The sequence below is a fragment of the Brevundimonas sp. DS20 genome, from assembly GCF_001310255.1.
Taxonomy (GTDB): Bacteria; Pseudomonadota; Alphaproteobacteria; order Caulobacterales; family Caulobacteraceae; genus Brevundimonas; species Brevundimonas aurantiaca.
On sequence record NZ_CP012897.1, the window covers coordinates 2326778 to 2384119 of the forward strand.

The following is a 57342-nucleotide window of genomic DNA, read 5'->3' on the forward strand; positions in this document are numbered from 1 at the left end:
GTGGTGAAGTCGGGCAGGCTGTTGTCATCGGCGATGATCCGCGCGCCGCCGCCGAACGGGGTCACGGTCGTCTCGGGGTTTTCCACAGAAACAGAGAAGGGACCGCGCGTGTAACGCACCTGGACCTGCCGCGCGAAGACCGTGCCCTCGGCCGCGCCGATGAAGTCGGCGGATTCGGGCAGGACGGCGGTGTTCTGGAAATTGGTCCACTCCTGGCCGATCAGCCAGTTGTCGATGGTCACGAAGGCGCGGCGCAGGGCCGGGTTGGCGGGGCTGGTGGTGCGCTGGTCCGCCGTGCCGGGCAGGGTCTGGAAGTCCATCTCCAGCCGCGTGCCGACCTTGTGGCCGCCGACCAGGCCGTCGGTCGTCAGCCAGAACCGGGTCTGGCGGGCGTTGAAGTCGGTCGCCGTATCCTCGTCGGCGCCGCCGATGGGGATGGAGCCGGGGATATGGAACTCACGCAGGGCGTCGCCATTGGCGGGATCGCCGCCGGAATAGCTGGAGGCCGAGGCGTCCACCTTGACGAAGCCGCCGAACTTCACTGTGTGGTCGCCGATCCGGAAACCGTCGCTGGGCGCGGCCGCCTGCTGGACCGGCGCCGGCGGCGCCGGGCGGGCCTCCAGCCGGATGATGTCCTGCTGCTGCGCCGCCTGCTGGGTGCGGGCGGCGACGACTTCGGATTTGAGGGCGTTCAACTCGGCTTCGAGCTGAGCGATTCGGGCTTCGAGGGCGGCCTGGGCGTCTTGCGCCGAGGCTGCGCCGGGGGGCAGAAGCAGGGCCGCCGCCGCACACCCTGCCGCCAGGCTGGAGTTGATCATGATGGTTCCTCCCTGGCTCGTCTGTTGCGAGCGTCCGAATGAACCTTTTCCCCAAGGGGCGTATGCGGCCATTAGCCAATGGTCTAGTTTCGACCAAAGTCGAACCGCGTCATGCTGCTGCCGACGCGGCCGCCAAGAACGCCGCGCGAAGGGAAGGACGCCTGATGGATCGAATCGTCATCGCCGACGATCACCCCCTGTTCCGCGCCGCGCTGCGGTCCGCCGTCTCCAAGGCCTCGCCCGAAGCGACGATAGAGGAATGCGCCAGCCTGGCCGAGGCGCGAGCGGCCCTCAGGACCCCGACCGACCTGCTGCTTCTGGATCTCAAACTCTCCGACAGTGAAGGCATGGCGGGCCTGGCCGCCGTTCGGGCCGAACATCCCGTCGTTCCGGTCGCCGTCGTCTCAGCCAGCGAGGAGGCGAGCGTCGTGCGCCGCGCCCTGGCCCTGGGCGCCGCAGGCTTCATCCCAAAATCCGCCGCCCTTCCGCAGATGGTGGAGGCGATCACGGCTGTTCTGGCCGGCGACGCCTGGGCGCCCGAGACGCCGGAGACGGCCGGAGAGGACGACCTCGCCGCCCGGGTCGCCAGCCTGACGCCGTCGCAGCTGCGCATACTGGAAGGGTTGAAGGCGGGGCGGTTGAACAAGCAGATCGCCTTCGACCTGGGCGTCTCCGAAGCAACCATCAAGGCGCATCTGACCAGCGTGTTTCGAAAGCTGGGCGTTTATAATCGGACCCAGGCGGTGATTCTGGCTCAGCAGATGGACCTGACCCGGTGACCCTGGTTTAGGCCCTTTTCAGGTCGGCCACGCCGCGGTTCGCCAACTGGTCCGCGCGCTCATTCAACGCATGGCCGGCGTGGCCCTTGACCCAGCGCCATTTGACCTCGTGCCTCTGGCGCGCCTCATCGAGACGTCGCCAAAGGTCGGCGTTCTTGACCGGCTTCTTGTCGGCGGTCAGCCAGCCGCGCGCCTTCCAGCCGCGCATCCATTCGGTCACGCCCTGCATGACATATTTGCTGTCCGTATGAAGCTCGACCTTGCACGGGCGTTTCAGCGCCTCCAGCGCCATGATGGCGGCCGTCAGCTCCATGCGGTTGTTGGTCGTATTCGCCTCGCCGCCCCAAAGTTCCTTCTCGTGACCGCCCGCAGTCTGGAGCAGGGCGCCCCAGCCTCCGGGGCCCGGATTGCCCTTGCAGGCGCCGTCGGTGTGGATGATGACGTGATCGGAGAGACTCATGGTCGCGCACACCTACAGCCTCCCTTGGCGTGGGGCCATGACTCCGCCTATATGCGGGACGAAGAAGAGTGGATGGGGCCGATCATCGGCCTCTTCGAGGAGATTACCCATGGGCTCCATGAGCATCTGGCACTGGGCCATCGTCATTGTCGTGGTCGCCGTCCTGTTCGGCGGACGCGGCAAGCTGTCCAGCATCATGGGCGACGCCGCCAAGGGCATCCGCGCATTCAAGGACGGCCTGTCGGACGACGGCAAGAAGGACGCGACGCAAGACGGCGTCGGCGCCCTGCCGCGCACCGAGGCGGAGAAGGAAAAGCACTGAAGTCCGCGTCGGGTCTTTGAGGGCTGACGTATGGGCGGGCTCGGCCCCGGTATCGGGGGCTTCGAATTATTGGTGATCGGTCTGGTGGCCCTGCTGGTGGTGGGGCCCAAGGACCTGCCTGTGCTCATGCGCCGCGTGGGCCAGATGCTGGCCAAGGCCCGCGCCATGGCCAATGAGTTCCGTACCAGCTTCGACGAGATGGCGCGCCAGTCCGAGCTGGACGAGCTGCGTAAGGAGGTCGAGGCGCTGCGGAGCGGGCAGGGGGCCATGTACCCCCTGGGCGCCGAGGCCGATGCGGCCTTCAAGGAGATCAACGCCGGTCTGACGACGCCGCCGCCCGTCGCCTCACTGCCGACCCCGGCGGTGGATGAATGGCCCGATGCGTCGCCTGTCTCCCCGCTGGAGCCGGAGCCGGAGGCCAAGTCGAAGCCCGATTTAAGGCCCAGGTCGAAGCGCAGCAGTTCGACCGCCGAAACCTCAGCAACGCCCGCGAAAACGAAGAAGACCGCCAGGGCGGGCGGGGCGGTCGCGGCGAAGACCCGCGCCTCGGCCAAGGGTGCCGCCAAGACCCAGATCTCGGACGCCCAGGCGCCGGCCCAGGCGTCCGCCAAGACCAAGACCCCGCGCAAGAAGGCCGTCGAGCTTTGACTATCTCCGACCGCGACGAGGCCGAGATCGAGGCGTCGCGCGCGCCCCTGATGGACCATCTGATAGAGCTGCGCAGCCGGCTGCTGGTCTGCGTGGTCGCCTTCGGTCTGGGCTTCATCCTGTGTTTCGCCTTCGCCAATCAGATCCAGATCGCCCTGATCAAACCCTATCAGGCGGCGGCGGCCATTCATGCGGCGGCGGCGGCCTCTGGAGGCCACGCCAATCCGCTGGAGCTGATCGCGATCATGACGGGTTTCAAACCCTATCCGCCCGGTTCGGCCGCCGTGGTGCAACTGATCGCCACTGCCCCACTGGAACAGTTGTTCACCAAGATGAAGATCGCCGCCTTCGGCGCGGCCGTCCTGACCTTCCCGGTCATGGCCTGGCAGGTTTACCGCTTCGTCGCGCCCGGCCTGTACCGCAATGAGCGGGGCGCCTTTCTGCCCTTCCTGATCGCCGCCCCGGTGATGTTCTGCCTGGGCGGAGCCCTGGTCTATTACGTCATGCTGCCCTTCGTCATGCTGTTCTCCCTGGGGCAGCAGGTGGTCAGCGACGGCATATCGGTGGCCCAGACGACCAAGATCTCGGACTATCTGAACCTGGTCACCTCCCTGCTGCTGGCTTTCGGCCTGTGCTTCCAACTGCCCGTCGTGACGACCCTTTTAGGCCTGGCCGGCTTGATCAATTCCAAGATGATGGCCTCGGGTCGCCGCTACGCCATCGTCGCCGTGGTGGTGGTCGCCGCCGTTGTCACGCCGCCGGACCCCATCAGCCAGCTGATGCTGGCGGTGCCCCTGGTCATTCTCTATGAGGTCTCGATCTGGTGCGTGCGGCTGATCGAACTGCGCCGCAAGAAGGCGGACGATCTGGAAGCCGAAGCGGCCTGAGGCCGGTCCAGCCACTCCCTGCTCACCCCTTGAAAACGGCCGCCGCCTCGCTTGGCGCGCTGGACGACAAAAAGGGCGCCGGCGGTTCGCGCCGGCGCCCTTTGTTCGCCTCTGATATGTCGATCAGCAGCTGTAGTACATGTCAAACTCAACCGGGTGCGGGTGCAGTTGCAGGCGCATCACCTCTTCCATCTTCAGCTCGATGTAGCTGTCGATGAAGTCGTCATCCATGACGCCGCCCTTCTTGAGGAAGGCGCGGTCCTTGTCGAGGTTCTCCAGGGCTTCACGCAGCGAGCCGCAGACCTCGGGGATGGAGCCGCGCTCTTCCGGCGGCAGGTCGTAGAGGTTCTTGTCGGCGGGCGCGCCGGGATCGATGCGGTTTTCGATGCCGTCCAGGCCCGCCATCAGCAGGGCGACGAAGGTCAAATAGGGGTTGCCCATCGGGTCGGGGAAGCGGGCTTCCAGACGCTTGGCCTTCGGCGAGGAGACGTGCGGAATGCGGATCGAGGCCGAACGGTTGCGAGCCGAATAGGCCAGTTTCACCGGGGCTTCGTAACCGGGGACCAGACGCTTGTAGGAGTTGGTGGTCGAGTTGGCGAAGGCGTTGATGGCCTTGGCGTGCTTGATGATGCCGCCGATGTACCACAGGCATTCCTGCGACAGGCCGGCGTATTTGTCGCCGGCGAACAGGGGCTTGCCGTCGCGCCAGATCGACTGGTGCACGTGCATTCCCGAGCCGTTGTCGGCGAACATGGGCTTGGCCATGAAGGTCGCGGTCTTGCCGTAGGCGGCCGCGACGTTGTGGATGACGTACTTATACAGCTGCAGCCGGTCGGCCATGGTCAGCAGGTCCGAGAACTTCAGGCCCAGTTCGTGCTGGGCCGGCGCCACCTCGTGGTGGTGCTTCTCGGGCTGGAGGCCCAGGTCACGCATCACGCCCAGCATTTCGCCGCGCAGATCCTGACCCGAATCGACCGGGTTGACCGGGAAATAGCCGCCCTTGGGCCCAGGGCGGTGGCCCATGTTGCCCTCGGTGTATTCGGCGCCGGTGTTGGCGGGCAGCTCGGTCGAATCGTAGCTGTAGCCGGTGTTGTGAGGCTGGGTGTTCCAGCGCACGTCGTCGAAGATGAAGAACTCGGCTTCCGGGCCGAAATAGACCTGATCGCCCACGCCCGAAGACTGGACATAGGCCAAGGCCTTCTTGGCCATCGAACGGCTGTCGCGGTTGTAGGGCTCGCCGGTGTCCGGGTTCAGCACGTCGCAGAACAGGAACATGGTCGTCTGCTGATAGAAGGGGTCGATATAGGCCGTGGTCAGGTCCGGCTTCAGCAGCATGTCCGACTCATTGATCGCCTTCCAGCCGGCGATGGACGAGCCGTCGAACATGGTGCCTTCGTTCAGAAAGTCCTCATCGACTAGGTCGACGTCGAAGGTCACATGTTGCAGCTTGCCGCGGGTGTCGGTGAAGCGAACGTCGACGTATTTGACGTCCTTTTCCTTGATCTCTTTGAGGATCTTGCTGGCGCTCATTCTCGGAAGTCCTGTTTCTTGGTCGTTGGGGAGGAAGAGGGGCAGGTGAAGTCAGACCGCCTGAGCCCCGGTTTCGCCGGTGCGGATGCGGATCACGTCGGCGACGTCGGAGACGAAGATCTTGCCGTCGCCGATCTTGCCGGTGCGGGCCGAGGTCTGAATGGCCTCGACGACCGCAGGCGCCAGGTCGTCGGCGACGACGACCTCGATCTTGATCTTGGGCAGGAAGTCGATGACGTATTCGGCGCCGCGGTACAGTTCGGAATGGCCCTTCTGGCGGCCGTATCCCTTGGCCTCCAGCACGGTCATGCCTTGCACCCCGACGTCCTGGAGCGCCTCTTTGACGTCATCCAGCTTGAAGGGCTTGATGATGGCTTCGATTTTCTTCATGGCGACCCCTGAACGGCGTGCGAAATGCAGCGGCGTTCGGGCGGGAATGGGACACATCAAAGCCATCGAAGGCAAGCAGTTTTCGCAGAAAAGTCACGGATATTCGGAGTTCGGATGATTGAAACCAACGACCCGGCGATCTGGCGCAATTTTCTTCCGTGGCCTGGGCCGGAAACGCATAAGCATGCGCGGGGACGCTTGGGGGTGGTGTCCGGTCGGGCGCATCAGACCGGGGCGGCCCGTCTGGCGGCACGCGCCGGCCTGAGGATCGGCGCCGGGGTGGTGCGGATTCTGTGCCCGCCCGACGCGGTCGCGACGATCGCCCCAACGGTCACGGCCGTCATGCTGACCCCCTTCGGATCACCCGAGGCGCTGGGGCGGGAGGTCGAGGAGATGGACGCCGTCGTCGCCGGCCCAGCCGCCGGGCTTGACGAGGGTACAGTGGCCAACATCCAGGCCCTGGCGCTGAGCGGCGCGGCCCTGGTGATCGATGCGGACGGTCTGTCGGTGTTCAAGGGCCGCAGCGCCGAACTGTTCGCCGTTCTCGACCGCGACGACGTGCTGACGCCCCATGAGGGTGAGTTCGAACGGCTGTTTCCCGGCCTGTTGAAACAGGGCAGGGCGGCCGCCGCCGTCGAGGCCGCCCGCCGCGCCCAGGCCGTCGTCGTGCTGAAGGGCGCGCAGACCCTGATCGCGGCGCCGGACGGCCGGGTGCGCCTCAATCCCAACGGCTCGCCCTGGCTGGCGACGGCCGGAACCGGCGACGTCCTGGCCGGCATGATCGGCGGCCTGATCGCCCAGCGTATGGACAGTTTCGAGGCCGCCAGCGCCGCCGTCTGGCTGCATTCCGACGCCGCCGCGCGGTTTGGTCCGGGTCTGATCTCCGAAGACCTGTGCGACGTGCTGCCGCAAAGCCTGAAGGCGTTGCGGTGAAGCCGTATCAAGCGCCGCAGCAGCCTTCCTTCAGTGACGATGGATTCGCCGAAGGCGCCCTAATCCCGGCCCATTAGGCGCTCGAGTTCGCAAAGGATGAGTTCCATCGCCGAGAGGAGCGTGGCTTTTCCGTCATCATCGGGCTGAGCCGCCCATACGCATGTCCTTGCGCATGCCTCGCAAGGCCCCACGAATCCGTCAAGACGTTGGCGCGTAATCGAGCGGAGCGCGCAGCGGACTTGTACGTCGAAGGCGCTGATGCAGCATCTCGAGGATGGGCCCGGTGCGGGAGCCTTGCAAACTCAGTCTCGGCGTTACGGAACAGGAGTCTCAGGCTTACGGCGCCAATCCTGCGGAAATGCTGAAATCTCAGGATTAGCGAAACTCAAAGCAACACCGACCAACTTGGGCTTTCTTCGCATAATATATCTTAGGCGAGAAAAGGACACTCGACCAAAGTCGCCCTGACGCTTGTCTCAGCCCTGCGTCACTCTCTCGGCCAATCGCGCACTTGCGGCGTGAAAACGGTCGGAAAGACCAGACAGCTGGGAGGCTACGCTATGACGGACAGCGCCATCGGTGCGCCGGTCGATGAGTATGTGGTGGGTAAGAACGACAAGCTGGTGATTCTGGCGTCGTCGGTCGGCACCGTTATCGAATGGTATGATTTCTATCTGTACGGGTCGCTGGCCGCGATCATCACCGTGCAGTTCTTCTCGGGCGTCAATGAGACGACCGGCTACATCTTCGCCCTGATGGCCTTCGCCGCCGGATTTGCGGTTCGACCGTTCGGGGCCGTGGTCTTCGGGCGTCTGGGCGACCTGTGGGGTCGCAAGAACACCTTCCTGGTGACCATGCTCCTGATGGGGCTTTCCACCTTCGTCGTGGGTCTGTTGCCGCCCTATGCGGCCATCGGCATCGCCGCGCCGATCATTCTGGTGCTGATGCGGCTGATCCAGGGTCTGGCCCTGGGCGGCGAATACGGCGGCGCCGCCACCTATGTCGCCGAGCACGCGCCACATGGTAAACGCGGCTTCTACACCTCCTTCATCCAGATCACCGCCACGGCCGGCCTGGTGCTGAGCCTGGTCGTCATTCTGGGCGTCCGTGTCTCGGTCGGCGAGGAGGCCTTTGCGGAATGGGGCTGGCGGATCCCCTTCCTGGTCTCGATCCTGCTGCTGGGCGTGTCGCTGTGGATTCGTCTGAAGCTGTCCGAAAGCCCGTCCTTCAAACGGATGAAGGCCGAGGGCAAGGGGTCCAAGACCCCGCTGAAGGACTCCTTCGGCAAGTGGCCGAACCTGAAGCTGGTGCTGATCGCCCTGCTAGGCCTCACCGCCGGCCAGGCCGTGATCTGGTACACGGGTCAGTTCTACGCCCTGTTCTTTCTGGAACGGGTGATGAAGCTGGACGCCACCCTCGTCTATGTGATGCTGACCATCGCCCTGGTCGCGGCATCGCCCTTCTTCATCTTCTGGGGCTGGCTGTCGGACAAGGTCGGACGCAAGCCGGTCATCCTGGCCGGCTGCCTGATCGCCGCCCTCACCTATTTCCCCCTGTTCAACGCCCTGACCCAGGCCGCCAATCCGCGCCTGGCCGCCGCGGCCGCCTCGGCGCCGGTCGTGGTCTATGCCGATCCGGCGGACTGCAACGTCCAGTTCGATCCGATCGGCAAGACGGTGTTCAACCACTCCTGCGACCTAGCCAAATCCTATCTGGCCAAGGCCGGGGTGACCTACACCAATGTCGAGGCGCCCGCAGGCACGGTGGCTCAGGTACGGATCGGCGACCAGGCCGTCGTCCAGAGCTTCCGCGGAGACGCCATGGCGCCTGCCGATTTCGCGGCGGAGAAAAAGGCCTGGGACAAGCAGTTGGGCGAGGCCCTTACGGCCGCCGGCTATCCTGCCAAGGCGGACAGCGATCTGGTCAACAAGCCGATGGTGGTGCTGATCCTGTTCATCCTCGGCTTCTATGTGACCATGGTCTACGGACCGATCGCTGCGGCCCTGGTCGAGATGTTCCCGACCAATATCCGCTACACCTCCATGTCCCTGCCCTATCACATCGGCAACGGCTGGTTCGGCGGCTTCCTGCCGACCACGGCCTTCGCCATCGTGGCGGCGACCGGCAACATCTATTCCGGCCTCTGGTACCCGATCATCGTGGCGCTGGGGACGGTCGTGCTGGGCTTCCTTCTGGTCAAGGAAGGAAAGGATGTCGATCTAAACGCCTGAATTCTTGCAATCAGGCGTGGATGAGGGGCGGGTCGTCGCAAGACGGCCCGCCTTTCCCTTGTGAAAGCCCCCCTGCCCGGTTCAGATGCCGCCATGTTCAGCCTGATGATCCTCGGCCTGGTCATCGCCTATATGGCGGTGCTGTTCGGCGTCGCCTGGCACCAGGAGCGGCCGGGCGCGCGCGGGCGCGGCCTGGGTCCGTCGGTCTATGCCCTGTCGCTGGCCATCTACTGCACCTCCTGGACCTATTATGGCGCGGTGGGCACCGCAGCCCGTGAGGGGTGGGAGTATCTGCCCATCTACATCGGCCCGGTGCTGGGGCTAACGGTGCTGTTTCCTCTGTGGCGTCGGATCGCCGCCGCCGCCCGGCGCGAGAACGTCGGCTCGATGGCGGACTTCGTGGCGTCCCGCTATGGCAAGAGCCAGACCCTGGGCGCGGTCGTGACGCTGGTCGCCATACTGGGCTCCCTGCCCTACATCGCGCTGCAGCTGAAATCCCTGTCCATGGCGGGGGCCCTGTTGACGGCGGGGACGCCGGTGGCCGGTTCCGAGAGCCTGACCGTTCTGGTGCTGGCGGGGGTGCTGGCGGGGTTCGCCATATTGTTCGGGGCGCGGCGGCCGGATCTGACCGAACACAATCGGGGCCTGATCCAGGCCGTCGGGTTGGAGTCCCTGGTCAAGCTGGGCGCTCTGCTTCTGGTCGCGGCCTTCGCCCTGTTGCTGCTGGTTCAGAACGGTTCAGGCGCGACAATCCGAGAGGGGCTGGGCGCCCTCGCCGCCCCGCCGGAGCTGACGCCTCGATTCCTGGCCATCGCCCTGATCGCCACCCTGGCCATCTTCTGTCTGCCGCGTCAGTTTCACGTCGCCTTCGTCGAGGGCGCCGACCCCAGCCATGTGCGCCGGGCCCGCTGGATTTTTCCGGCCTATCTGGTGCTGACCAGCCTGGCGGTGCTGCCGTTGGTGGCCGCCGGCGCCCTGTTCGCACCCTCGACCAACCCCGACCTGCTGGTTCTGGCCCTGCCGTTCGGGCGGGGCGAGACGTGGCTGACCGCCGTCGTCTTCGTCGGGGGGTTTTCCGCCGCCACGGCCATGGTCATCGTCGAGGCCGTGGCCCTGTCGGCCATGGTGTCCAACAGCCTGATCCTGCCCTTCCTGGCGCGAGACCGATGGCGGTTGCGCGGCGACGCCTCGGACATGTCTGGCATCATATTGCAGGTGCGACGGGGGGCCATTGTGGCGGTGCTGCTGCTGGCCTGGCTTTACTATCAGGCGACTGATCAGTCGCGGGGGCTGGCGGCCATGGGGCTGGTGTCCTTCGCCGCCATGGCGCAACTGGCGCCCGCCCTGTTCGGCGCCGTATTGTGGCGCGGCGGTCACGCCCACGGCGCCCTGGCGGGCGTCACCGTCGGGATCACGGTCTGGATCGCCATGCTGGCCCTGCCCCAGCTGGCGCCGGCCGCGCCCTGGCATCTGCATGTCATGTTGGGGGTTAAGGACCCGCTGGCGCTGGGCGTCTTCGTCAGCCTGGGGCTGAACCTGGCCGCCTATGTCGGGGTGTCGCGGTTCGCCCAGCCGCGGCTGATCGACCGAGTCCAGGCGCGGGCCTTCGTCGATCGTCTGGGGCCCGACTGGCTGGAGGCGCGGCCGTCGCCGGCCGGCGCCTCTCCAGGCGCGGGCCTTCGTCGATCGTCTGGGGCCCGACTGGCTGGAGGCGCGGCCGTCGCCGGCCGGCGCCTCGGTCGGCGATCTGCGCGCCCTCGTCGCCCGCTTCATCGGGGACGAACGCGCCGAGCGGGCCTTTGCGGCCTGGAGCGCCGAAACCGATGTCCGGTTGCGAGACGCCGATCCGGCCAATGCGAGTTTGGCAAGGGCGGCGGAGCGGATGCTGGCCGGCGCCATCGGGGCGGCCTCGGCTCGGCGGGTGATCGCCGCCGCCCTGGCCGGCGGCGGCCGCGCGCCCGAGGATGTGGTGCGGATGCTGGACGAGGCGTCCCAGGCCGTCCAATTCAGTCGGGACCTGCTTCAGACGACCCTGGACAATATCGACCAGGGCGTGATCGTCGTGGACGAAGACCTGCGCATAACGGCCTGGAATCGCCGATATGTGTCTATGTTCGATCTCCCGGCCGGCTTCGTTCACGTCGGCTTGCCGATCGCCAGCATCTATCGACTGAACGCCGAACGCGGTGAAAGCCCCAACGACATTGACACCTGGGTGGAGCGGCGGCTGGAAGCCTTGAGCCGGCGCATTCCCCATGACCATGAACGGCTTCAGCCGGACGGGCGGGTGCTGCGTTCGTCCGGGGCGCCGATTCCCGGCGGCGGCTATGTGACCAGCTATACGGACATCACCGCCCTGCGGCGGGCGGCCAGCCAGTTGGAAGAGGCCAACGAAAGGCTGGAAGCTCGGGTCGCCGACCGGACGGCTCGGCTCGAGGAAGCGCGGCGCGCGGCGGAGGAGGCGACGGCCTCCAAGACCCGCTTCCTGGCCGCCGCCAGCCACGACCTGTTGCAGCCTTTGCATGCCGCGCGGCTGTTCATCGCCGCCCTCAAGGAAGAGCCGGCCGTCTCGGGACCGGAGGCGGGGCCGGCCGGCCGCACCCTGGCCCTGAATGCGGACCGGGCCATAGACAGCGCGCACCGGCTTCTGACCGCTCTTTTGAACCTGTCGAAGCTGGAGGCCGGCGGGGTGAAGGCGGCCGTGACACAGGTGTCGCTGGACGGACTGTTCGACGAGCTGGAGCGCGAATATCTGCCGGTGGCGGAGGCCAAGGGGCTGCGGCTGACTCTGGTGCGGAGCGGTCTGTGGGTGCAGTCGGACCGGGATCTGCTGCGGTCGATGCTTCAGAACCTGATCGCCAACGCTATTCGGTATACGGACACCGGACGGGTGCTGGTCGGGGCGCGGCGCAAGGGCGAGACCGTGCAAATCCTGGTGTACGACACCGGGCGAGGCATCCCCGACGCCGATCGTGAGACCGTTTTCGGGGAGTTCGTCCGCCTGCCCGGAGCGCCGGTCGATGAACCGGGCGCGGGGCTGGGCCTGGCCATCGTGCGACGATTGTCCAGCCTGCTGGATCATCCGCTGACGCTGACGTCCCGCGTCGGGGCCGGAACCGCCTTCCGCATTACGGCGCCGCGCCGTCACGCCGATCGTCCGCCTGAACCGGCGCCGCTGAAGGAGACGCGGCTGCCTCTGTCGGGTTTGCGGGTGCTCTGCGTCGACAATGAGCCGGTGATCCTGGACGCCTTGACGGCCCTGCTGACCCGCTGGGGCGCCCGTCCGGTCACAGCGTCCAGCCTTGAGGCCGCAAAGGCCGCGACGGGGCCGTTCGACGCCGCCCTGATCGACCTGCATCTGGGCGAAGGGCCGGAAGGATTTGCGGTGATCGACTGGCTGCGGCCGCTGGGCGTGCGTCGGATCGCCTTGGTCACGGCCGATACGCGCGACGGCCTGAACGATCAGGCGACCGCCGCCGGGGCGGTGCTGCTGCCCAAACCCATCAAGCCCGCCGCGCTGAAAGCCTTTCTGTCCAGCTGAAGCGCCGGCTTGGATTCAGACGGCCGAGCGCACGGTCAGCACCGATCCGCTGACGCCCTTGACCACCACGTCCTGCCCTGGTTCGGGCGCCTCGCCCTCGATCACGGCAGCCCATTCGGCGCCGGATACGAACACCCGCCCGTGGCCGGCGACGAAGGCCTCCACGACCCGGGCGCGCTGATCAAGCAGGCGACTGTCCCGATCGTTGATGTCCTGGCCGGGCGGATTGGCTTTCTGCACCAGACGCCGCGACAGAATGGTGGCGATCACGGTCAGAACGGCGAAGACGGCGACCTCGCCCGGCAGGCCCAGACGCAGACCCACCGCCGTCATCACCGCCACCAGTCCCGCCGAGACCGCAGGCCACAGCAGCCATTCGGTCGAGAACATCGCCTCCACCGCCAGAAGGAGCACGCCCACGCCCAGCCAGATCCAGAACGGCTGGGCGGTGTAGAGATCGGCCACAAGGGTCATGTCGCGCGCTCCGATCAGGCGGTCGGCGGAACCGACGAACGACGTGCGGTCGTCGTTGGCCGAGCAGGCTGCGGCGCGTCCTGCTGCTGAGCCTTGGCCAAGCCGACCATCTCGCCGATGCCGGCGATCGTGCCGACGAGGGCGCCCATTTCCGCCGGAACGATGACGGTCCGCTGCTGAGGGCTGCGGGCCAGGTCGGCGAAGGCCTCGACGTATTTCTGGGCGACGAAATAGTTGATGGCGTTGACGTCCCCTCGGGCGATGGCTTCCGACACCATGGCGGTGGCGCGGGCTTCCGCCTCGGCTTCCCGCTCGCGCGCCTCGGCGTCGCGGAAGGCGGCCTCCTTGCGGCCTTCGGCCTCCAGAATGGCTGCCTGTTTGGCGCCCTCGGCGCGGGCGATGGCGGCCTGTTTCTCGCCGTCGGCTTCGGTCACCACAGCGCGGCGTTCGCGCTCGGCCTTCATCTGACGGGCCATGGCGTTGGTGACGTCGGTCGGCGGGGTCAGGTCCTTGATCTCGATCCTGTTGACCTTGACGCCCCAGGGCTCGGTCGCCGCGTCGATGACGTGCAGCAGGCGGGTGTTGATGCTGTCGCGCTGGCTCAACACCTCGTCCAGCTCCATTGAGCCGACCACAGTTCGCAGATTGGTCATGCACAGTTGAGCGATGGCGTAGGTCAGGTCGTCGACCCGATAGGCGGCGCGGGCGGCGTCCATCACCTGGATGAAGACGATGCCATCCACCCGGACCATGGCGTTGTCCTTGGTGATGACTTCCTGAGTCGGTACGTCAAGAACCTGCTCCATCATGTTCATCCGCTTGCCGATTCGTTCCACGAACGGGGTCAGAAAGCCAATGCCGGGGCTCAAGGTCTTGGTGTATTTTCCGAACCGTTCGACTGTGAATTCGCGCCCTTGGGGCACGATCTTGATCACGCTGAACAGCAGCGAGACGGCGAGGAACAGCAGAACGCCGGCGAAGATGGTGAGCACGTCCATGGGGGGCCTCCTTGAGAACCCCAGGTTACGCCGCGGCAGGCGGCTGCGCCATAAAAACCGGACGCGAGACGACCGTTTCAGCCCGCCCGAGCGGCGTAAACCGCCAGACGCTCCGCAACATCGTCTTCAATATCACCATAGAACAAGTTGTAAGGGCGGGCTTTTCGTCGATCCGCCCAACTCCCTCTTTCCTTGAAGGACTCCAGATCAGGCCAGCTGTGGCGCAGCAATCCGTCGCGGCACTGGGTCTCGACCTCCCGCGCCATCAGGGCCGGCCTTGCGCCCCATTCCAGGCCGGTGGCGTTGGTGGCGCCGCGATGAAGCCGTGCGGGGACGCGCGCTTCGCCCGTTCCGCCCGTCACCGGATTGACGCAGACCGGGCGGCGGCCCGCAAGATCGACGAACTGTCCGCGCTCGTCCCAAACCGTCGCCCGTCGAAGCCGGCGATGCGCGGCCGCATCATCGGGAGCGCCGACTTGAGACCAGGCGACGACGCAGTGGATCTGCCGCCGGTCGGCGCAGGGCGGCGTGTCGGCCGGCAGGTTTTCGACGGCGATGATGGCGTCCATCAGATAGGCCGCGACCATCCGGCTTCTTAGCGCGGGATCAGGCGCGATCCGTTCCCGGATCAAACGATCCAGAAGATCGGCCCCCTGCTCCACCCCCGCCAGGACGATGGGGCCCGTCGGATGGCGACCCAGCCAGACGTCGAAGGCGGACAGAATATCGTCATAGGCGAAGGCGCGCGCTTCGCGCGCGTCGTCGCGCAGGGTCAGCCGCGTATAGAGGCTGGCCTGCCTATAGCGGGGCGCGCTGACGGCGCCGGCGCGAGCGAAGGGTCCGGCGTAGTTCGGCAGAACCACGCGCTCCAGATAGGCGTCGGCCTTCTTGTCGCCGATCGCGCCGTTCCAGTCGCGGCCGCCGTCGAAGGTCGTTGAGTGGACGAAGAAGACATTGGCCGCGCCGGATCCTTGAACCCGCGCGTCCAGAAGGGCCCAGGCCGAGGGCTGGGCGTAGTCGGGCGCCGGGGGCGGGCGATAGGTCTGAAACGGAATCTGCGGATCAAGGGCGGCGCGCAGAATGTCGCCCCGCCAAACGGCCACCGCCGCCGTCAACAGAAAGACCAGGACAAAGCCGCTGTATCCAATCCATTGACGCAATGTCAGATGTTTCATCGATAAGGGTCTGGCTGAGAAAGGAATTGCTGAACATAGCGCCGCACTCCCTCTTCCAGAGGCGTCGCCTGTCCCTCGAAACCCGCAGCCCGGATGCGATCCATCCGCGCCTGGGTGAAATACTGGTATCGGTCGCGGATGACCTCGGGCATGTCGATATAGGCGATCGCCTCAGGTTTGCCGGCTGCGGCGAAGGTGGCGCGCGCCAGGTCGGCGAAGGAGCGGGCCTGGCCCGAGCCGGCGTTGAAGATCCCCGAGACCTGAGGCGACTGCAGCAGAAACTCGATCACATCGACCACATCGTCCACATAGACGAAGTCCCTCAGCTGCCCCCCGTCGGCATAGGCGGGGTTGTGCGAGCGGAAGAGGCTGACGGTCTCGCCCGCCGCCACCTTGGGCCAGATCTGGGCGACAACCGACTTCATCCCGCCCTTGTGGCCCTCGTTCGGTCCATAGACATTGAAGAATTTCAACCCCGCCCATTGCGGCGGCGCCTGGTCCCGGTCCGCCTGTCGAACCGCGTACTGGTCGAACAGAAGCTTGGAATAGCCGTAGGCGTTCAGGGGCCGCAGCTGCGCCAGGGACAGGGCGTCGTCATCGTCGTTGAACCCCGTCCCGCCGTCGCCGTAGGTGGCCGCCGAGGAGGCGTAGATCAGGCGGACGTTGCGGATGGCGCACCAGTCCCAGAGATCGCGCGACAGGGTGAAGTTGGTCCGCAGGATCAGGTCCGCATCCGGTTCGGTCGTCGAGGAGATCGCGCCCATATGGACCACGGCCTCGATCCGTTCGGCATGGCGCTCCAGCTGGTCGAACATCTCCTCGGGAGACCAGAAATCCGCGATCGGATGTTTGGCCAGATTCCGCCACTTGCCCAGATCGGCCGTCTCCAGCCGATCACAGACGACGACGTCATAGGCCGTCTCCTTCGTCAGCCGGGCCACGATGTTGGAGCCGATGAAGCCGGCTCCGCCGGTCACCACGATCATCCGGGGCGTCATGTCAGGCCAGGGTCGTCTTGGCGCCGATCTGGATGGCCAGATCATCGAAGGCGATCAGCTGGGCCGCCAGGGCCTCGAACTGATCCAGCGGCACCATGTTCGGGCCGTCCGACGGGGCGTTGTCGGGGTCCGGGTGGGTCTCCATGAAGACCACGTCCACGCCCACCGAGACGGCGGCGCGGGCCAGAACCGGCACGAACTCGCGCTGGCCGCCCGACGAGGTGCCCTGCCCGCCCGGCTGCTGCACGCTGTGGGTCGCGTCGAACACCACCGGGCAGCCGATGTCGCGCAGCACCGGAAGCGCCCGCATGTCGCTGACCAGGGTGTTGTAGCCGAAGCTGGCGCCCCGCTCGCAGGCCATGACGTTCGGATTGCCGGCCCCGACCACCTTGGCCACGACGTTCTTCATGTCCCAGGGGGCCAGGAACTGACCCTTCTTGATGTTGATCGCCTTGCCGGTCGCGGCCGCAGCCAGCAGCAGGTCGGTCTGGCGGCTCAAAAAGGCCGGGATCTGCAGCACGTCGACCACCTCGCCGACGGGTCCGCACTGCGCCTCGGAGTGGACGTCGGTCAGGGTCGGCAGGCCCGTCACCTCGCGGATCTCGGCGAAGATCGGCAGGGAGTCCTTCAGGCCGATTCCCCGCGCCGCATTGGCGCTGGTCCGGTTCGCCTTGTCGAAACTGGTCTTGTAGATGATGCCGACCTTCAGCCGCTCGCCGATTTCCTTCAGCGCATGGGCCGTCTCCAGCGCGTGCTGACGGCTCTCCATCTGGCACGGGCCGGCGATTAAGACGATTCGGGCGCCGCCGCCGATGACGACAGGCGTCCGAAGACCTTCGGACAACGTAATGACGGCGTTGGGTCGGCTCACGAGGCGGCTCTTTCGAAGTTCAGGCGTTATGGGAGCGGCGTTTGCCGCAGCTATGAGGCCATCAGGTGGCGCTCATTTCCCGTGAGCGCAAGCTATCATCATGGAGTTCGCCTGCGTGGCCCCCAAGCCTGTCGTCCTTTGGTTTCGCCGCGACCTTCGCTTGCTCGACAATCCCGCCCTCAACCAGGCCGCCGCGACCGGCCGTCCGGTCCTGCCGGTCTTCATCCTGGACCGCGACCCGGACCGCCCGGCGGGCGCCGCCTCGCTGTGGTGGCTGGACAAGTCTCTGCGCGCCCTGGACGCCGCGCTGCGCGAGCGGGGATCGCGGCTGATCCTGCGGCGGGGCGAGGCCCTGGTGCAGCTTCAGGTGTTGATCCAGGGAACCGGCGCCGACGCCGTCTTCATGAACCGCCTGTTCGAGCCCGCCGCCTTCGCCCGCGACGCCGAGATCGCCCATGAGCTGAAGTCTGCCGGCGTCGACTGCCGGGGCTTCAACGGGTCGCTCCTGGCGCGGCCGGGCGCCGTGCTGAACGGCTCAGACGCGCCCTACAAGGTCTTCACCCCCTTCATGAAGGCCCTGCTGGCCAGCGCCGAGCCGCCGCCGCACACGACCGGACCGCGTCGGATCGAGACCCCGGCCGAGGTGGCGAGCGAGGCGACCGACGACTGGGGTCTGCACCCCACCCGACCCGACTGGTCGAAAGGCTTCGACTGGACGCCGGGCGAGGCCGGCGCCGCGGCGACCCTGTCCGACTTCCTGGCGCGCGGCGCGAAGACCTATTCGGGGGGCCGCGACCGCCCCGGCCTGTCCTCCACCAGCCGCCTGTCGCCTCACCTTCACTGGGGCGAGATCAGCCCCTGGCGTGCGGCCCATCGGGTCCGCGAGACCGCGCCGGCGGTCGAGGCGGCCAAGTTCGTCTCCGAGCTGGGCTGGCGCGACTTCTCGGCCCATCTGCTCCACCATTTCCCGACGATCGTCGACCGGGCCTTCCGTCCGGAATATGAGGCCATGCCTTGGCGCAACGATCCCGAGGGGCTGGAGGCGTGGAAGCGGGGCCGCACCGGCTATCCGCTGGTCGACGCCGGCATGCGTCAACTGTGGACGACCGGCTGGATGCACAACCGGTTGCGGATGGTCGCGGCCTCCTTCCTGGTCAAACATCTGCTGATCGACTGGCGCGAGGGGGAGGCCTGGTTCTGGGACACTCTGGTGGACGCCGACCTGGCCAGCAATGTGCAGAACTGGCAGTGGGTGGCGGGCTCGGGCGCCGACGCCGCCCCATACTTCCGCATCTTCAATCCCATAGGTCAGGGCGAAAAGTTCGACCCCGACGGCGCCTATGTCCGTCGCTGGGTTCCCGAGCTGCGCCGCCTGCCGGACCGTTGGCTCCATTCGCCGTGGACAGCCCCCGCCGAAGTTCTGCGCGACGCGGGAGTGAGGCTTGGAACGGACTATCCGCACCCTATCTTGGATCATGCCCAGGCGCGTGCGCGCGCCCTCGACGCCTTGAAGACGGTGTCGGGTCGCGATGCGTCCGCTGATCCTGACTGACGATTGAGACAGAGGTTCTTGCATGACTGCCGCCGCTCTGGACATCGAGGCCGCCGCCGCCCGCACCCCGCGCGTTTTCGGCCTGCTGCTGCGTCTGCTGGCGTCGAATTGGACCTTCGGCCGCCTGACCGTTCGCCTGCCGAACGGCGATGTCCATGTGCTGGAGGGCGCCCGTCCCGGCCCCAGTGGCGTACTTGAAGTCAAGGACTATCGCTTCGCCCGCCGCGTCCTGGCCGCCGGCGACATCGGCTTCGCCGAGGCCTATATGGCCGGTGAATGGGACAGCCCCCATCTGGCCGCCCTGCTGGAGACCCTGGTCGAGAACTATGACCACATCCGCCGCCTGTTCGACGGCAACTGGCTGATGAAGGCGGTCAACTGGCTGGTCCACCGGCGCAACCGCAACAGCCGGACAGGCTCTAAAAAGAACATCCACGCCCACTACGACCTGGGCAACGCCTTCTATTCGACCTGGCTGGACCGTTCGATGACCTATTCCGCGGCCCGGTTCGACGGCGCCGACCGGTCGCTGGAGGCCGCCCAGCAGGCCAAATACGCCGCCCTGGCCCGGATGATGGACCTCAAGCCGGGCATGTCGGTGCTGGAGATCGGCTGCGGCTGGGGCGGCTTCGCCGAGTTCGCCGCCCGCGAGATCGGCGCCCAGGTCACCGGCCTGACCATTTCGAAGGAACAGCACGACTTCGCCCGCCGGCGCCTATTCAACGCCGGCCTCTCGGACCGGGCGACGATCGAACTGACCGACTACCGCGACGTCCAGGGCCGCTTCGACCGCGTCGCCTCCATCGAGATGTTCGAGGCGGTCGGCAAGGAATACTGGCCCGCCTATTTCGGCAAGATCCATGAGGTGCTGAAGCCCGGCGGCCGCGCCGGCCTCCAGATCATCACCATCCAGGAGCCCCTGTTCGACGAATACAACGCCCGCACCGACTTCATCCAAAAGTACGTCTTCCCCGGCGGCATGCTGCCGTCGGAAGAGCGGCTGAAGCCGGTCGTCGCCGCCGCCGGCCTGACCTGGGGCCCCATCGAACGCTTCGGTCTGGACTATGCCGAGACGCTGAAGCTCTGGGACGATCGCTTCCAGGCCGCCTGGTCCGACATCCGGCGCATCACCGGTTTCGACGAGCGGTTCCGCCGGCTGTGGCGCTTCTATCTGGCCTATTGCGAGGCGGGCTTCCGATCGCGGCGGACCGACGTGGTGCAACTGGTGCTGGACCGCGCCTGACATTAGGCTGGGCCCATGACCCAGACCTCGCCCCTCTTTCCCCTGATCTCCACAGAGGATCTCGCCGCCCTGACGGATGATCCGTCGCTGCGCATCCTGGACGCCAGCTGGCATCTGGACGGACGGGACGGCCGGGCCGAGTTCGCGGTCGAACATATTCCCGGCGCCCGCTTCTTTGATCTGGACGGCGTCTCTGACGGCTCCAGCGGCCTGCCCCACATGCTGCCCTCGCCCGCTGCCTTCGCATCCGCCCTGTCGGACCTGGGGATCGGCGAGGAGGACCGGGTGGTGGTCTATGATTCCGTCGGCCTGTTTTCGGCGGCCCGCGTCCGCTGGATGCTGAAGGTCATGGGCGCCGCCCATGTCCAGGTGCTGGACGGCGGTCTGCCGAAGTGGAAGTCCGAGGGACGCCCCGTCGAAGCCGGGACCCCGCCTCCGCCCTCGCCCGCCCGTTTCACCCCGGATTTCGACGCGGACGCAGTCGCCGGGCTGGATGATGTGCGCGCCGCACTCGCGGAGGGGATTCAGGTCGCCGACGCCCGCGGTCCCGCCCGCTTCGCCGGCCAGGCGGCGGAACCCCGGCCCGGCGTCCGTGCGGGCCATATGCCCGGCGCGATCAACCTGCCCTACGCCGCCCTGATCGACGGCGACGGTCGGCTGAAACAGGGGGCGTCCCTGAATGACGTCCTGGCCGCCGCCGGACTGGACCCGGCCCGACCGGTCGTGACGACCTGCGGATCAGGCGTCACGGCCGCAATCATCAGCCTGGCGCTCGAAACCCTGGGGCGGCCGTCGCGCCTGTATGACGGATCATGGGCTGAATGGGGATCTCGAACCGACACCCCCGTCGCCACCGGGGCCTGACGCCGCTCAGGCCAGGATCGGCGGCGAGGCCGGGTTTTCGGTGATCGGCTCGACCGGCTCGTCCTTCTCGCCGCGCGAGACGACGGTGGCCAGCACCAGGTCGCCGGTGACGTTCAGCGTCGTGCGGCACATGTCCAGGAAGCGATCGACGCCCAGGATCAGACCGATCCCTTCCGGCGGCACCTTCACCATGACCAGGATCATGGCCACCACGGGCAGTGAGCCGGCCGGAACGCCCGCCGTGCCGATTCCCCCCAGGATGCAGACCAGCATGACGATCAACTGCTGGGTCAGGCTCAGCTCGACGTTGAAGAACTGGGCCAGGAACAGCACCGTCACCCCCTCGAACAGGGCCGTGCCGTTCTGGTTGGCGGTGGCGCCGACGGTCAGCACGAAACGGGCGATCTTGCGCGGCAGTTTCAACTCGTGCTCGGCCGCCTTCAGCGACACCGGCAGGGAGGCGTTTGACGAGGCGGTGGAGAAGGCCACCACCATGGGCTCGCGCACCGCCTTGAAGAAGCCGAACGGCGAGCGCCCGCCGAGGATCCAGATGACGAGGGGATAGACCACGAACATATGGATCGCCATGGCCCCGACGGCGACACCGACGAAGGCGGCCAGACGCACCAGCAGATCCCAGCCGAACAGAGCCGCCAGATTGAACATCAGGCAGGCGATGGCGATGGGCGCCAGTTTGATGAAGAGGTTGATCAGCTTCATCGTGACTTCGAGAATGCCTTCGATGACCTGCTGGAGGCGGTCGGTGGCGGGGCTCTTGGCCATGACCAGGCCGATGCCGAAGAACAGGGCGAAAACCATGAGCGGCAGGATCTGGTTCTCCGCCGCCGCCGTAACCGCGTTGGACGGAACCAGGCCTAGGAAGAAGTCGCCGAGCTGGATGGTCTCCGGCGCATTCTGGACGATACCGGCAGCGCCGTCGCGGCCTTGCTCCAGCAACTGTTGAGCCATGGCCGGATCGACGCCGCGACCGGGCTGCAACAGATTGACCATCACCAGCCCTATGACCACGGCGATGCCGGACACCAGTATGGTCAGAAGCAGGGTCCTGATCCCCGCCCGGCCAAGGGCGTTCAGATCCCCCATCTCCGCCACCCCGATCACCAGAGCCGAGAACAGCAAGGGGATGACCATCATGAACAGCAGGCGAAGGAAGATCTGCCCAGCCGGGCCGGTGACGTTGTCGGTCAGCCAGACGACCCAGGGCGTGTCGGCGCCGAGGGTCAAATTGACCCACAGGCCGGCGCCCAGGCCGACGGTGAAGCCGATCAGCATCAGCCAGTGGAGCGCCAAGCCCCCGCGTTTGGTCTCAGTCATCTGTCCCCCAGAAAACGATGCAAGTCGTCGCGCTTAACGGATCGGCAATCCATAGATCAAGCCGGGCGGCCGTCCGTTCCACTGTGCGTTCAATCCGCGGGCCAGGTCGAGCGGCGATTGAGAGCCCAGGTTCCGATCAAAGATTTCGCCATAGTTGCCGACTGCGGAAACAGCGTCCTTCGCCCAGGTCTTCGACAGGCCCAGCATGGCGCCGAAATCCCCTTCGGCGCCCAGCAGACGCCGGATGCGCGGGTCTTTTGCGTCTTCGGCTTGGGCTTCGACATTCTCCTGGGTCACGCCCAGTTCTTCGGCCAGGATGACGGCGTTGAGGGTCCAGCGGACCACGTCGGCCCAGCGTTCGTCTCCTGCGCGGACGACTGGTCCCAGCGGCTCCTTGGACACCACGTCTGACAATATCGTGTGCGCCTGGGAATCGGCCAGGACGGCGCGCGCAGCGGCCAGGGCCGAAATGTCGGCGCTCAGGGCGTCGCAGTCCTCGCGGCCATAGGCGTCGCGCGCCGCCTCCTCCGTGGGCAAGACGACAGGCCGGTACGGGATCCCCCGTGACCTGAAGAAGTCGTCGGCGTTGGCCTGGGCGGTCGAGCCGGCCTGGACGCAGACCCGCGCCCCATTCAGCTCAGTCGCGCTGTTCAGGCTGAGTGACCGCCGCACCAGAAAGCCCTGGCCGTCGTAATAGTTGACGCCGGCGAAGACGAAGCCTTCGCCGGCGTCGCGGCTCATGGTCCAGGATGAGTTGCGCCAAAGGACGTCGATCCTGCCCTCATCCAAGGCGGCGAACCGGTCTGAGGCCGACAGGGGCACGAAGCGCACCGCCTCGGCGTCGCCCAGGATCGCCGCCGCCATGGCCCGGCAGAAGTCGGCGTCGAAACCTCGCCATTGCCCGCGATTGTCGGTGTGGGCGAAGCCCACCAGACCCTGATGCACCCCGCAATTGAGCCGCCCGCGGCGCTTGACCGCCGCCAGGGTCGGACTTTCGGGACGATCGGTCGTCACCGCCGGCGCCGGGACCGGGGGGGCGTCGTCTTCGGCGGCGCGTCTCGTGTCGTCGCGGCCGCAAGCCGCCGCCGCCAACAGCAGGACCGTCATCGCTCCGATCGCCATGATCCGCATCGCGTTCGTCTCCTCCGCTTGCGCCAGGCCGACTTTAGAGGCCTTTAGACCCTGATCCGCAAGCCATCGGAGAGGCCATGTCGCCGCATTCGGACCGCACCCGCCTGATCTCGTCCGCCACACGCCGGGGGCAGGGCCGCCGTCCGGTCAATCCGCCCGTCGAGCGGGCCTCGACCATGCTCAGCGACCGTGCGGCGGCCATGCGAGATAACGCTGATGGCCCGACCTACGGCCTGGACGGCGGGACGGCCGCGCGCCAGCTGCGGGCCGCCCTGGCCGATCTGGAAGGGGCCGAGGACGCCTTTATCGTCCCCTCCGGCCTCGCCGCCGTCACCGTGCCTTTGCTGGCCCTGACCCGGCCGGGCGACGAGGTGATCACGACCGACGCCCTCTATGGTCCGTCGCGACGCTTTCTGTCCCGCTACCAGGCCGCGCGTGGCGTCACGTCACGATTTTTGCCGGCCGATGCGGATGCTGAAACGGTGATCGCCGCGATCGGGCCGCGCACCCGCCTGGTCCTGATGGAGTCGCCCGCCTCCCTGACGTTTGAAATGATCGACGTCGAGGCGGTGGCTCGGGCCTGTCGAGAACGCGGCGTGCTCAGCATGATCGACAACACCTGGGGCGCCGGCCTGGCCTTCAAACCCCTGGCCCACGGCGTGGACGTCAGCGTCCAGGCCCTGACCAAATATGTTTCCGGCCATTCCGACGTCCTGATGGGCGGGATCGCCGTCACGGATTCAGCCTGTCGCCGGGCGATCGCAGATACGATCGAAGACCTGGGCTGGCACGTTTCGCCCGACGACGCCTGGCTGGCCCTGCGTGGCCTGCGCACCCTGCCGCTGCGCTACGCCGAGCAGGGTCGGTCGGGTCTGATCATCGCCGAATGGCTGCAGGCCCGGCCCGAGGTGTCCCGCGTCCTTTATCCGCCCCTGCCCGGCTCTGTCGGCCATGAGCTGTGGACACGCGACTTCACCGGCGCCGCCTCCCTGATGGGGGTCGTTCTGAAGGGGGGGACCGAGGCCGCCGGCCAGGCCCTGCTTGATGCCCTCAGCCTGTTCGGCATGGGCTATTCCTGGGGCGGATTCGAAAGCCTGATCACCCACGAAACCCATCAGACGGCCTCTCGCGTCTACCCGCCCGCCTTGGAGGGAGAGCTGATCCGACTGCATGTGGGGCTGGAAGATCCGTCGGACCTGATTGCGGACCTGGAGCGGGGACTGGCGGCCTTCCGCGCCGCGCTCACCCTTCCTTAAGCGGGCGGCGTCACCCTTGGGCGTGCGCGCCTCGCCTGACCGATTCGATCAGCCGACCGATCCGCCCGCCTGGGAGCAGTGGGCGGCGGGCTTCGTCGTCTTCATGCTGACCGGCGCCCTTTTCGCCCCTGTCTTTGCGCCGGACCAGAGCGAGACCCCCATGCTGCGGTTCCTGTGGCTGCCGGTCTATGCGGTGACGGCGGGGTTGATCGTCTTCCGGTTCGAGCGCGTCATTCGCGCCTGGCCGGCCTGGCTGGCGGTGGGCGCCCTGATCGGCCTGGCCTATGTCTCCCAGTACTGGTCGATCGATGCGGAGGTGACGGAGCGGCGCGTCATCGCCCTGGCGATCAACAGCGCCTTCGCCGTCTATCTGGGCGCCGTCTTTCATGGCTCCGCCCTGCCGCGCCTGCTGATGCGCGCCGGCCTGGTGATGGCGATCGGCAGCCTGATCATGGTCTTTCTGTTTCCTCGGATCGGGGTGCACCAGTTGGACAACGCCGGCCTGTGGCGCGGGCTCTGGTACGAAAAGAACCAGATGGGCCTGGTCATGGTGGTCGGCGCCGTCTCGGCCGCCGCCGTTCTTGTCGCCGATCATCTGGCTGACAATGGCCGCAAACCCTGGATCGCCCTCCTGACCCTGGCCCTCACCACGCTTTTGGTGGTCGCCACCCAGTCCAAGACCTCCCTGCTGTGCCTGATCCTGGGGGTCGGCATGGTCGGGGGCTGGTGGGTGCTTCGCCAAGGCGGAGCCGCCGTCACCGTGGTTGCGGTCTGGTTGGGGGTCGTCATGGCGGCCGGCGGCGCCTGGCTTTGGAATACCCAGTCCGCCGTCATCCTGGAAGCCCTGGGCAAGGATCCCTCCCTGACCGGCCGGACCCTGATTTGGGAGGCGTTGATGCGCAAGGTGGCCGACCGTCCCTGGACCGGCTACGGTTTCAGCGCCTTCTGGGGCGTGGACTCCATCCCCGCGCGCGCGATCCGAATAGAGACCCAATGGCCGGTTCCCTCGGCCCACAACGGCTGGATCGACCTTCTGGTCCAGCTGGGCTGGCCCGGCGCCGTCCTCGTGGGTTTGGTCATGGCCGTTTCGGCGGTGATGATTCTGGCCCGGCTGAACGGAATGGGCGCGCGCGAGGGTTTCTGGAGCCTGGGCTATATGACGGGCTTCTTCGTCCTGAGCCTTTCGGAGAGCGTGCTTCTGACCCACGCCAACCTGCCCTGGGTGCTGATGCTGGCGATTTTGGCCCGCGCCGTGACCTTCGATCCCGTTCCGGTACGACCGCCGCTTGCTCGACCGGCCCAGCGGGCCTACCAGAACCGGCCCCGAATCGCCTCAGACTATGTGAATGGCCGCCGACCTCTTCGCTTTTGACGACACGCCCCAGCCTCAGAAGCCGGAGGCGCCCAAGCCTGCCCCCACGCCGGCTGCAACGCCTGCAGCGCCGGCGGCGCCCGCCCCTGCGCCCGCACCGCCCCCGGCCGCTGCGGTCCCCGGCGGCTATTCCGCCTCCTCGATCGAGGTGCTGGAAGGCCTGGAGCCCGTCCGCAAACGCCCCGGCATGTATATCGGCGGCACCGACGAACGCGCCCTGCACCACCTGTTCGCCGAAGTCCTCGACAACGCCATGGACGAGGCGGTGGCCCGCCACGCCCGGCTGATCACCGTCGACCTGGACGCCGAAGGCTATCTGTCCGTCCGCGACGACGGCCGCGGCATCCCCGTCGACCCCCACCCCAAACACCCCGGCAAGTCGGCGCTGGAGGTGGTCATGACCGTCCTCCACTCGGGCGGCAAATTCTCGGGCAAGGCCTATGAGACCTCGGGCGGTCTGCACGGCGTCGGCGTCTCGGTCGTCAACGCCCTCAGCGAAAGCGTCGAGGTCACCGTCTGGCGCGACGGTTTCGAGTGGAGGCAGGCCTTCTCGCGCGGCCACGTGTTGGCCCCGATCCAGCAGGTCGGCCCGTCCAAGAAGCGCGGCACCCTGATCCGCTTCAAGCCGGACGAGCAGATCTTCGGCGTCGGCGCGGCCTTCAAGCCCGCCCGCCTGTTCCGCATGGCGCGCTCCAAGGCCTATCTGTTCCGCGGCGTCGAGATCAAATGGACCTGCGCCCCCGAACGGATCACCGACGCCACCCCGGCCCAGGCCCTGCTCCACTTCCCCGGCGGCCTGGCCGACGCCCTGGCCGACCGCATCGGTCAGCTGGAGACCGTCACCCCCACCTTCGCCGGCCGCGCCGAGCGTCAGGGCGAGGCGGGCGCCTTCGAATGGGCGGTCACCTGGTCGCCCGCCGGTTTCGGCGAGGCGGACGGCTTCATCCAGTCCTACTGCAACACCGTCTCCACCCCCGACGGCGGCACGCACGAAGCCGGCTTCCGCGCGGCCCTGGTCAAGGGGCTCAAGGCCTATGGCGAACTGACCAATGAGAAGCGCGCCTCGGTCATCACCGCCGAGGACGTCATCGCCAACGCTGGCGCCCTGATCAGCGTCTTCATCCGCAATCCCGAGTTCCAGGGCCAGACCAAGGACCGTCTGTCCTCGCCCGAGGGGGCGCGGATCGTCGAACAGCTGCTGCGCGACCCGCTGGACCACTGGCTGACCGAAAGCCCGAAACAGGCCAACGCCCTGCTCGGCTTCGTCATCGACCGGGCCGAAGACCGGCTGCGCCGCCGCAAGGACAAGGAGGTCCAGCGCGCCGCCGCCACCCGCAAGCTGCGCCTGCCCGGCAAACTGTCCGACTGCTCCCGTCAGGCCGCCGAGGGCACCGAACTCTTCATCGTCGAAGGCGATTCGGCCGGCGGCTCGGCCAAACAGGCGCGCGACCGCACCACCCAGGCCATCCTGCCCCTGCGCGGCAAAATCCTGAACGTCGCGTCGGCCACGGCGGACAAGCTGCGCCAGAACGTCGAACTGTCCGATCTGGCCCTGGCGCTCGGCGTCCAGCCCGGCAATCGCTTCAACATCGACGACCTCCGCTACGAGCGGATCATCATCATGACCGACGCCGACGTGGACGGCGCCCATATCGCGGCCCTGCTGATCACCTTCTTCTATCGTGTCATGCCTGAGACCATCCGTCAGGGCCGGGTCTTCATGGCCCTGCCGCCGCTGTACCGGATCTCGGCCGGCCCCTTGAGCGAATACGCCCGCGACGACGCCCACCGCGACGAGCTTCTGGCCACCGTCTTCAAGGGCAAGAAGACCGAGATCGGCCGGTTCAAGGGCCTGGGCGAAATGATGGCCTCCCAGCTGAAGGAGACCACCATGGACCCGAAGAAGCGCACCCTGGCCCGGATCACAGTGCCGGACGCCGAGGCGAGCATCGAGGATTTGGTCGAACGGCTGATGGGCAAGCGGGCTGAGGCCCGTTTCCAGTTTATCCAGGAAAACGCCCAGTTCGTGAAGGAAGAGCTGGACGTCTGATCCCGCCCGCCACGCCCCCGTGACGCCTGGACCCAGGCGCGCTAGAGGGCGACAGACCAAGACCGACAGCCGGATCGATCCATGACCCAGACGCCGCCCCGCGCCGCCATCATCCTCGCCGCCGGCCAGGGCACGCGGATGAAATCGCCCCTGCCCAAGGTGCTGCATCCGGTCGGCGGGCGCGCCATGCTGGATCACGCCATTGACGCCGCCGAGGCCCTAGGCTGCGAGCGGGTGGTCGTGGTGGTGGGCGAGCATTCGCCGGAGGTCCGGGCCCACGTCGTCAACCGCCTGGGCGAGGCTGCGATCGCTGTCCAGGACCCGCCCCTGGGCACCGGTCACGCCGTGCGCGCCGCCGAACAGGCTCTGGCCGGGTTCGAAGGAGACGTGGTCGTCACCTATGGCGACGTCCCCCTGCTGAAGGCCGCCGACATCGCGCCTGTCTTCGGCGCGTCGGGGGTCACCGTGATCGGTTTCGAAGCCCGCGACCCGGGCGCCTATGGCCGTCTGATCCTCGAGGGCGACATCCTGACCGCCATCACGGAGGCCAAGGAGGCCTCGCCCGAGGTGCTGGCCGTCACGGCCTGCAACTCGGGCGTCATGGCCGCGCCGGCCGCCCTGCTTTTTTCCCTGTTGGCCCAGGTCCGCAACGACAACGCCAAGGGCGAATACTATCTGACTGACGTCGTCGAACTGGCGCGCAAGGCCGGCCATCCCACCCGCGCCGTCTTCGCCGACGAGGACGCGGTCATGGGCGTCAACGCCCAGGCGGAACTGGCCCAGGCCGAGGCCCTGTTCCAAAAGGTTCAGCGCGAGACCTTCTTAGCCGCCGGCGTGACCATGAGCGCGCCGGATACCGTCCACTTCGCCTGGGACACCCAGGTCGGAGGCGGAACGGTGATCGAACCCTATGTGGTCTTCGGGCCGGGCGCGGTGATCGAGGGCGGGGCGCGCATCCGCAGCTTCAGCCATATCGAGGGCGCGCGCGTCGCGGCCGGGTCGGAGGTCGGCCCCTACGCCCGGCTGCGGCCAGGCGCGGACCTGGGCAGGGGCGCCAAGGTCGGCAACTTCGTCGAGGTCAAGAACGTCCGTATGGCCGAGGGCGCCAAGGCCAATCACCTGGCCTATCTGGGCGACGGATCGGTCGGCGCCGGCGCCAACATCGGGGCGGGAACAATCTTCTGCAACTATGACGGCTTCAACAAGGCGCAGACCGAGGTCGGTGCCGGCGCCTTCGTCGGCTCCAATTCCAGTCTCGTCGCCCCCGTGACGGTCGGCGCGGGCGCCCTGGTCGCCTCCGGCTCCGTCATCACCGAGGACGTGCCGGCCGACGCCCTCGCCTTCGGCCGGGCCCGCCAGACGAACAGGCCGCAAGCCGCCGCCGACTTCCGTGAAAAGGCCAAGGCCAAGAAGGAGGCGGCCAAGGCCGCTAAGCTGAAATGAGCGATCTGCAAAAGAAGAACGCCGGCGAAGCCGCCGCCCAGCATGTCGAGCCCGGCATGGTGGTGGGCCTGGGCACCGGCTCGACGGCCGCCTGGTTCGTCAAGGCTCTGGCCGCCCGCAATCTGTCCGGTCTGCGGTGCGTCCCCACATCCGAAAAGACCGCCGATCTGGCGCGCGATCTGGACCTGACCCTATCGACGCTGGAAGACACGCCGCGCATCGACCTGACCGTCGACGGCGCGGACGAGGTCGGTCCCGGCCTGGCCCTGATCAAGGGGGGCGGCGCCGCCCTGTTGCGTGAAAAACTGGTGTGGGAGGCGTCCAGCCGCTGCATCGTCATCGCCGACGCCGCCAAGGTGGTTCCGGTGCTCGGCGCCTTTCCCCTGCCGATCGAGGTCGTCGCCTTCGGGCACAAGACCACGGCCAATCGCATCGCCGACGTCCTGGTCGACCATGATATCCATGCGCCGGCGCGCGTGCGCCAGGCGGATCGCGGTCTGGTTCGCACCGACGGCGGCAATCTGATCTATGACGCGGCTTGCAAGGCTATCCACGACCCGGTGCGCCTGGCCGACGACCTGAAGCTGATCACCGGCGTGGTCGAACACGGCCTGTTCCTCGACCTGGCCGACCTCGCCATCATCGGCACGGACAAGGGCGTGGACACGCTTCTGCCCTAGGAGTCTCGGAACGACCTGGCGCCCCGGCCGCTATGCCTTTTCACCCGAAAAGGACGCGAACCATGCCGCACCAGAACACCGAGTCTCCGACCGCAACGGCGCAGAACGCCGTCAACGAGCCGCAAGCCCCGAACGATGAGGCGCGCGAGCAGCACGTCACCGTCCATCCCGAGGCGAAATCCTATGCCGCCGACGACTATCGCGACGCAGCGCTCGCCCCTCCGGCCGCTGGAGAAGTCGCCGATTATGCGGACGACGGCGAAGCGCTGGACGAGCCCTTCCAGCAAGGCGGCGACAAGACCAATCGCCCGTATCGAACGGAAGTGATGAGCGGACAGGGGCCGAAGACCCGGGCGGCCAACGCCCGAATCGTGAAGGGGCGCCCTGCCGGCTGAAGGCGCAAGCCTTGCCGTGCCGAGCGTCCCCTCCTAATTCGAACCTCAGGCTGCGACGTATGCCGCCGAACTTAAATGAGTCCGGCTCTGTGCAGCGTCGGGACGCCGGAGCGCCAGATGGCTGATTACGACTACGACCTCTTCGTCATCGGCGCCGGCTCCGGGGGCGTGCGTGCAGCGCGGCTGACCGCCCTGGACGGAAAGCGGGTCGCGGTGGCCGAGGAATACCGGGTCGGCGGCACCTGCGTCATCCGAGGATGCGTGCCCAAGAAATTCATGGTCATGGCCTCCGAAGTCAGCCATGCGTTGGAGATCGCTGAGGGCTACGGCTGGTCGTTCGACAAGGCCCGGTTCGACTGGCCGACCTTTCTCGAAGCCAAGGACGTCGAAATCGCGCGTCTTTCGGGCATCTACGCCGCCAATCTGGGTAAGGCCGGCGTTGAGCTGGTCCATGGTCGGGCTGTGTTGAAAGACGCCCATACGGTCGAAATCGTCGGAAAGGATCAGGTTTTCACCGCTGAAAGGATACTGATCGCCACCGGCGGCCGCCCATGGAAGCCGGACGGCCTGAGCGGGATCGAGCACGCCATCACCTCGGAAGAGGCCTTCCACCTGCCCGAACTGCCCAAGCGCATCCTGATTGCGGGCGGCGGCTATATTGCGGTGGAGTTTGCAGGAATTTTCGCCGGCCTGGGCGTCGAGACGACCCTGATCTATCGTGGGCCGAACATCCTGCGCGGCTTCGATGACGATGTGCGCGCCCATCTGGCCGGCGAGATCGAAAAGCGCGGCATCAAGGTTATCCTGGGCTGCCAGCACGAGAAGATCGAGAAGACGCCCACCGGACTGATCAACCACCTCGAAAACGGCATGAAGCTGGAAACGGATGTGGTCATGTTCGCCACCGGCCGGGTTCCGCATGTGAAGGGCTTGGGGCTGGAAGCCGCCGGGGTCGAGCTCAACGAGGCCGGGGCGATCAAGGTGGACCGCTGGTCAAAGACGACGGCCGAAAACATCTGGGCCATCGGCGACGTCACCGACCGGATGAACCTGACTCCGGTGGCCATTCGCGAAGCGGTGGCCTTTCACCAGACCGTCTTCCGCGACAATCCCCAGCACTTCGACTACGAGGCCGTGGCGACGGCGGTGTTCAGCCAGCCGCCCGTCGGCGTGGTCGGCCTATCGGAGGCCGAGGCGCGCCGGTCTTGTTCGGCCGGCGTCGATGTCTATGTCACCCGCTTCAGGCCGATGAAATACGCCTTCACCGGCTCAGAGGAGCGGGTTCTGATGAAGCTGGTCGTCGACGCTGACAGCCAAAGGGTGGTCGGCGTCCATATCGTCGGGCCGGACAGTCCGGAGATGATTCAGCTCGCCGCCATCGCCGTTAAGGCCGGCCTCACCAAGGCGCAATGGGATGCGACCTGCGCCGTCCACCCCACCATGGCGGAGGAGTTGGTGACCTTGAAGGAAAAGCAGTCCAGCAGCACCTCGGCGGGCTGAACCTTCCGCAATTCAGGCCGGGCCCTCAGTGTTGATAGGGCTTAGCCGCATCTTCATCCGGCCGAAGCGCACGAGGACGCCCGCGCGGGCGCTCACGGAACTGTTCGATCAGGTCCAGACGCTCCGCGTCCGGGGTCGGAACGGCGACGGGACCGTCGTTCCGAATCAGCAGCAACGTCGGATTACCTTTTCCGGCCGCCATCGGCCAGTCGGGCCGGCCTACTCCGTTCGGATCGCCGGAGCGGGCGAAGCTGGTCCAGTAGCCCATCATGGCCTGGGAGGCGACCTGATCCACCGGCCGCACCGGATAGGGCAGAAGCGACAGCGTTCCAAAGACATAGGGCCGCTCGATCGCATGGGTGGCGCCGCCGTGCGGTTCGGGATTGTCCGGCGAGGAAATGTCGAACCGATAGAGATAGGCGGGTCGTCCTGCGGCGGCGTGCAGCCGCGCCAGCAGCCGTGCGGGTTCGGAGAATACGGCGTCGGTGATGAAACCGCGGTCAAACCCGGCCTCTCCGCCATAGGCCTGGATGATCTGGGCACGTTCCAGCCAGGTCATGTCGTCGTCGATCATGCCGTAGCCGTTGCGGTCGGTGGGCTTCATCCACCAGAATTCGGCGCTGTTGGTCCCGATGATCAAGGGCGCCGGCGACTGCCGCCCGGCGCGGAAGGCCGCCTCGACGGTCGAAGGCACGATCCTGCCGTCGATCAGGGTCAGGTCGCCGTTGGCGAAGACCGGCGCAGGCGTCAGCAGCAGTTCGACCGGCGCCGACCGCAGATCGGCCGCCGTCATCAGATTATGGCCGTGCGCCCAAACCTCGCCCCTCTCGCGGGCGGACGGCAGGTCAAAGGCGCCGCGTCGGTCCAGGGGCGTTTGCAACTCACGCCCGAGTCCGGACTGAACGACGGCCCGGGCGAACAGATCACGCGCCGGAGGCGAGATCATCAGGCGGGTCACCATGGCGCCGCCGGCGGATTCCCCGAATATGGTGACGTTGTCGGGGTCGCCGCCGAAGACGGCGATATTGGCCTTTACCCATTTCAGGGCGGCGATCACGTCCATGACGCCATAGTTGCCCGCCGGCTCATCGGCCGGCCGTTCGGCCGCCAGGGCGGGGTGGTCAAAGAAGCCCAGCCGTCCCAGGCGATAGTTGAGCGTGACCACCACCATGCCCTGACGCGCCAGGTGCGACCCGTCGTAGAGCGCGGCCGTGCCCGAGCCGTTCACCAGTCCGCCGCCATGGATCCACACCATCACCGGCGCCGGCGCGGACGTATCGAGGGGGCGCCAGACGTTCAGGTTCAGGCAGTCCTCGCTCATCGGCAGGGGGCCGACGCCGGGGTCGCCCTGCGGCGTGGCCTGAATGCAGATGGGGCCATAGGTCGAAGCGTCGCGACGGCCTTCCCATCGCGGGGCCGTCCCGGGCGGCCGCCACCGCATCTCTGCGACCGGCGGGGCGGCGTAGGGAATGTTCTTGAAGGCGGCGACTTCCCCCTCCGCCACACCTGTCAGCTCGCCCTGATCGATCCGCACCAGAGGCGGATCGTCGGCGGGCCGGTCTGTGGGTTGAGCGATCATCAGGGAGAGGGTGGCCAAGGCGCCGGCGATTGTCATGTCCCGTCCTTAGCAAATTCCCTCGACGGGCCAATGACGATCCGAAAATGATTTGTGCTGGCGTGAACCTTTTCGTCAGGTGGGCGTTTAGGCCCGGTTCGACTGGGGCGTGGCTTGACTGAACTTCTGACACAGGGCGCGTCGATCGCCGATCTGGCGACCGCGTTTGCGGCTTCGCCCAATCCCTATCTGTTGCTCACCCCGGATTTGCGGATCTTCGACGTCAATCAGGCCTATCTGGACGTCACCCGTTCGCATAGGCCCGATCTCCTGGGTCGGCCGCTGTTTCAGGCTTTCGATTCCGGACCGGGGCAGGAGGCGCCCGAAAACGTCCGGCAGGTCAGGGCCTCACTTGAAAAGGCGCGCGACACCCGACAGCGCGACCATCTGGCCCTCGTCCGCTATTCGCTCCCACGACGCCTGGATGATCGCCGGGAGGTGTTCGAGGAGCGGATCTGGAGCGCCACCCATACGCCGCTGCTCAACGCCGAGGGCGAGGTCGTCCTTCTGCTTCAGCACACGATGGATATCACGGACCTGTTCCCGGCCGCCCCGCGCGACGAACCGACCACGGCCCTCGATGCCATCGTCGGCGGTTCCGTTCTGCGGCGCGCTCAGTCGGTGCAGGAGGACAACCGTCGCCTGGAGAAGGAACGCAACCGCCTGGTCGAGATGTTCATGCAGGCGCCGGGCTTCGTCGCCATTCTGTCGGGCCCGGACCACTGTTTTCAGATGTACAACGCCGCCTATGGGCAGTTGATCGGCCACCGCGACATCGCCGGCAAGCCGATCCGAGAGGCGCTGCCTGAGCTGGCCGGCCAAGGCTATTACGAGTTTCTCGATTCCGTCTTCGCTACAGGCGAAGCCTATGAGGGGCGCGAAAGCCTGGCGCAACTTCAGCGGCGGCCGGGAGCGCCGCTGGAAAACCACTATCTCGACTTCATCTATCAGCCCATTCGCGACGAGGCCGGCCAGGTGGTCGGCATCTTCGTACAGGGTCACGACGTGACCGAGAACGTCCTGGCCGCCCGCCGTCAGAAGTCGATGATCGACGAACTGAACCACAGGGTGAAGAACACCCTGGCGACGGTCCAGTCCATCGCGATCCAGACGGCGCGGTCCCACCGCGACCCCTCCACCTTCGCCCAGGCCTTCCAGGCGCGAATCCTGGCCCTCTCCCACACCCACGATCTTCTGACGCGGACCCATTGGGAGGGCGCCGATCTGCGCGCCATTCTGGAACACGAGACCGAGGCGTTCGGTCCGACGCGCTTCCACCTGAACGGTCCCGCCGTCGCCCTGGCGCCGGCGACAGCCCTGTCTCTGGGCATGATCTTCCATGAGCTGGCGACGAACGCCGGCAAATACGGCGCCCTTTCCACGCCCGACGGACGGGTTCTGGTCGATTGGGGCCTGGCGGATCAGACGGCGCCGAAACTAAAGCTGACCTGGCGAGAGTTGGACGGGCCGAAAGTTACGCCACCGGACACAAGAGGCTTTGGTAGCCGATTGATTGAACGAAACATTCGTCACGATCTGGCGGGTGAGATCGATCTGGTTTACGGCAAAGACGGATTGATTGCGGAACTCATGGTTCCCCTCGACAGGACACCCCTATGAACCAGCCGCTGAGTGGACGCCGTGTCTTGGTTGTGGAGGACGAGTCCCTCGTCGCCATGTTGCTCGAGACCATTCTGGAGGACATGGAGTGCGTGCCCATCGGTCCCGCGTCCAATATCGACGAGGGCGAGACCCTGGCCCGCGACACGGTCGAGCTGGACGCAGCCCTGTTGGACGTCAATGTCGCCGGCCGGCAGGTCTTTCCCGTAGCGGAGGCCCTGAAATCCCGCGGCGTGCCCTTCGTCTTCTCGACCGGCTATGGCGAAGGCGGTCTGCCGGACGAATGGCGCGGGTCGCCGACCATCCAGAAGCCCTTCACAGAGGCGGCGGTGCGCGACGCCTTGCTGAAGGCCATGGGCGTAGCCGAGGTCTGATTCGGGTTTCAAGTTCGATGGGGGGCGAACCAGCCTGTCTCCGAATGTTGAACCGCCCCGGAAACGGCCAAGACCGCCAGCGTATGTTCGATCGTGCGGGTCTTGCGCCGTCCGCCGCCTTCAAACGCCGCCGCCAGATGTTCAGGCTGCATGGGGACGCCGGCGCGTCTGAGACGGAACAGCAGGGCTGAGGCCAAGGGGCCCGGCTCCTCCGGAAGCGGCGGTCGGCTGGGCGGCGAGACCAGGACCGCCTCGGTCTGAACGGGTTGGGGCGCGATGATCCGCACCTTGCCGCTCTGATAGGCGGGACGGACGAAGCGCACCCTTCCCTGGGTCTCCTCCTCCGCCCTCCTTCGATTCAGCTGCGTCAGTCCCGAGACGATCGTCGCCTCATCCGCATCGGCCGGCCAGCCGTAGGCCCTGGCCACCCGCTCATCCAGCCGCCGATGAAGATGATCGAGGATGCCGATGCGGCCGCGCTCATGTCTGTCCCGTTCGGACGCGTCGAGTGGTCGGGGATCGGCCGCGCGGGTCATCGCATTATAAAGCGCCGTCATGGTCAGGTCGGGATTCTCAGCCAGGACGCGCGCCCGTGTCTGGTCCAACTCCTCCCCCAGGGCCGCCAGTTCAGCCGCCTGGGCCGGGTCCAGTTCGGGAAAGGGAAAGCGGTCGAAACAGACGCCTTTCACATAGACGGCCTCGCGCTGATACTCGCCGATCCTTCCACCGTTCGCGGCGAACCAGGCCCTATGGACGCGGGACGACAGCACCGCCAGCACGGCCGGATCGTCACTGGCGATGACGACGAGCTTGTTGTCGGGCAGGACGTCCTTGTCCAGAAAGCGGAACCAGCGGTGTTTGGCGGTCTCGACAGTCACAATATAGCGATCAAGACCCGTCAGGGCCGCGCGAAGCTCGCGGCGCGGCTCGCCGAAGAGCCACCAGCTGTCCCTGTAGGCGGCGCGGTTGTTGCGCTCCCGTTCGGGCTTCACCGTCTCAAGCAGATGCTGATAAATCAGAGGATGGCGCCGCCGCACGTCGGCCTCGTCCCATCCGAACAGGTCGATCACCTCAAGATTGCGGCTGCGATCAGCCAGGTCGCGACCATTCCGATAGGCGCGGATCGGCGACGGCGCTCCGACCTCTGAACCGGCCAGCAGGGCGCGTCCCTGCTCCGGCGTCACCAGGAATCCGGCGCCCATCAGCTGGACGCCGCGATAGGCCAGGTGCGCATTGGACCTCAGATCGACCGCCCGGCCCAGCCCCTGGTCGATCATCAGGTCCGCGCCGATGACCCCTCGTCTTTCCTGAAAAGTCAGACGGGGAAGATCGGTGTCGAGGTCGGCCTCGTCGGTCACGCCCAGCCACCGGCCCTGGCCGTCCGCCTCCCCCCTTTCCGCCACCGACATGGCGATGCGGACGTCGGCGCGGCCGACGCCGACGACCCACGGATGGTCGGGGATGGCGAATACCAGGCGAACCGCCGGGCGGCGGTTGAGATGATGCGCGATGACACGACGCGAAAAGGTCTGGGTGACGGAATTGGTGGTGATGAAGCCGAAGCGGCGCAGGATGGAGCCCGGCCGGGTCAGAATCTCAGCCGCGCGATCCCACCAGACGGTCACCAGATCGGCGGAGCGAAACCGACCACCGCGCACCTGGTCCAGGGCGACCATATAGCCGTCGCCGAAGGCCGCACGCAGATCCTTGCCGCCCATGAACGGCGGATTGCCGATGATGAAATGCGCCTCCGGCCAGGGCGTCGGCCGCGGATCGACATAGTGCTCGACCGAACGATCCCCGCCCGTTTCGCCCGGCGCCCCAGCGATCCGCGAACAACTGACCAGGGCGTCGACATGCACGACCCGGCGAAAGTCCTTCAAAATCGGTTCAGAAGGGGCGGCGTCGCCGAACAGGCGAAAATGCCATTGCAGATGGCCGATCCACATCACCATTTCGGCGATCCAGGCGGCGTAGGCGTTCTTCTCCAACCCATGGAATTGTTCGGGACTGACGACGTGGCCGTCCAGACCCAGGCGGCCCTGCTCCTCCCCCATTTCCGCCAGAACGCCCAGAACCTCTCCCTCAAGCGCCTTCATCATGTGCATGGCGACGTAGAGAAAGTTCCCCGTTCCGCAGGCCGGGTCCAGCACACGCACCCGGCAAAGCTGATCGTGAAAGGTGCGGATCATCCGCCTTGCGCCCTGCACGTCGCCTTCGAGATAGAGCCCCAGGGCCTGGGCCTCGACCGCCTCCCAGTCCGCTCTCAGGGGCTCCATAATGGTCGGCTCGATCAAGCGTTCGACATAGGCCCTGGGGGTGTAGTGCGCCCCCAGTTCCGCGCGCTCTTGCGGGTCCAGGGCCTGTTCCAAAAGAGCGCCGAATATGGCCGGCTCGACCAGGGCCCAGTCGCACCGCGCCGCCGCGATCAGGGCCTCAAGCTCCTCTTCCGTGATCGGCAAGGGGACGGCGGATCGGAACAGGCCGCCGTTGAAGCGGCGAAGACGCTGCTGAATCGCCAGACAATGCCCCCCCTGATCCATAAGGCCGAAGAAGACCCGCGCCCCTTCGTGGAACCGATCCGCCTTGCCCCGATAGGCTTCGAGAAACCGCAGAAATCCCCGCTCCTCGATCAGGCCGACGCTGTCGGCGAACATGGCGAAGATGCACTGCATCACGAAGAGCGCGGTCTGGTTGGCGCGGGCCGCCCGCTGAACCCGGTCCTCGCCCGCCGTCGATCGCCTCTGGCCGATCGAGCGCACCAGCCAGGCCAGACGTCGGGCGATGTCCGTCGTCGCCTCTGCGACCGCAGCGGCGGGATCCAAGGACAGGGGGTCGAGCCAGATCCGGCGCAGCCTGTCGCGGACCTCGGGCGCGCGAAGATGCTCCAGCTCGATGCGGTAGGTGGCGCGATCCGGGTAAGGGATATAGGCCTTCCCCTGACGATCGAAATCCGACCAGACCTCGATGCACCGGCCCACGTCGACGATGATCAGGAAGGGCGGCCATTCATCCAGCGCCTTGGCGTAGTTCTCAGCCTGGCGCTTCGCCGCGCGCATCAGGCGATCCACCGCCTCAGGCGAAGGCGCGCGGGGTCTGGCGCTGTGTTTGAGGAAAAGCGACAGTTGGACCGCCGGATCAAGGGGGCCGCCGTCGCGCCGCTTCGACGACTGTTTGGCCTCCAGCACGAAACAGCCGCGCTTGGCGCAGTCGATCCAGCCCTGGGTCGCGCGGCCGTCGTCATGCCGGAAGCGGACCGGCCGCTCGAAACAATAGTCCAGGTCGCCGGTTCGCTCGTCGTCGGGCGCCGGGACCCCGATCAGACGGCACAGCTGAATGATGAAGGTCTGATAATGCGACCGTTCCCCGATCGGGGCATGGGCCCAATGCGCGATAAAGGCGTCGACATCCACAGATTGCTCCCCGGCTACGGAAGCAACCTATAGTTAAATTTCGCGCTCCCGCAATCTAAGAGCGCACGCCGTCCAGCCAGCGGGCGTGCAGCACAGGCTTGCCTAGCCAATAGGCCAGTTCTGCGGGATTTTGGATGTCCCAGGCAGCCAGATCGGCCCTGAGACCGACCTCCAACCGCCCCAGGTCGGCGCCGAGACCCAGGGCGTGGGCCGCCTCTCGCGTCGCCGCAGCCAAAGATTCCTGGGGAGTCAGTCGAAACTGAACGCAGGCCAGATTCATCGCCGCCGTCATGGAGGCGAGCGGAGAGGTTCCCGGATTGCAATCTGTAGCCACCGCCATTCGGACGCCGTGACGGCGCAAGGCGTCGATCGGCGGAATCCGGGTCTCGCGCAGCATCAGAAAGGCGCCCGGCAGCAGCACCGCGACGACCCCCGCCTGGGCCATGGCCGCCACGCCGGCCTGGGTCGCATATTCGATATGATCGGCGGACAGGGCGCCGTAACGCGCCGCCAAGGCCGCCCCGCCGCTGTCGGACAACTGGTCCGCATGCAGTTTGACCGGCAGACCCAGCCCTCTCGCCTTGTCGAACAGGCGCGACACCTGATCGGGGGAAAAGGCGATCGGCTCGCAATAGGCGTCCACCGCATCGACCAGTCCCTCGGCGTGGGCGGCAGGCAGTATGTTTTCGACGGCCTCATCGACATAGGCTTCGGGGTTCGCGCGATGCTCCGGCGGCGTGGCGTGCAGACCCAGATAGGTCGTGCGAACCCGCACCCCGCCCTCTCGACCGATGCGGCGGGCGACGCGCAGCATCTTCAACTCGCTGTCTCGGTCCAGACCATAGCCGGACTTGATCTCTACGGTGGTGACCCCCGTCGCCTTCAGCCCCTCCAGCCGTTCCATGGCCGAGGCGAACAGTTCGGCTTCCGACGCCGCGCGGGTGGCCCGGACCGAAGACAGAATCCCTCCGCCGGCCCGTGCGATCGCCTCATAGGTCGCGCCGCCCAGCCTCTGTTCGAACTCGGCCGCTCGATCGCCGCCGAAGATCAGATGGGTATGGCAGTCGATCAGGCCGGGCGTGATCCAGCGCCCGTCGAGCCGCTCCGTCCTGCGGGCCGAGACAGTCGGCAGGTCCGCCCGAGGTCCGATCCAGACGATGCGTCCGTCCGCCGCCGCCACAGCGGCGTCCTCGATCACCCCATAGCCCCCCTCGCCTTCGGACAGGGTTGCGGCGTGGCAGTCGGTCAGAAGCAGGTCGATCTTCATCGTCTGGGCTCCCCGCCGCGGCCGCCGGAACGGGCGGAGGAAAAAAGCGCGACCAGATCATAGCGGTCGCCCGGAAAGATCTGGCGCACCTGGGTCACGCCCAAACCGTCGCGCCAGGTCCGTCGTTCCACGCAAAGGCAGGCGGCGCCCCTCTTGATCTGCAGGAGGCGCGCCGATTGGGCGTCCGCCCCCATCGCGCCGATGCGATTTTCAGCCTCGGTCCAGGGTTCTGATTCCAGGAGCCAGCTTCCGGGCGAAACCCGTTTAAAATCGACGGCGATCGCCTGGGGCGCAGCCTTCAGCCCGATCAGTCGCCGCTCGAGGGCCAGGGGAATTGAATCGGCGCTGTGAAGACAGGTCAGGTCCAAAAGGCGCGCGCCGGCCGCAAGCTCCGCTTCGGCGGCGTCGGCCGGCCCGCGCTCGATCTGCGTCAGAAGCCGATAGCCGTAGACCTGTCCCCGCTCCGTCACCTCGGCCCTGAGATCGGGGATGGCCAGGAAGGCGGCGTGGGCCTTGGGCTGGGCCACAAAGGTGCCGGCGCGGCGTCGGCGCACCACCAAGCCTCGGGCCGCCAGTTCCGACAGGGCTTTGGACACGGTCGCCCGCGAACAGCCGTAGTCCTGCATGAGCTCATGTTCGAACGGCAGCCGCCGCCCCGGCGCGAGGGCGCCCGAAAGGATACGATCCTCCAGATCGGAATAGATGCGGCGATGCAGCGGCCCCGCGCTCACGCCAGCACCGCCTTCAAGGCCTGGCGATAGCGCGCCTCAATGGCGTCGCGCGCGACATGGCGCCCCTGCCGGACCACCAGCCGTCCCGCGCGCCAGACCGAGGCGACGCCCCCTCTGGGCGCCCCGAAAATCCAGCTGTCCAGCACCGCGTCTCCGAACCGGCCCTCGAAACTGATATGGCCGCCGTCGAGGGCGACGATGTCCGCCGCAGCGCCCACGCTCAAACCGCAGGACACGCCGGTCGCCTGAGCGCCCCCGGCCAGGGCCTGATCAAAGAGGAGCCGTCCGGTCGAACGACCGGGGTCAGCCATGACGGCCCGGCCTCTGAGGGCCAGCCGCTGGCTGTATTCCAGCATCCGCAATTCGTCGGCCAGGCCGATCTGTACATTGGAATCCGTGCCTACGCCGAAACGGCCGTCGGCGCGGTGATAGGCCGCCGCCGGGAAGATTCCGTCGCCCAGATTGGCCTCTGTGATCGGACACAGGCCAACCACGCTCCCGCGCGCGGCGACTCCCCGCCATTCGGTCTCCGCCACATGGGTGGCGTGGATCAGGCACCAGCGTGGATCAACCGGGGCGTTGGCCAACAGCCATTCCACGGGGCGCGCCCCGGACCAGGCCAGACAGTCCTCAACCTCCTTGGTCTGTTCCGCCACATGTATATGGATCGGCCCCTGTCCGGCCATGGCAAGCAGCGCCTGCAACTGTTCCGGCGTGACCGCCCGCAGGCTGTGGGGCGCCACCCCCACCCTGGCGTCGGCCAGTCCGGCGGTCAGGGCGCGGCAATCGGCGACAAGGGCCGGATAGCCGTCGAGGTCGGTGATGAACCGTCTCTGACCTTCGGTCGGCGCCAGGCCGCCGAAGCCGGAATGGGCGTAAAAGACCGGCAGCAGGGTCAGGCCGATGCCCGTCGCCTCGGCCGCCGCCGCGATCCGGGTCGCAATCTCCGCCCGGTCGGCGTAAGGCGCGCCGGTCGGGTCGTTGTGGAGGTAGTGGAACTCCGCCACCCGGGTGAAGCCGCCCTCCAGCATTTCGGCGAAGGCCAGGGCCGTGATGGCCTCGATCTCGTCAGGGCCGCCCCGATCCAGAAACCGGTACATCAGACGCCGCCACGTCCAGAAGTCGTCATCGGTCGGCCCCCGCGCCTCGGTCAAACCGGCCATGGCGCGCTGAAAGGCGTGGCTGTGCAGATTGGCGACGCCCGGCAGGGCCACGCCGCCGCCCTGGTCTTGCGGCGATCGCGCGACCTCCGTCTCCAGACGGGATATGCGGCCTTTGCGGACCCGGACCCTGACCCCGCGCGCCCAGCCTTGCGGCAGCAGGGCCGCTTCGAACCAGAGCGACAGATCGACGGGCGTGGGCTCAGGCGTCACTGGACAGGTCCATCGGGTTGCGATCAATATGTCTAGACATACCACGACGATCCGATTTGGCGAGGGAGGCCGAGATGACGTCCGACTGGCTGACCGTGCACGAGGGCGCCGCCCCCCTGATCATCGGCCTGCCCCACACGGGAACGACCATTCCTGCAGCGATCGAGGCGCGGATGAGCTCGCCCTGGCTGGCGCGCAAGGACGCCGACTGGTGGGTGGATCGGCTTTACGACTTCGCCCGGGACATGGGCGCGACCACGGTTTGCACCGCCCTGGCGCGCAGTGTGATCGACGTGAACCGCGACCCGTCCGGCGCATCCCTCTATCCGGGCCAGATCACGACCGGCCTTTGTCCGCTCGAAACCTTCGACGGCGAGCCCCTTTACCGGCCCGGCCAGGCGCCCGACGCTGCCGAGATCGAGGAAAGGCGGGCGGCCTGGTTCGATCCCTATCATGCGGCGCTTCAGGCCCAGATCGACCGGTTGCAGGCGAAGGGGCCCCTGGTCGTCTATGACGCCCACTCGATCCGATCGGTGGCGCCCCGGCTGTTCGCCGGCGAACTGCCCCAGTTCAACATCGGCGACAATGACGGCGCCACCTGTGCGCCGCAGCTGACCCAGGCGGTCGAGGCCGCCTGCGCCGTCAGCGGCGACAGTCTGGTCGTCAATGGGCGGTTCAAGGGCGGTTGGACCACGCGCCACTACGGCCGTCCCCAAGTCGGCGTGCACGCCATCCAGATGGAGTTGGCGGACCGAGGCTATATGCGCGAACCGGCCGAGGGTCTGACGCCCGAAAACTGGCCCAGCCCCTATGAGCCGGACCGGGCCGAGACGATGCGTCGTCATCTGCGCCGCATCCTGAACGCCTGCATCACCTTCGCCGAGAGCCGGACATGAAGACCAATATGCGCGAGATCCGCAGCCCGCGCGGTCCTGAAAGGACCGCCAAGACCTGGGCCGCCGAGGCCGCAATCCGGATGTTGATGAACAATCTCGACCCGGAAGTCGCTGAACGACCGCAGGATTTGGTCGTCTACGGCGGGATCGGCAAGGCGGCGCGGGATTGGCCGGCCTTCGACCGGATCGTCCAAACCCTGACCGATCTGGCCCCCGATGAGACGCTTCTGGTCCAGTCAGGCAAGCCGGTGGGCGTGTTCCGCACCCATGCGGATGCGCCACGCGTGCTGATCGCCAACTCCAACCTCGTGCCGAAGTGGGCGACCTGGGATCATTTCTCAGAACTCGACCGTAAAGGGCTTATGATGTATGGACAAATGACCGCCGGGTCATGGATCTACATCGGCACCCAGGGCATTGTTCAGGGCACCTATGAGACCTTCATGGAGGCCGGTCGCCAGCATTACGGCGGCGACTGGTCCGGGCGATGGATCCTGACGGCGGGCCTGGGCGGAATGGGCGGGGCGCAGCCGCTGGCGGCCACCATGGCGGGAGCCTCCTGTCTGGCCGTCGAATGCCAGCGCAGCCGGATCGAGATGCGGCTGAAGACCCGCTATCTCGACGTCATGTCGGAAAGCCTGGACGAGGCTCTCGATCTGATCGAGCAGGCCAAGATCAGCAAAAAACCTATCTCGGTCGGCCTGTTGGGCAATGCGGCCGAACTTCTGCCTGAACTTGTCAAGCGTGGGGTGAAGCCGGATTTGGTGACGGACCAGACCAGCGCCCACGATCTGGTGAACGGCTATCTGCCTTCCGGCTGGTCTGTGGCGGAATGGGAGGACCGTCGCCAGTCCGATCCCGGCGCCGTCTCTGCCGCCGCCGCCGCCTCCATCGCCCGCCATGTCCAGGCCATGCTTGATTTCCAGGCGTCCGGCGCGCCCGTGGTCGATTACGGCAACAACATCCGCCAGGTCGCACTGGATCAGGGTGTGGCGCGCGCGTTCGACTTCCCCGGCTTTGTGCCCGCCTATATCCGCCCCCTGTTCTGTCGGGGGGTGGGGCCGTTCCGCTGGGCGGCCCTGACTGGAGATCCAGAGGACATCCGCAAGACCGATGCGGCCATGAAACGGCTGTTTCCTGACAATGCGGGCCTGCACCGCTGGCTGGACATGGCGCAGGAAAGAATCGCTTTTCAGGGACTTCCGGCCCGAATCTGCTGGATCGGACTAGGCGACCGTCATCGCGCGGGGCTGATGTTCAACGACATGGTCGCCTCGGGCGAGTTGTCGGGGCCGATCGTGATTGGGCGGGATCATCTGGATTCCGGCTCCGTCGCCAGTCCCAACCGCGAGACTGAGGCCATGGCGGACGGGTCCGACGCCGTATCGGACTGGCCCCTGCTGAACGCCCTTCTGAACACGGCCTCCGGCGCCAGCTGGGTGTCGCTGCATCACGGCGGCGGGGTCGGCATGGGCTATTCGCAGCATTCCGGCGTGGTCATCGTCGCCGACGGCACGCCGGAGGCGGCCCGCCGGCTTGAGCGGGTCCTGTGGAACGACCCCGCGACAGGCGTCATGCGCCATGCGGACGCCGGTTACGAGATCGCCCGTGCGGCGGCGCGGGCCCACGGTCTGAATCTTCCCAGCCTCGAGGCTTGATCATGACAGAACTGATCATCGGCGCTGCGCGCCTGACCTTGCCCCAGTTGCGCGCCGTCCTGGAGGGGCCGGTGACGGTAGCCCTGACGCCCCAGGCTTGGTCCGACGTCGGGCGCGGCGCCGAGACGGTGGCCGCCATCGTCGCTGAAGGGCGAACGGTCTATGGGATCAACACCGGCTTCGGTCTCCTGGCCAACACCTCCATCGCGCCTCAAGATCTTGAGACCCTGCAACGCAATCTGGTGCTGAGCCATGCCTGCGGCGTCGGCCCTCTCCTGCCCGACCCAGTGACGCGGCTGATGATGGTGCTGAAGATCGCCAGCCTGGCCCGCGGCGCATCGGGCGTTCGCCGTCAGACGCTGGAGGCCCTTATCGCCCTGGTCGAGGCCGACATCCTGCCCTGTATCCCATCCAAGGGATCGGTGGGCGCCTCGGGCGACCTTGCGCCCCTCGCCCATATGAGCAGCGTACTGATCGGCGTCGGCGAGGCTCGTCAGGGCGGCGCGGTTCTGGACGCCCAGGCGGCCCTGGCCAAGATCGGGTTGGAGCCGCTGGTTCTGGGGCCGAAGGAAGGCCTGGCGCTTCTGAACGGCACCCAATGCTCGACCGCCCTGGCCTTGGCGGGTCTGTTCGCCGCAGAGGCGGTGTTTGCCGCAGGGATCGCGGCCGGTGCCTTGTCCGTCGACGCCCTGAAGGGGTCAGACGCCCCATTCGATCCACGAATCCACGCCCTGCGCGGCCAGCCGGGCCAGATCGCCGTCGCGAGCCGGCTGAGAGCGCTGATGCAGGGCTCGGCCATACGCGACAGCCATAGAGACGACTGCGCCAAGGTTCAGGATCCCTACTCCCTGCGTTGTCAGCCCCAGATCATGGGCGCCGTGCTTGACGTCCTGACCACGGCGGCCGACGCCCTCGAACGCGAGGCCAATGCAGTGACTGACAACCCCCTGGTCTTCATTGACGACGGGGATGTGATTTCAGGCGGCAACTTCCACGCTGAACCCGTTGCTTTTGCAGCGGACCAGATCGCAATGGCCCTGTGCGAGATCGGCAATGTCTCCGAGCGGCGAACGGCCATTCTGGTCGATCCGAAGATGAGCGAACTGCCGGCCTTCCTGGTTCGTGAAAGCGGGCTGAACTCCGGCTTCATGATCGCCCAGGTGACGGCTGCGGCCCTTGTGGCCGAAAACCGGATGATGGCCCACCCGTGCAGCGTCGACACCGTGCCGACCAGCGCCAACCAGGAAGACCACGTCAGCATGGCGACCCATGGCGCGCGACGCCTGCTGGACATGGCGGAGAACGCCGCCACTGTGGTCGCGATCGAACTGCTGGCGGCGGCCCAGGGGTTGGAGTTCCACCGTCCTCTGACCAGTTCCCAGGACTTGGAACGGGTCTACGCCCTCGTCCGCGAAGCCGCCGCCCCCTACGCCAGCGACCACTATTTCGCGCCCGACATCGCCCGCGCGACCGACGGGGTGCGGGCGGGGCGGTACCGCCCCTTCGCCCTCGACCTGCTGCCCTCCGCCTGAGACGGAGCCAGCCCCTGATCAGGGCTGGCGCTCCACCGCCAGCGCATAGGCGCCGGTCTCATTGGGGGCCAGGGCCCGGGCGCGCACGACGTACCAGCCGTCTTCCGGCGCGGTCCATTCCAGCTTGGCGTGGGTGTCCGACAGCCCGTCATCGTCCGTCGCCAGACTGGTGAAGGCTTCGCCGCCTTCGCCCAGATCCAGGAAGGCGTCAAAGGCGTTCGAGACCAGGGTGATGCGCAGCTTCTCGTCCTTCTTGGCCTGGAAGCGATAGGCGTCGTAATAGGCGCCCTCTTCGGTCATGGCGTCGGTGGAACTCAGGGTTCCGCGCGCCGTGGCGCCGACCAGGATGCTGCCGGGTTCCGGCTCCGGGCCGCGCTCGGTCAGTTCGAGGGCGTAGAGCCCGTCCTCTTCCGCCGACAGGGGCATGACCCGGATGACGTAGTCGCCGGTCTTCGGCAGGGTGAAGTTCAGCCGCGAATCCGTACCCTGGGCCAGGCCGTCGTCGTCGCTGGCCAAGGCGGTGAAATCGCCTTCGGCGGCCCCAACCTCCAGATAGGCGTCGAAGTCGCCGGATCGAAGGATCGCCTGGATACGCTGTCCCTCCGCGCCGGAGAAGGCGTAGGCGTGATAGTGTTTGCCGCCATCCGACTGGGGATCTTCGGTCTTGATCTCGCCTTCGACCGTGTCGCCGAACTGTATCGGCGTCGGCGGCGGCGGGGGCGCGACTTCGCTGACGGTCAAGGTGAATCGTCCCTCTCCGTCGCCGCTGAAGGCCCGCGCCTCGACCACATAGTCTCCCGCCGTATCGAGGGTCGCCGTCAGGCGCGAATTCGTACCCACGCCTGCGCCGTCGTCGTCCTGGGCGATCACACTGCCATCAACACCGTTTCGCAGGACCAGATAGGTGTCGAAATCCTTTGACGACAGTTCAATGGCGACCCGCTGACCCGCCTCAGCGCTGAAGCGATACAGCTGGGCGCGTTGACCGTCGTCATTGGCCCCCGTGTCGGCATTCAGTTCGCCCTCGACCTTATCGCCGATCGCGAGGGGTTTCGCCGGCGGGGCGTCAGGGGCGGGCGCCAGTCCGATCGTATAGGCGCCGGTTCCGTCCTGCACGGCCGTGGCGCGGATCACATAGTCGCCCGCCGTCGGCGCCGTGAAGACGAGGCGGGAGTTCAGCCCCTGATCGGGGCCGTCGTCATTGTGAGCCAGTTCGACGAAGTCGCCGCCCGCCATTCGCCCGACCCGCACCAGGGGATCGAAGTCGTCGGAGTCCAGGGTTATGATGACTCTCTGGCCCTGTTCCGCCCGGAAGCTGTAGGCGTCATAGGAGCCGCCGTCCTCCTGTTGGGGGTCGCGATCGGTCAGTTCTCCGGCCTCCTCGGCGCCCAGTCGGATCCGCGCGGGCCGGGGCGCTCGGGCCGGGGCGGGCCGTTCGCGGAGCGACAGGCTGTAGCCCCCGCCGTCCGTTCCCGACAGGGTCCGCGCCCGCAGCACATAGGTTCCGTCCTCTTCGGGCGTAAAGCGCAGCCGCGCGTCCGTGCCCTCACCCAGACCGTCGTCGTCTTCCGCCAAGGACTCGTCCGATCCTTCGGCGTAAAGGGCCAAATAGGCGTCAAAGGAGTCGGATCTCAGCACCGCCTCCAGCCGCTGGCCCGCGCGCGCGGCGAATCGATAGTCGTCGTAGACATAGTCGCCGTCGGTGCCCCGGGCGTCGCCGTCCCCCAGGGCGCCGTCAACGGTCGCGCCGATCCTCAGGCTCGCAGCCTCCTGCGCCAGGGCGGGCGAGACGCTCCAGATCAGGGCCAGGGCGCCGGCGGCGGCGAGAAGCGAGGGCTTCATGAAGAACACTCCAAGAGTTTGCGCCCGATCATAGACGCAGAACGGGGACGGCTGTAAATCGCGCCATCCCCTTTCCGTCCCTTCTCGCCCAGGAGCTCTCATGTCGGCCGAGCCCGCGCACGCCATACTGATTGACGGCAAGGCCTATGCGGCCGCCCTGGTGGACCGGGTCGCCGCCGCCGCCGCCCGCCTGGAGGCCAATGAGGGGGTGAAGCCGGGCCTGGCCGTCGTCATCGTCGGCGAAGATCCGGCCAGCCAGATCTACGTCCGCAACAAGGGCGAGACCACGCTGCGCGCCGGCATGCGGTCCGACACCCACCGCCTGCCCGACACGATCAGCCAGGAAGATCTGCTCGCCCTTATCGCGACCTTGAACGCCGATGCCGACATCCACGGCGTTCTGGTGCAGTTGCCGCTGCCGAAACACATCGACTCCTCGGTCGTGCTGGACGCCATTGATCCCGACAAGGACGTCGACGGCTTTCATGTGGTCAATGCGGGACGGCTGGCGGTCGGACTGCCCGGCATGGTCCCCTGCACCCCCTTGGGCAGTCTGATGCTGTTGAAGGATCAGTTGGGCGACCTGACGGGTCTGAACGCCGTCATCGTGGGCCGGTCGAACATCGTGGGCAAGCCGATGGCGCAACTGCTGCTGGCCGAAAACTGCACCGTCACCGTGGCCCATTCCAAGACCCGCGACCTGGCCGCCCTTTGCCGCACGGCCGACATACTGGTGGCCGCCGTCGGCCGGCCTGAGATGATCAAGGGCGACTGGATCAAGCCGGGCGCGACCGTGATCGACGTCGGCATCAATCGCGTGCCGTCCGCCGATCCGGTCAAGGCGGCCGAGGGCAAGACCCGCGTGGTCGGCGATGTCGCCTTCAGGGAAGCGGTGGAGATAGCGGGTCGCATCACCCCAGTTCCCGGCGGCGTCGGCCCCATGACCATCGCCTGTCTGCTGGCCAACACCTATTCGGCCGCCTGTCGCTCCATCGGCGTCGAACCGGAGCCATTGGACGCTTGAAGCGTTGCAGCCGTGGGGCGATAGTCGCCGCCACGGCGCTGATCGCCGAGAGGGGAGAAACCATGGCTCGTTCCAATGCTCGCGCTCTGGCCTTGGCCGCAACGCTCGTCGCTGTTCCGGCGGTGTCCGCCTGCGGCTACAATACGATCCCGACGAAACAGGAACGGGCTGAAGCCGCCTGGGCCGACGTCCAGGCCCAGTATCAGCGCCGGGCGGATCTGGTGCCCAATCTGGTCGCCACCGTTCAGGGCGCGGCGATCCAGGAACGCACCACCTTGACGGAGGTGATCAACGCCCGCGCCCGCGCGACTTCGGTCAATGTCTCGGCCGCTGACCTCAGCAATCCCCAGGCCTTTCAGCAGTACCAGCAGGCCCAGGGGCAGCTTTCCGGCGCTCTGTCGCGCCTTCTGGTCTCTGTCGAAGCCTATCCCCAGCTCCAGGCCAACCAGAACTTCCTGACCCTGCAGTCTCAGCTGGAGGGGACGGAAAACCGGATCACCATCGCCCGCCGCGACTACAATGAGGCCGTGCGGGACTACAACACCACCCTGCGGACCTTCCCCAATGTGATCTGGGCCAAGACGGTCCATTCCGGCTCGCAGCCGATGCAGCTGTTCACCGCGACGGCCGAAGCCCAGTCGGCGCCCAAGGTGGAGTTCAACCTCGGAGCGCCGGCCGCTGCCCCGGGCGGCGGGGCGGCGCCGGTGACGCCGGGATCCGCCCCGCCCGCGCAGTGACGTCCTCGTGAGCGGTTTTCTCGCCCTGGTGAAACATCGCACGGTCGCGGCCGGTCTGGCGGGCCTTCTCACGACCTTGATCATCGCCCTGGCGGTCGCGTCCGCGGCCTTGGCGGAGCCGGCTTTTCCGCCCCTTTCCGGCCGTGTCGTCGATCAGGCGGATCTTCTGGACGCGGCGACGGAGCAGGCCCTTACGGAAAAGCTGGCGGCGCTGGAGGCTCAGTCCAGCGACCAGCTGGTCGTGGTTACGGTGCCGAGTCTGGATGGGCTGGAGATCGAGGACTACGGCTATCAACTGGGGCGCGCCTGGGGGATCGGGCAAAAGGATCAGGACAACGGCGCCCTGCTGATCGTGGCCCCAACGGAACGCAAGGTCCGGATCGAGGTCGGCTATGGGTTGGAGCCGATCTTGACCGACGCCTTCTCGTCCCAGCTCATTCGCAACCGAATCCTGCCGGCGTTCCGCGAGGGCGACTATTCGGGCGGGATCGTCAACGGCGTGGACGGCCTGATCGAACAGCTTCGGCTTGACCCGGCCGAGGCGGAGGCGCGGGCGGCGGCGGCCCAGACGGAAGAGGCCGAGGCTGGACCCGCCGTGCCCTTGATTGTCATCGCCCTGATCGGTTTCGGCCTCTTCATCGTCGGCGTCAGCCTGGCGAACGGCGGTCGTCGCCATCGACGCGACGGCGTGTCGCCCATTCTGATCTGGGCCGCGTCCGAGGCCTTGAAGAACGCCGGACGCGGCGGCGGGGGTTTTGGTGGAGGGGGCTTCGGCGGATTCAGGGGCGGCGGCGGCGGGTTCGGCGGCGGCGGCGCCTCGGGAGGGTGGTGATGCGACTGACCGAAGACGATCGGAACCGTATCGCCGATGCGGTGGCCAAGGCCGAACAAGCCACCTCAGGCGAGATCTTCTGCGTCCTGGCGGGGCGCGTTTCGTCCTATGTCGATGTCAGCCTGGTCTGGGCTGCATTGGCGGCTCTGGCGGTCCCGGCCCTGTTCATTCCCTTCGGCGTCGGTCTGAGTTGGCCCGAAGGTTGGCCGACGAGCGGCTGGCAGGCTGCGCATGCATCGACATCAGCGGTCGCGGGCCAGACCTTGGCCGTCTATGCCCTGATCCAGGTCCTTCTCTTCGCCCTCGTCTTCGTGCTGACGCGCATTCCGCCGGTGCTGCGTTGGGTCACGCCGCGCTCGATCCGGCGTACGCGGGTTCGGGCCGCCGCCTTGCAGCAGTTCCTCGCCCACGGCGTCCATGTCACGCGCGAACGGACCGGCGTTTTGATCTTCGCCGCCCTGGCCGAACATCAGGTCGAGCTGATCACGGACGAGCTGATCCTTCAGAAGGTGGATGCGGGCGTTTGGGCCGACGCCGTGGCCGCCCTGGTGCGGGGGCTAAAAGCCGGGTCGCCTGCGGCCGGTTTCGAGGCTGCAGTTCGACAGTGCGGCGATGTGCTGGCTGCGCATTTTCCACCCCGCCCAGACAACCCCAATGAGCTTTCTGACCGGCTGATCGTGCTGTGATCGTCGCACCGCGGTCGTAATCCGCGCCCAAAATGCCTAATCCTGCGTCCCTGCCCCGCTTACCGGGAAATCATGCCTCGCCTACTGACCTATAATGTTCACCGCTGTGTCGGCACGGACAAGCGACTGGACGTCGATCGCATCGTCGCCGTCATAGGCCAGCATGAGCCGGACGTCGTCTGCCTTCAGGAGCTGGACGTCGGCCGGCTGCGGACGGGCAAGGTGGATCAGGCCGAGGCGATCGCCGAGGGCCTGGCCATGACCTCGCGCTTTCACCCCGCCATGCGAGTGGAGGCCGAGCTTTACGGCGACGCCATCCTGACCCCCCACCCCGAGCGGTTGATCCGAGCCGACGCCCTGCCTACCGTCCGCGGCATTCCGGGATTGGAGCCGCGCGGCGCCCTCTGGTCCGAGATCATGATCGACGGCGCGGCCGTCAATGTTCTGAACACCCATCTGGGCCTGGTGCCTCGAGAGCAAAGACTGCAGGCCGCCGCCCTGGTGGGGTCAGGCTGGCTGGGCGGATGTCAGGGTCCGGCCCTGTTGGCCGGGGACTTCAACGCCACATCGATCACCCGCCCCTATCAGACCTTGGCGCGGCGTCTCGACGACTGTCAGCGTCGCCTCGATCTGAAGCCCTCGGTGAAAACCTTCCCGTCCAGCTTTCCGGCCATCCGAATCGACCATTGCTTCGTCAGCTCCGAGATCCGCGTCACGGGCGTAAGATCCGACTTTTCTCCCTTGGCGAGGGTGGCGTCGGATCACCTGCCTCTGATCATCGACTTCGACATCGTTCCGGACGCTGATCCGGCTTAGAGCCGGGGCCTTCCGGACGGAACCGCTGCGCGGAGCCTCAGCCCGGCGCGAGGCCGCCTTCGGAGGCGGGCCGCGTTCGATGGGATCGATTCAGCCGTTTCCACGGCCGCCAGGCGTCGCCCGTGGAGGTGGGGTCGCCCAACTGCCATTCGGCGATAAGGCGCTCGATAGGCGTCGGGGGTTCGGCGCCCAGCGGTCGCAGCCGCTCGCTTTCGAAGCTGCAGATGGCCGCCCCGGTGGACCCCATTAGCCCCTCCACGGCGGCGAACTCTTCGGCGGCGACGCCGATCCAGTGCGCGATCGTGCGATGGCGGTGGGCGCGAATTACTGCGCGCCCGGCGTCGTCCCGGGGTTCGGCGGCCACGTCGCATTCGGTGTCCAGCCCCATCGACCGATTGTTCAGATTGGTGGAGCCGATCCGCAGCAGCTGATCGTCAATGATGGACACCTTGGCGTGGACGATGATCCGGTCGCCTCTTCTGGTCAGGGGGGAAAAGGCGAAGAAGCGGTTGTAACGGTCCGCCTGCTCCAGCCGGTACAGGACCTCGGCGCGGGCGGTGTCCATGGTGATGCTGTCGAACCAGCTGGGGCTCTTGCCGGTGGACACCACCACCACTTCCGGCCCGTCCACCTCCGCCAGCCGTTCGGCCAAGGCGGCGGCGATCACGGGCGAGGTGAAATATTGGTTCTCCAAATAGATCAGCCGTTTGGCGCGTCGGATCGACTCCAGATGCAGGGTCTCGTTTTCCCGCACCTCGTGACGGCCTGACCATTTCGGCTCGGTCCGGGCGATGCCGATCGGGACATTGGTCATCTGAACCGGCACGCCGTCCGGCCAGGGGTCGTTGTCCACCTCGTCCGGCGCAGTCCTTTCCCAGGTCGCACGGAACCAGCGCTCGCGCGCCAGGTCGCCTAGGGCGCGCGCCGCTTCGCCGTCCATGACGCACATCACCTCGTGACGCGCCTTGCAGATGAGCCCGCTGGGCAGGGCTCGCCGCGGATCCCCGTCCAGATGCTCGTCTGAGTCCCAGCGGTCGGTCGAGATGTCGCCCCCGCCGCAGAAGGCGACCCGGTCATCGATCACGATCACCTTCTGATGATGGCAGGCGCCGATCGGGCCCGGCGCGTCCATGCGGAACTCGACCATACGTTTGCGGAACCAGCGCTGGGCCCGGTGCGGATAAAAGCCTTGGGATGCCGCGATCAGCAGCGGTGATTTCCAGATCAGAAGCCGAACGTCGAGTTCGGGCTTGCGCTTCACCAGCATCCGCAGCTGATGGCCGATCTCATGCTGTTTCTCACCGGGCCGGGTTTCGGGGTCCAGGTGGGTGCGGGGGTCGAACTGCCAACCCAGGATGACGATCGACCGCTCCGCCTTTTGCAGTGCGGACGAGAGGGCGTCGAAATAGGCCTCATTTTCCATCAGAATCGAGAAGCGGCCGGCGGGCGCGCTGCGCCACACCCCGGCGCCGGGGCCCAACAGACTTCCTTCATAGCCGTCAGCGACTTGGGTCATTCCGCCTGCCTGCCCGATTCGCGTGACACCGCGATGGGACCCTTGCCGTCTCCGTTCCATGGAGCCTCGGCGCGGTCAATCTTTGGCGGCAGGATTGTGACGTTCGCCAAAAAGGCGCATAAGTGCGCAGCCGAGCGGGTGGGGAGGAGTTTTCAATGCAGGTGCTGGTCGAACTGATCGCCGGCCTTGTCGCCCTGCTGGCCGCCCTCGTCCTCTCGCAATTCGGGGTGGACATCCACGCCCCGGCGACTGGCAAGCGCGAAGTTCACCGCGTCCAGGACTGCCGCACGGACGACGCCGGCGCGCTCAAGACAGACGCCCGGCCGGACTGCTGATTTCGAACCGTCCACTCCTGTTGAACTGGTTCGACTTGGACCTTGGGTTTCAACTCGCTAGGGTCGAATCGGCGCGTGCTCGCGCGCCTGCGCATGAATCGAGCTCGACGCCTGATGAAATCCCGTAACCGGCCGCCGCTGACCCTGACGAACGAAGACGCCGTCCTGCCTGAGGAGACGCCGGACGTCGCCCTGCCCGCTGACGGGGAACCCGGCCCTATCGCGGACGAATCCGGCGGCGAAGGTCCGCCACAGGCCGAGCTGGCGCCTCTTCCGCCGCCGCCACCGCCGGAACGTCCGATCTCTGAGCGTCGTCGTCGTCGGCTGGCGGAAGAGGCGCGGCGCGCCCAAGAAGAGGCGGAGCGTCTGAACGCCGAAGCCCAGATTGCGGATCACGCGCCTGCCGGGTTTGAGCCGGAGCCCGCCTCCCAGCGTCGTCCCCCCTCCCGTTTCCGGATCAGAACGCCGGATCAAGACCAGCCGGTTTCGCAACAGGCGTCGGAGGCCGCGTCGGCTCCCATCGACGAACCGACGATCGCCGACGCCGCAGCGGCTCCGCTGGAAATGGCGGTCGCCCAGGGCCAGCCGCCGGCGCCCTTCGAACGCTCCCCGCCCGTCCCAGCCTCGCCCGGGAGCTCGACGCCGGCCCCAAGCGGCCGCAACGCCTATCTCTTCGCCGGCCTGGCCTCGGCCGTGTGGATCGGAGGGGTCGCGTCATGGGCGGCCTATGAGGTCGGCGCAGGCGGGACGGACCTGGATCCGCTCAGGATCGCCGTCTACGCCCTGCTCGCCCTGGCGCCCGCCAGCCTGACGCTGGTCCTGGCCAACGCCATTCTCCAGGGCGCCGGCCTGGCGGCCGAGACGCGGCGCGCGCGCAGAATGGCTGAATCGCTGGTGGCTCCCACGGCTTTCGCCGCAGATCAGGCGGGGCAGGTCCTGACCTCGCTTCGGACCGACATCGACCACGCCGCCCTTGCGGCCGAGCGCGCCCGCAGCGACATGGCCCTGCTTCGGCAGGCCCTGGCCGAGGAGACCGAGCGTCTGAACGAGGCGGCGGAAGCCGCCGGCCGCACGGCCCGACGCCTGGTCGAGAACCTCGGGCGGGAGCGGGATCAGATGCAGGCCCTGGGCCTTCATCTGGACAGCCAGGCCGCAGGGGTCCTCGACGCGGTCGAGCGCCAGTCGCGCATGGTCGCCGACGCCTCCGACCTGGCTCAAGCCCAGCTTCGCGAGGCGGAAGCCGCCTTGGCCGCCCGAGCCGCCGACATGGCGGCGGCTGCGGGAGAGGCTCAGGACGCCGCTCGCGTCGCCGCCGATGATTTGGCGCGCCAGACGATCCGCCTGGAGAATGCGGGCTCGGGGGTCGCCGAACAGATTCAGTCGGTCGAGGAAGGGCTCAGCCAGCAGCGCGCAGCCCTGGTTACCGCCGCCTACGCCCTGCGCACCGATCAGGAGGACTTCTCCGCCCAGGTCGAGAGCCAACGGGCCCAGTTCGTCGAACATCTGTCGGCGACACGCGCCGCCCATAACGAAATGGGACAGACCTCCGAGGTCTCGATCCAGGCCTTGCGGGAAATTCTGGAAGCCGCCGGCGATCAGTTCCGCGCTCTCATCGACATGTCTCAGCGCGAGGCGGACGGCTTCGACGCCGCCACAAAGGTCTCGCTCGATCGGTTCGAAGCCTTGGCCGCCGATGCGCGCGACACCCTGATGGAGGAAACCCGCCGCGCCCTGGAGCAGATGCGCGCCACGGCCGAGGATTCCCGCGCCGCCGCCGCCGACGCCTCCGAACAGGCCCGGCTGCGCGCCGACCGCCTTGGCGAAGCCCTGTTCGAGGCCGCGCAGAAGGCCGACCAAGCCGCTGATGCCCGGATCGAAGACGCCCGACGCATCGTCGGTGAAACCTCCGGCCTGCTGGAACAGGCCGGCGAACGGATGGTCCAGCGGCTGGAAAGCCTGATCGATCGCCTCAACGCCGCCCTCTCCGAGATCGACACGGCCGTAGCGGATGTCGATGAAAGGGCCGCCCGCCTGCCCGAACAGGCGCGCGCGCGCGTCGACGCCGTTCGCGCCAGTGTGGAAGAAGGGCTGAACGCCCTGGCCGCCGCCTCGCGCAAGGCGGCCGAGGACACCGAGGCGCTGGATGTCGGCTTCCAGGAAAGGGTTCGCCGAAACTACGACATGTTGACCGAGGCTGTGCGCCTGATGGGCGTTGTCTCCGGGGACGCCCCGACCGGCCGTCGCCGAGACCCTGATTTTGGGCCGGAGCCCCGGCCTTCGCCCCGCCTGCCCGCCTCGCCGCCAGAGCGCGAAGAGGACAAGAGCTTCGGCCTGCGGGGTCGGCTGCGTCTGGCGCCGGCTGAGCCGGAAAAGGCCAAGTCGCCCGGCGCCGGCCTGGGCTGGGCCGACCTGGTCACGGGCGGCCCGGAAGAGCCGCCGCTGGAACTCGACGCCCCGACGACCGCCGCACCGGATACGGCGGCTTTGTCCGACCGAGTCTCGGCCGCCATCCGCCGCATGGGTGTCGATCCCAACGCCCTGTTGCCGCGCTCGCGCGTCGAAGAGGCGGCGCGCCTGCTGGGGGACGGCGATCCTGACGGCGCCCGTCACATCGTCCGGCGCGTCGCCCCGGCCGCCGTTCGCAGCGTGTCTCGGCGCGTGCTGAGCGACCCCGAACTCCGCGCAGACGCGGAACGCTATGTCCGGGTCTTCGCCCAGGAGTTGGCGACCGCGGCGCGCATGCGGGATCTTCAGGCCATCCAGACCCGCCTGGCGTCCGACGGCGGCCGCGCCTTTATGTTGTTGGACGCAGCGGTCGGCGATCTGGGATGAGGCTTGACGTCGGCCCCCTGTTTCCTTCACCTGTCTTCGTCACGGAAACTTCATGGAATTCGTGGGGATCGGGGCCGGCATGATCATTGAGACCGAAACGCCGGGGCGATCCGACCGTCGACCCGGCATCGCCATATGCGCCTATGAGGCGGACGCGCCCGGCTGGGATTTGGTCGAGGATCTTTCGGGCGAGGTCTGGAGCCCTGCCGGCGCCCGCACCCTGCGCATTCCGGCCGAGGACCCGGATCATCTGGCTCGGATGATCGGGGGCGTCCTGGACAGCGGCGACTGCCGCGCGGTTCTTCTTGTCGGACGTAATCCAAAGGGGGGCGGCTTCCGCATGCAGATGCGCGCCGAAAACCGCGCG

Annotated in this window: 49 protein-coding genes (2 of these 49 only partly in view); 31 read left to right on the forward strand and 18 right to left on the reverse strand. The window is 67.1% G+C overall.

Annotated elements, in window-relative coordinates; genetic code table 11:
• A protein-coding gene (locus JL11_RS11425; protein ID WP_054765767.1) for a DcaP family trimeric outer membrane transporter crosses the window boundary here: on the reverse strand, positions 1-818 show its 5' portion. 529 nt of this gene lie to the left of the window's left edge; 818 of the gene's 1347 nt are visible here — the first part of the coding sequence; its start codon is at positions 816-818; the stop codon falls past the left edge of the window.
• A 164-nt stretch (positions 819-982) separates the two neighbouring features.
• On the opposite strand from JL11_RS11425, the gene JL11_RS11430 reads away from it, so the two are divergent.
• Complete coding sequence (locus JL11_RS11430; RefSeq protein WP_054765768.1) at positions 983-1597, forward strand: response regulator transcription factor; 615 nt, start codon at positions 983-985, stop codon at positions 1595-1597.
• 7 nt (positions 1598-1604) lie between these two features.
• Here the strand turns inward: JL11_RS11430 and rnhA are convergent, their stop codons facing one another.
• Complete coding sequence (rnhA, locus tag JL11_RS11435; RefSeq protein WP_054765769.1) at positions 1605-2057, reverse strand: ribonuclease HI; 453 nt, start codon at positions 2055-2057, stop codon at positions 1605-1607.
• A gap of 109 nt (positions 2058-2166) precedes the next feature.
• On the opposite strand from rnhA, the gene JL11_RS11440 reads away from it, so the two are divergent.
• The 3 genes from JL11_RS11440 to tatC all read left to right on the forward strand — a co-directional run bounded on the left by JL11_RS11440 (position 2167) and on the right by tatC (position 3914).
• Positions 2167-2379, forward strand: coding sequence for a twin-arginine translocase TatA/TatE family subunit (locus JL11_RS11440; RefSeq protein WP_054765770.1), 213 nt, complete (start codon positions 2167-2169; stop codon positions 2377-2379).
• 72 nt (positions 2380-2451) lie between these two features.
• The gene (gene tatB / locus JL11_RS18210) at positions 2452-3027 is read left to right on the forward strand and encodes a Sec-independent protein translocase protein TatB (RefSeq protein ID WP_442853659.1); all 576 of its coding nucleotides are present in this window, start codon (positions 2452-2454) and stop codon (positions 3025-3027) included.
• The gene (gene tatC / locus JL11_RS11450; RefSeq protein ID WP_054765771.1) at positions 3024-3914 is read left to right on the forward strand and encodes a twin-arginine translocase subunit TatC; all 891 of its coding nucleotides are present in this window, start codon (positions 3024-3026) and stop codon (positions 3912-3914) included. The genes tatB and tatC overlap by 4 nt, the downstream gene beginning before the upstream one ends.
• A 123-nt stretch (positions 3915-4037) precedes the next feature.
• Here the strand turns inward: tatC and glnA are convergent, their stop codons facing one another.
• Entirely contained in the window at positions 4038-5444 is a 1407-nt protein-coding gene (gene glnA / locus JL11_RS11455) for a type I glutamate--ammonia ligase (RefSeq protein ID WP_054765772.1), read from the reverse strand.
• 51 nt (positions 5445-5495) lie between these two features.
• The gene (locus JL11_RS11460; RefSeq protein ID WP_054765773.1) at positions 5496-5834 is read right to left on the reverse strand and encodes a P-II family nitrogen regulator; all 339 of its coding nucleotides are present in this window, start codon (positions 5832-5834) and stop codon (positions 5496-5498) included.
• Between the two features lie 114 nt (positions 5835-5948).
• Here JL11_RS11460 and JL11_RS11465 point away from each other — a divergent pair, with 114 nt between their 5' ends.
• The 4 genes from JL11_RS11465 (at position 5949) to JL11_RS17990 (ending at position 12539) form a co-directional block, all read left to right on the forward strand.
• Positions 5949-6767 (forward strand): NAD(P)H-hydrate dehydratase, encoded by an 819-nt coding sequence (locus JL11_RS11465; RefSeq protein WP_054765774.1) that lies wholly within the window; start codon positions 5949-5951, stop codon positions 6765-6767.
• A 560-nt stretch (positions 6768-7327) separates the two neighbouring features.
• Complete coding sequence (locus JL11_RS11470; protein WP_054765775.1) at positions 7328-8998, forward strand: MFS transporter; 1671 nt, start codon at positions 7328-7330, stop codon at positions 8996-8998.
• Between the two features lie 93 nt (positions 8999-9091).
• Positions 9092-11188 (forward strand): sodium:solute symporter family protein, encoded by a 2097-nt coding sequence (locus JL11_RS18215; protein ID WP_335337459.1) that lies wholly within the window; start codon positions 9092-9094, stop codon positions 11186-11188.
• Entirely contained in the window at positions 11073-12539 is a 1467-nt protein-coding gene (locus JL11_RS17990) for an ATP-binding response regulator (protein ID WP_335337466.1), read from the forward strand. The genes JL11_RS18215 and JL11_RS17990 overlap by 116 nt, the downstream gene beginning before the upstream one ends.
• Before the next feature lie 15 nt (positions 12540-12554).
• On the opposite strand, the gene JL11_RS11480 is transcribed toward JL11_RS17990, so the two are convergent.
• The 5 genes from JL11_RS11480 to kdsA form a co-directional block, all read right to left on the reverse strand.
• A complete protein-coding gene (locus JL11_RS11480) occupies positions 12555-13013 on the reverse strand; it encodes an NfeD family protein (protein WP_054765776.1) in 459 nt (152 codons plus the stop codon).
• Positions 13014-13027: 14 nt separating this feature from the next.
• Positions 13028-14011, reverse strand: a complete 984-nt coding sequence (locus JL11_RS11485; protein WP_054765777.1) for an SPFH domain-containing protein — start codon at positions 14009-14011, stop codon at positions 13028-13030.
• Positions 14012-14088: 77 nt separating this feature from the next.
• A complete protein-coding gene (locus JL11_RS11490) occupies positions 14089-15186 on the reverse strand; it encodes a DUF3089 domain-containing protein (protein ID WP_054765778.1) in 1098 nt (365 codons plus the stop codon).
• Positions 15183-16184, reverse strand: coding sequence for an ADP-glyceromanno-heptose 6-epimerase (gene rfaD, locus JL11_RS11495; RefSeq protein WP_054765779.1), 1002 nt, complete (start codon positions 16182-16184; stop codon positions 15183-15185). Before rfaD ends, JL11_RS11490 begins: the two co-directional genes overlap by 4 nt.
• Position 16185: 1 nt before the next feature.
• The gene (kdsA, locus tag JL11_RS11500; RefSeq protein ID WP_442853660.1) at positions 16186-17055 is read right to left on the reverse strand and encodes a 3-deoxy-8-phosphooctulonate synthase; all 870 of its coding nucleotides are present in this window, start codon (positions 17053-17055) and stop codon (positions 16186-16188) included.
• A 115-nt stretch (positions 17056-17170) separates the two neighbouring features.
• On the opposite strand from kdsA, the gene JL11_RS11505 reads away from it, so the two are divergent.
• Genes JL11_RS11505 through sseA form a run of 3 tightly spaced genes read left to right on the forward strand, consistent with a single transcriptional unit; the run spans position 17171 to position 20714 of the window.
• Positions 17171-18607, forward strand: coding sequence for a cryptochrome/photolyase family protein (locus JL11_RS11505; RefSeq protein ID WP_335337460.1), 1437 nt, complete (start codon positions 17171-17173; stop codon positions 18605-18607).
• Positions 18608-18629: 22 nt separating this feature from the next.
• Positions 18630-19850, forward strand: a complete 1221-nt coding sequence (locus tag JL11_RS11510) for an SAM-dependent methyltransferase (RefSeq protein WP_054765781.1) — start codon at positions 18630-18632, stop codon at positions 19848-19850.
• Positions 19851-19865: 15 nt separating this feature from the next.
• A complete protein-coding gene (gene sseA, locus JL11_RS11515; RefSeq protein WP_054765782.1) occupies positions 19866-20714 on the forward strand; it encodes a 3-mercaptopyruvate sulfurtransferase in 849 nt (282 codons plus the stop codon).
• Between the two features lie 6 nt (positions 20715-20720).
• Here the strand turns inward: sseA and JL11_RS11520 are convergent, their stop codons facing one another.
• Both JL11_RS11520 and JL11_RS11525 read right to left on the reverse strand, forming a co-directional pair.
• On the reverse strand, positions 20721-22049 hold the full coding sequence (locus JL11_RS11520) for a dicarboxylate/amino acid:cation symporter (RefSeq protein WP_054765783.1): 1329 nt from the start codon (positions 22047-22049) through the stop codon (positions 20721-20723).
• A 33-nt stretch (positions 22050-22082) separates the two neighbouring features.
• The gene (locus JL11_RS11525; RefSeq protein ID WP_231681284.1) at positions 22083-23180 is read right to left on the reverse strand and encodes an amino acid ABC transporter substrate-binding protein; all 1098 of its coding nucleotides are present in this window, start codon (positions 23178-23180) and stop codon (positions 22083-22085) included.
• A 77-nt stretch (positions 23181-23257) separates the two neighbouring features.
• Here JL11_RS11525 and metC point away from each other — a divergent pair, with 77 nt between their 5' ends.
• From metC to gor, 7 genes are all read left to right on the forward strand, one after another.
• Complete coding sequence (gene metC / locus JL11_RS11530) at positions 23258-24436, forward strand: cystathionine beta-lyase (protein WP_054765784.1); 1179 nt, start codon at positions 23258-23260, stop codon at positions 24434-24436.
• Between the two features lie 22 nt (positions 24437-24458).
• Positions 24459-25808, forward strand: coding sequence for an O-antigen ligase family protein (locus tag JL11_RS11535; RefSeq protein ID WP_054766945.1), 1350 nt, complete (start codon positions 24459-24461; stop codon positions 25806-25808).
• A complete protein-coding gene (locus JL11_RS11540) occupies positions 25783-27858 on the forward strand; it encodes a DNA topoisomerase IV subunit B (RefSeq protein ID WP_054765785.1) in 2076 nt (691 codons plus the stop codon). The genes JL11_RS11535 and JL11_RS11540 overlap by 26 nt, the downstream gene beginning before the upstream one ends.
• An 81-nt stretch (positions 27859-27939) precedes the next feature.
• On the forward strand, positions 27940-29301 hold the full coding sequence (glmU, locus tag JL11_RS11545; protein WP_054765786.1) for a bifunctional UDP-N-acetylglucosamine diphosphorylase/glucosamine-1-phosphate N-acetyltransferase GlmU: 1362 nt from the start codon (positions 27940-27942) through the stop codon (positions 29299-29301).
• The gene (rpiA, locus tag JL11_RS11550; RefSeq protein ID WP_054765787.1) at positions 29298-29981 is read left to right on the forward strand and encodes a ribose-5-phosphate isomerase RpiA; all 684 of its coding nucleotides are present in this window, start codon (positions 29298-29300) and stop codon (positions 29979-29981) included. The genes glmU and rpiA overlap by 4 nt, the downstream gene beginning before the upstream one ends.
• 62 nt (positions 29982-30043) lie before the next feature.
• Positions 30044-30376 carry a hypothetical protein gene (locus JL11_RS11555; RefSeq protein ID WP_054765788.1) on the forward strand — a complete coding sequence of 111 codons (333 nt, stop codon included), beginning with the start codon at positions 30044-30046 and terminating at the stop codon, positions 30374-30376.
• A gap of 117 nt (positions 30377-30493) precedes the next feature.
• Positions 30494-31876 carry a glutathione-disulfide reductase gene (gor, locus tag JL11_RS11560; protein WP_054765789.1) on the forward strand — a complete coding sequence of 461 codons (1383 nt, stop codon included), beginning with the start codon at positions 30494-30496 and terminating at the stop codon, positions 31874-31876.
• Positions 31877-31901: 25 nt separating this feature from the next.
• Here gor and JL11_RS11565 read toward each other — a convergent pair whose 3' ends face one another.
• The gene (locus JL11_RS11565; RefSeq protein WP_054765790.1) at positions 31902-33491 is read right to left on the reverse strand and encodes a carboxylesterase/lipase family protein; all 1590 of its coding nucleotides are present in this window, start codon (positions 33489-33491) and stop codon (positions 31902-31904) included.
• 114 nt (positions 33492-33605) lie between these two features.
• Here JL11_RS11565 and JL11_RS11570 point away from each other — a divergent pair, with 114 nt between their 5' ends.
• Positions 33606-35111 (forward strand): sensor histidine kinase, encoded by a 1506-nt coding sequence (locus JL11_RS11570; protein ID WP_231681285.1) that lies wholly within the window; start codon positions 33606-33608, stop codon positions 35109-35111.
• Positions 35108-35485: a response regulator gene (locus JL11_RS11575; protein ID WP_054765791.1), complete on the forward strand. Its 378-nt coding sequence runs from the start codon at positions 35108-35110 to the stop codon at positions 35483-35485. Before JL11_RS11570 ends, JL11_RS11575 begins: the two co-directional genes overlap by 4 nt.
• Positions 35486-35493: 8 nt before the next feature.
• Here JL11_RS11575 and JL11_RS11580 read toward each other — a convergent pair whose 3' ends face one another.
• From JL11_RS11580 to JL11_RS11595, 4 genes are read right to left on the reverse strand one after another with little or no spacing between them, the layout of a single operon-like run.
• On the reverse strand, positions 35494-38898 hold the full coding sequence (locus tag JL11_RS11580; protein ID WP_054765792.1) for a class I SAM-dependent DNA methyltransferase: 3405 nt from the start codon (positions 38896-38898) through the stop codon (positions 35494-35496).
• 55 nt (positions 38899-38953) lie between these two features.
• Positions 38954-40165 (reverse strand): imidazolonepropionase, encoded by a 1212-nt coding sequence (gene hutI / locus JL11_RS11585; RefSeq protein WP_054765793.1) that lies wholly within the window; start codon positions 40163-40165, stop codon positions 38954-38956.
• Positions 40162-40896, reverse strand: coding sequence for a histidine utilization repressor (hutC, locus tag JL11_RS11590; RefSeq protein WP_054765794.1), 735 nt, complete (start codon positions 40894-40896; stop codon positions 40162-40164). Before hutC ends, hutI begins: the two co-directional genes overlap by 4 nt.
• A complete protein-coding gene (locus tag JL11_RS11595) occupies positions 40893-42269 on the reverse strand; it encodes a formimidoylglutamate deiminase (RefSeq protein WP_082382695.1) in 1377 nt (458 codons plus the stop codon). The genes hutC and JL11_RS11595 overlap by 4 nt, the downstream gene beginning before the upstream one ends.
• A 74-nt stretch (positions 42270-42343) precedes the next feature.
• Here JL11_RS11595 and hutG point away from each other — a divergent pair, with 74 nt between their 5' ends.
• From hutG to hutH, 3 genes are read left to right on the forward strand one after another with little or no spacing between them, the layout of a single operon-like run.
• A complete protein-coding gene (gene hutG / locus JL11_RS11600) occupies positions 42344-43165 on the forward strand; it encodes an N-formylglutamate deformylase (protein WP_054765795.1) in 822 nt (273 codons plus the stop codon).
• Positions 43162-44823 carry a urocanate hydratase gene (hutU, locus tag JL11_RS11605; protein WP_054765796.1) on the forward strand — a complete coding sequence of 554 codons (1662 nt, stop codon included), beginning with the start codon at positions 43162-43164 and terminating at the stop codon, positions 44821-44823. The genes hutG and hutU overlap by 4 nt, the downstream gene beginning before the upstream one ends.
• A 2-nt stretch (positions 44824-44825) precedes the next feature.
• Positions 44826-46355: a histidine ammonia-lyase gene (gene hutH / locus JL11_RS11610; protein WP_054765797.1), complete on the forward strand. Its 1530-nt coding sequence runs from the start codon at positions 44826-44828 to the stop codon at positions 46353-46355.
• 18 nt (positions 46356-46373) lie between these two features.
• On the opposite strand, the gene JL11_RS11615 is transcribed toward hutH, so the two are convergent.
• Positions 46374-48197 carry a PPC domain-containing protein gene (locus tag JL11_RS11615; protein WP_054765798.1) on the reverse strand — a complete coding sequence of 608 codons (1824 nt, stop codon included), beginning with the start codon at positions 48195-48197 and terminating at the stop codon, positions 46374-46376.
• Between the two features lie 100 nt (positions 48198-48297).
• Between JL11_RS11615 and folD the strand changes: the two genes are divergently transcribed.
• The 5 genes from folD (at position 48298) to JL11_RS11640 (ending at position 52292) form a co-directional block, all read left to right on the forward strand.
• The gene (gene folD / locus JL11_RS11620) at positions 48298-49221 is read left to right on the forward strand and encodes a bifunctional methylenetetrahydrofolate dehydrogenase/methenyltetrahydrofolate cyclohydrolase FolD (protein WP_054765799.1); all 924 of its coding nucleotides are present in this window, start codon (positions 48298-48300) and stop codon (positions 49219-49221) included.
• A 62-nt stretch (positions 49222-49283) separates the two neighbouring features.
• Positions 49284-49958, forward strand: coding sequence for a LemA family protein (locus tag JL11_RS11625; RefSeq protein ID WP_054765800.1), 675 nt, complete (start codon positions 49284-49286; stop codon positions 49956-49958).
• 7 nt (positions 49959-49965) lie between these two features.
• Positions 49966-50790, forward strand: coding sequence for a TPM domain-containing protein (locus JL11_RS11630; protein ID WP_082382696.1), 825 nt, complete (start codon positions 49966-49968; stop codon positions 50788-50790).
• The gene (locus tag JL11_RS11635; protein ID WP_227975921.1) at positions 50790-51476 is read left to right on the forward strand and encodes a TPM domain-containing protein; all 687 of its coding nucleotides are present in this window, start codon (positions 50790-50792) and stop codon (positions 51474-51476) included. The genes JL11_RS11630 and JL11_RS11635 overlap by 1 nt, the downstream gene beginning before the upstream one ends.
• A 72-nt stretch (positions 51477-51548) precedes the next feature.
• Positions 51549-52292, forward strand: coding sequence for an endonuclease/exonuclease/phosphatase family protein (locus JL11_RS11640; RefSeq protein WP_054765802.1), 744 nt, complete (start codon positions 51549-51551; stop codon positions 52290-52292).
• 37 nt (positions 52293-52329) lie between these two features.
• Here JL11_RS11640 and JL11_RS11645 read toward each other — a convergent pair whose 3' ends face one another.
• Positions 52330-53808, reverse strand: coding sequence for a phospholipase D-like domain-containing protein (locus JL11_RS11645; protein WP_054765803.1), 1479 nt, complete (start codon positions 53806-53808; stop codon positions 52330-52332).
• Positions 53809-53963: 155 nt separating this feature from the next.
• On the opposite strand from JL11_RS11645, the gene JL11_RS11650 reads away from it, so the two are divergent.
• From JL11_RS11650 to JL11_RS11660, 3 genes are all read left to right on the forward strand, one after another.
• A complete protein-coding gene (locus JL11_RS11650; protein WP_054765804.1) occupies positions 53964-54143 on the forward strand; it encodes a hypothetical protein in 180 nt (59 codons plus the stop codon).
• A gap of 114 nt (positions 54144-54257) precedes the next feature.
• Positions 54258-56975, forward strand: coding sequence for a hypothetical protein (locus JL11_RS11655; protein ID WP_054765805.1), 2718 nt, complete (start codon positions 54258-54260; stop codon positions 56973-56975).
• A 52-nt stretch (positions 56976-57027) separates the two neighbouring features.
• Positions 57028-57342, forward strand: partial view of a hypothetical protein gene (locus tag JL11_RS11660; protein ID WP_228184179.1) — the 5' portion only. The gene runs 306 nt beyond the window's last position; the window shows 315 of its 621 coding nt (coding positions 1-315); the start codon lies at positions 57028-57030; the stop codon falls past the right edge of the window.

What these genes read in the sequence shown, in the direction of transcription:
- JL11_RS11625 (WP_054765800.1), top strand. Translation starts at nt 49,284, where the DNA reads ATGGCTCGTTCCAATGCTCGCGCTCTGGCCTTGGCCGCAACGCTCGTC.
- JL11_RS11565 (WP_054765790.1), bottom strand. Translation starts at nt 33,491, where the DNA reads ATGACAATCGCCGGCGCCTTGGCCACCCTCTCCCTGATGATCGCTCAA.
- JL11_RS11440 (WP_054765770.1), top strand. Translation starts at nt 2,167, where the DNA reads ATGGGCTCCATGAGCATCTGGCACTGGGCCATCGTCATTGTCGTGGTC.
- JL11_RS18215 (WP_335337459.1), top strand. Translation starts at nt 9,092, where the DNA reads ATGTTCAGCCTGATGATCCTCGGCCTGGTCATCGCCTATATGGCGGTG.
- rnhA (WP_054765769.1), bottom strand. Translation starts at nt 2,057, where the DNA reads ATGAGTCTCTCCGATCACGTCATCATCCACACCGACGGCGCCTGCAAG.
- JL11_RS11635 (WP_227975921.1), top strand. Translation starts at nt 50,790, where the DNA reads ATGCGACTGACCGAAGACGATCGGAACCGTATCGCCGATGCGGTGGCC.
- JL11_RS11490 (WP_054765778.1), bottom strand. Translation starts at nt 15,186, where the DNA reads ATGAAACATCTGACATTGCGTCAATGGATTGGATACAGCGGCTTTGTC.
- gor (WP_054765789.1), top strand. Translation starts at nt 30,494, where the DNA reads ATGGCTGATTACGACTACGACCTCTTCGTCATCGGCGCCGGCTCCGGG.
- JL11_RS11460 (WP_054765773.1), bottom strand. Translation starts at nt 5,834, where the DNA reads ATGAAGAAAATCGAAGCCATCATCAAGCCCTTCAAGCTGGATGACGTC.
- folD (WP_054765799.1), top strand. Translation starts at nt 48,298, where the DNA reads ATGTCGGCCGAGCCCGCGCACGCCATACTGATTGACGGCAAGGCCTAT.
- JL11_RS11510 (WP_054765781.1), top strand. Translation starts at nt 18,630, where the DNA reads ATGACTGCCGCCGCTCTGGACATCGAGGCCGCCGCCGCCCGCACCCCG.
- JL11_RS11480 (WP_054765776.1), bottom strand. Translation starts at nt 13,013, where the DNA reads ATGACCCTTGTGGCCGATCTCTACACCGCCCAGCCGTTCTGGATCTGG.
- JL11_RS11655 (WP_054765805.1), top strand. Translation starts at nt 54,258, where the DNA reads ATGAAATCCCGTAACCGGCCGCCGCTGACCCTGACGAACGAAGACGCC.
- JL11_RS11525 (WP_231681284.1), bottom strand. Translation starts at nt 23,180, where the DNA reads ATGCGGATCATGGCGATCGGAGCGATGACGGTCCTGCTGTTGGCGGCG.
- rpiA (WP_054765787.1), top strand. Translation starts at nt 29,298, where the DNA reads ATGAGCGATCTGCAAAAGAAGAACGCCGGCGAAGCCGCCGCCCAGCAT.
- JL11_RS11640 (WP_054765802.1), top strand. Translation starts at nt 51,549, where the DNA reads ATGCCTCGCCTACTGACCTATAATGTTCACCGCTGTGTCGGCACGGAC.
- JL11_RS11645 (WP_054765803.1), bottom strand. Translation starts at nt 53,808, where the DNA reads ATGACCCAAGTCGCTGACGGCTATGAAGGAAGTCTGTTGGGCCCCGGC.
- JL11_RS11575 (WP_054765791.1), top strand. Translation starts at nt 35,108, where the DNA reads ATGAACCAGCCGCTGAGTGGACGCCGTGTCTTGGTTGTGGAGGACGAG.
- glmU (WP_054765786.1), top strand. Translation starts at nt 27,940, where the DNA reads ATGACCCAGACGCCGCCCCGCGCCGCCATCATCCTCGCCGCCGGCCAG.
- sseA (WP_054765782.1), top strand. Translation starts at nt 19,866, where the DNA reads ATGACCCAGACCTCGCCCCTCTTTCCCCTGATCTCCACAGAGGATCTC.
- JL11_RS11485 (WP_054765777.1), bottom strand. Translation starts at nt 14,011, where the DNA reads ATGGACGTGCTCACCATCTTCGCCGGCGTTCTGCTGTTCCTCGCCGTC.
- JL11_RS11615 (WP_054765798.1), bottom strand. Translation starts at nt 48,197, where the DNA reads ATGAAGCCCTCGCTTCTCGCCGCCGCCGGCGCCCTGGCCCTGATCTGG.
- rfaD (WP_054765779.1), bottom strand. Translation starts at nt 16,184, where the DNA reads ATGACGCCCCGGATGATCGTGGTGACCGGCGGAGCCGGCTTCATCGGC.
- JL11_RS11430 (WP_054765768.1), top strand. Translation starts at nt 983, where the DNA reads ATGGATCGAATCGTCATCGCCGACGATCACCCCCTGTTCCGCGCCGCG.
- hutH (WP_054765797.1), top strand. Translation starts at nt 44,826, where the DNA reads ATGACAGAACTGATCATCGGCGCTGCGCGCCTGACCTTGCCCCAGTTG.
- JL11_RS11540 (WP_054765785.1), top strand. Translation starts at nt 25,783, where the DNA reads ATGGCCGCCGACCTCTTCGCTTTTGACGACACGCCCCAGCCTCAGAAG.
- JL11_RS11470 (WP_054765775.1), top strand. Translation starts at nt 7,328, where the DNA reads ATGACGGACAGCGCCATCGGTGCGCCGGTCGATGAGTATGTGGTGGGT.
- glnA (WP_054765772.1), bottom strand. Translation starts at nt 5,444, where the DNA reads ATGAGCGCCAGCAAGATCCTCAAAGAGATCAAGGAAAAGGACGTCAAA.
- hutG (WP_054765795.1), top strand. Translation starts at nt 42,344, where the DNA reads ATGACGTCCGACTGGCTGACCGTGCACGAGGGCGCCGCCCCCCTGATC.
- JL11_RS11650 (WP_054765804.1), top strand. Translation starts at nt 53,964, where the DNA reads ATGCAGGTGCTGGTCGAACTGATCGCCGGCCTTGTCGCCCTGCTGGCC.
- JL11_RS11465 (WP_054765774.1), top strand. Translation starts at nt 5,949, where the DNA reads ATGATTGAAACCAACGACCCGGCGATCTGGCGCAATTTTCTTCCGTGG.
- JL11_RS11555 (WP_054765788.1), top strand. Translation starts at nt 30,044, where the DNA reads ATGCCGCACCAGAACACCGAGTCTCCGACCGCAACGGCGCAGAACGCC.
- hutI (WP_054765793.1), bottom strand. Translation starts at nt 40,165, where the DNA reads ATGAAGATCGACCTGCTTCTGACCGACTGCCACGCCGCAACCCTGTCC.
- metC (WP_054765784.1), top strand. Translation starts at nt 23,258, where the DNA reads ATGTCGCCGCATTCGGACCGCACCCGCCTGATCTCGTCCGCCACACGC.
- JL11_RS11520 (WP_054765783.1), bottom strand. Translation starts at nt 22,049, where the DNA reads ATGACTGAGACCAAACGCGGGGGCTTGGCGCTCCACTGGCTGATGCTG.
- hutU (WP_054765796.1), top strand. Translation starts at nt 43,162, where the DNA reads ATGAAGACCAATATGCGCGAGATCCGCAGCCCGCGCGGTCCTGAAAGG.